Here is a 56,630-nt window from a genome sequence, read left to right as displayed (position 1 = left end):
CCGCATGAGCTGCCGGGTTTGCGGCCGGTCATGAACTGGGTGTACGGCGGGATCATCGTCGCCCTGCTGCTCGTGCCCGTCTGTTTGATCGCCGCAGCTCTGGACCGGAAGAAGCCCCTGCGTACGGTTCAGCTGGTCGTCGTGGCCGCGGCGCTCGTGGGCATGTACTTCATGCTCGACGTGATCGACCGCCCGTACGGCTGGGTCATCGTGGCGCTGATCGTGGCCATCGGGATCATCGTGGTCGGGGTCGTCAACTCGGGGCGGTTGACGGCGTTCCGCTGGGGCGCGCCCTTCATCGTGCTCACCATCGCGTTCGGCCTGGCCAACACCGTGCTGGTCGGCCTGATCGTCCGGGTGGCCGACACGCTCGGCGAGATCAAGTACACGTTCGCCGCGACCGAGCCTGTCCCGGACAGTGGGCGAATTATCGCCGTATTTCCGGTTATCAGTGACGTGGCCGCGTACCTGATCTTCGAGCCGGTGATTCTGGTCCTGATCTTCGCGGGATGGCAGGCCATCCGCTGGTGGCGGGCGGGCTGGTCGAAACCGGCCAAGGCGATCGCCGACGAATACTACGAGAAGGAGCAGCCCCTGCCGGACGACCGGGGGTGGGTGGCGAGCACGGTCAAGCTCAACGGTGGCGCGTTCAATCCGGATTGGGCGACCCCCGAGATGCGGGCCTGGCCGGGGCGGGTCAGCAGGGCGCGCAAGGTGGCCGAGATGCCACGCGACCTCGACCTGCTGTTCACCTCGATCGTCGTGATCGGCATCCTCCTGTTCGCCTGGCTGGAGATGCACATCTGGGCGGACGACATCCGCCGCCCCTCCCCCTGGGTGGCCAGCCTCGGCACCGCCATCGCGACCCTGCTGCCACTGGCCGTGCTCCTCCTGGCCCGCGCGGGCTGGCAGAACCCCAACACCAGAAGGGTCATCGGCGTCCTGTGGGACGTCGGCACATTCTGGCCGCGCGGCTACCACCCGCTCTCCCCGCCCTCGTACGCGGAACGCGCCGTCCCCGAACTCCAGCGCAGGATGTGGTTCCTGCACGACAGCGGCGCCCAGATCCTGCTCGCCGCCCACAGCCAGGGCGCGATCCTGGCCGCCGCCGCACTCAGCCAGGACGGCCCGGACGAAGTACGGCCCACGGGCATGAAGGTCGTCCTGGCCACCTTCGGCTCACCGATGCGCAAGCTCTACCGCTGGGGCTTCCCGGCGTACTTCACCGACGAACTCACGCAATCCCTCCTCCCGCAGAACGGGACGACCTCCATCTGGCGGAACTTCTACTACCTCACCGACTACATCGGCGGATGGATCGTCAACGAAGGGGAGAACTCCATCGACAAGAAACTCCCCGACCCGCCAACCTGCCAGTTCACGTACGGCGACGCTCCACCTCGGATCGGCAGCCATACCGGCTACTGGAAGGACCCGGCGATGTGGCAGGAAATCGACCTGATAGCCCCCAGACCCGGCTAACCAACTTGTGGGGACATGGTGGCCGAATTGTACGGAGTTGATGCAGATCCGGGTCTATGGCGGAGCGAGGTCGCAATCATGACCGTATGAGGGAGACGGGCAGGGGTGCGCTGGTCGGACTGGCGGTCGGGGCCGTACAGGCCGCCATGTGGGCGGCAAGCGCGCCGTGGGACGGGCACTCGGGCGTGCGCGGTCCGCATTCCCTCGGAATAACGCTGGCAGCCTTCCTGATCGGCTCGGGCGTGGCGGCCCTGGTCCGGTTGCGCCGCTGGCCTCTCGTCGCGCTCACCGGCGCAATCGCCACACTGGCCTTGAGCAACGCCCTATGGAAGATCGCACCCGAGACCACCTTCTACGGCTTCGACCGCTCACTGCTCGGTGGCGTGCACCTGATATCAGCGCTGGCCGGGTTCACCGTCGCCGCCTGGGCACTGGCCCCCACGAGACGGTGGTGGTCCAGGATCGCCTCGCTCGGCGTACTCACCGCCGTCTGCGTGCTGGCCGTTCCCTTGGAGGAGCCCGCCCAACAGTGGCACCTGGCACGCGCCTTCGAACTACTCGGAGTCCCACTGGTGGCGCCAGACATCGCCGGGCACGGGCTGTACGCTGCCGAAGCGCCGAGCGTCGGTCGGGGGGAACCGGTGATCCTGCTGGAGTACCGGCGCACCGGTGCGGAACATGTAGGCGGGAGCCGCCTGGCCATCCAGGTGATCGTACGCCGGGCCTCGACCGCGACCACAGCGGAGGCGTGCGCGACGCCGCACTACGCCGACTCGTGGAAGAACGAGAACGGACCACCCTGTCGCGCGGCCACCCGCAATCGGTGGGTCCGCTACGGATGGGAGGGGCGAATCGCGGTCTTCACCCACAGCGGCGGCGCATTGGTCGAACTCGAAAGCCACGGCGTCGACGAAACAACCCTCCTGACAGCCGCCGAGACGATCCGCCCAACCTCCGCCGAAACCCTCGCAAAGCAGGTCCACCCAGTCCGGTGAGCTCCAGGAAGCCGCGAAGGACCCATCCCGGCGCGCGACCATTTCGCCGTTGGGATAGCGGCTAATTCACCATCAACCCAGCGACCATTTCATCGTGATCAACGGCTACCCACCTCCGCCGCCTCCCAAGAGTAGTGATCGATGTCCCCTGAAGATCGGCACTACTCAGGACAAGAGGAAGGTACGAGCGCAGCCGGATACTCAAGCCGAGAAAGATCCACTCAGGAGGCCGCGCCGATGCAAAGCTGAGGCATGCTTCGTCGCATCGCCCAGGCGCTCTCCGGTCAAAGGCTCGACCCGCAGGAACTCGCCGAGCAGGATGCGTGCGCCTATGGTGCCCAGCTACTGACGGAGGCCCGCGAAGAGTTGAATCGGGCAGACAGCAAGGCCCAGGTGCTTCTCGGCATTGTCGGTATCGGACTCGGCGCGGTTACCGGTGGTCTGCTAGCGGGCAGTTGGGCGCCCACTCGGCTGGCCGACGCCATCGAGTGGCTCTGGTGGCTCGGCTCTGCTGGCGCCCTCGCCTCGGTGATCGCCCTCGCCTCGGCGGTGTATCCGCGCCTGGACCGCAGGAAGCACAACGCAGCCCTTATGTACTTTGCCGATGTACTGCGCTTCGATTCGCCGCAAGCCGTCTCCAACGCCCTGCTGAGGTCGTCCACGCTGGACCTAGAGCGTATCGCCGATCAGCTTCAGCGCGTCAGCAAGATCATAAGCTGGAAATACCGGCTCATCCGCTGGGGATTCTGGCTCCTGCTCAGCGCCATGGCGAGCACTGTCGGCGCAGCCGTGATCAATCTCCTGATCAGCCAGACTCCTCCGTGAACGCGAACGGCGAATTGGGGTCGGGCGGCGGCAGCGGCACATCTAGCCGTTCGAACGCCGCCCTGAGCGCGCTCTCGCTCGCCAGGACCAGCTCGAAAGCGTTCGCGTGACGCTGCGCGTCCACGATCTTCGTGAAGAGCTTGAAAAGCTGCTCCGCCTTCTCCCTTCGCTCAGCCAGCATTTGATCGGTGATGTCGGCGACGTTGTCGAGATCCTGCGTAAGCCGTACGGCATGCCGAGCCGTCGAGCTCTCCATGGCCTCCTTGAGGAAGTCCTCGCAGATCACTCGCGACACACGCAGCTTGTCCACACGCAGGGCGATCTGCTCGGCGCGCGTCCTGATTTTGTAGATCTCACTTTCGTGAGCACAACGCAGCTTGCGCACCTCGTCGGGGACTTCGACCTCGATCACCGCGCGCCACCTACCTGCCACCGAGTCCGCGGGCAGGTTGGCCAGCCAGGTCTCCACAGCGACATTGGCCGATTCCTCCGCCTGCGCCGCGTCGAAGACGCTGTGCCGCCGGAGCGAACGCCGGACGATGTCCCTGACGTAATCCTTGATGGAATGGTCCTTGTCTTCCCTCAGTTCCTTCCATGGTCGGAAAACGAGCGAGCCTGTGGTGGAGCGCCGCCATAGCCAGACGCTGACCTTGAACCTGTGGCCATCGCCATGAGATGGCGCGGTGAAAACGTAGGAGGCCTCTTCGGGCGTGACGTCGGGCTCTTCCCCCATCTCAGGCTGCTTGGCGGGGGCGCTTCCTGAGGTCGGCTTCGACGGCCAGCGGACGACGAGCAGCCGGTGCAGCTTGAATGGCATTTCAGTTGTCCTTCAGAAGTCGGAGGTAGCGGGCGAAGTGCGTGGCCGTGATGGTCCCGCGTTTGTTCCATAAGTGGAGGTGGAACATCCAAGACTTCCTGAGTCTGTCCGTGGCCCGCACCAAGATGTTCTCGACAATGAGGTCCGCGGTGGCATCGGTGGCCGCCTGGTGCGCCCAGTCGGCCATAAGCTCCCAGGAAGTGGGTGCGTAGGCAGGGATTCTTGTCTTGCCGTACATTCTCGAGAGGCCCCAGCTCAAGGCGTTGGTCCACAACGCGGCAAGATCGCTGATCGGCTGGTGATCCCGAAGTGCCGGATACGTATCGTCCTCATGTGGCATGGAGGCGAGCCGGACGAACGCGAGCGCTGCGGTCACCTGCTCGCTGCTCGCGTCCCCGCTCGTCCAGCGGGCGAGCTCGCGCAGCACCTTCTGGGCGGTTGACGTTGTGTAGACCTCGGCGACCGACCTGGCGATGGCGTCGCAGATCTCCAGGTACGGGGAGGCGACGGCGATGGTGTGAAACGCGCCAAGGGCGTCCTCAAGATGGCCGACGCCTATGGCGGATCCGTAAGCGAGCGCAGCGGCGAGACGCTGGTTATGGGTCCCGGACGCCCACGCGTTGAGTGTCCGTCCAACCAATACTGCGACATCGCGGTCGGCGAGGGCGGCGGCCTCCAGCGCCCACGTCAAGACTCGGGCTTTGCCGCGCTCCTTGCTCCACGGTGTGAAAAACCGCTTGTCGATAAGCTCGAAATCACAGGTGGCCAGGCGGCCTATGGCATAGGCCGCCTTGACCTGGACCCGCCAGTCCTCGTCTTCGACGAGATCGGCGAGCCAGTCGTACAGGGCGGGCCGGATCGCCGGCAGTTGCGCCCAGAGTGAGGGCAGCAGCCGGGTGGCCAGACCGGGGCGCACATCGATCCGCCGCCCTTGTCCACCCCGAACTCCTTCCGCCTCGCTCAAGCGCGAGTAGTCGATCCATTGACTGAGGCGCTCCCACACCTGCAGGGCACGCTCTTCCTCCGCGTCCTCCTCCTTCTGTTTCTCCTCCCTGATACGGGCGGCCAGAGCCAGCGCGGCGTCGGACACCACAGCCTCAGGGAGACCGAAGAGCACGGAACAGCTGATCAGGAAGGGTCGCGCCAGACTCGGAGCGTCATGTTTCTCGAGGTTTTTCTCCAGTTCGGTCAAGGCCGCGTAGGGGAGATTGTCGATCATGTCACTGAGAGCCCGTCCTTGGCGGTGCCCCTCCGCGAACTGCTGGGCGATCTCCACGGCTTCCGACGGCCTGCAGCCGACGATGTGTTCGTTCAGGTGCTGAAGATGCGTCTGGAGTTCACCTACGAGTCCCTCGGCCAGATAGGTGATCCACTTGTGGAAGACATCCATCGCCGCCGGCGGCTCATGCATCACAACGGATTTCGTCACGACGCAGTCCGGCGGCACCAGAGCGATGATCACGGCGTCACTCGCGACTGCGACGGCGCGAAGCTGATCGAGGACGGTCTCGGGATGACGGTGCCACGTGGCGTCATCGGCCCGAACGAGGTAGCCGTGGCGCGCGCGCAGGTGGGATGGCCTCACTTTCTTGAGGTCTTTGGCACCAAGGGTGTGGCATGTGAGACCCAGTTCCAGGAACGCGGACGTAGCGGTGGTCGCTCTCCCGCTGCGCGGCTCGCCTCTCAGCAAGGACACCGATCCGCTGGCCAGACGCGCCACGAGCTCTCGCTGCGACGCCGTCCCCACGAAGCACGCGCGAACGCATTCCACACTCTTGGCAGGAATGGGAATCGTGAAAACTTCCTCTTCGGGCTGCTGGACGTAGAGATCACGGCCGGCTCCGAAGACGGTACCGCCGCCCTCAGCCCGGTATTCGGAGCCTCCGTACCAGTTCTGCCCGACGCCGATCGTCTCGGCGCGGAGCCGGCGTTCCTGCTGCTCCCGCTCTATCTTCTTGACCAGCGACTCCTCGCCACCAGAGTCTTCGTCGCTTGCGGCAGGGGCGGGGCCGTTCTCCTCGGTCATCGGCCCGGCTTCCGCTCCGGGAGCGTGAAATCGCGACCGGCCACATAGCTGATCCCCTCGCCTGAGGTGTTCACCACGTTCCCGCCGTACCAGTCGCCGCCGACCGTCACCTGTCCAGGCCGCTGCGGCTGATCGTCAGCTTCCTCCGGCGGGGTCTCGAGCTCCCCGATCGCATGGACGTTATGTCCTGGCAGGTAGATGTGTGCGGTGTACTCCTGCTGCTTGACCTTCACGACTACGCGCCGGAATTGATCGGGTGGTGGGCCGTCATAGCCTTGGCCGACGTAATCACGATAGAAGTCGTCGGAGACGACGATCCCCAGATTCGCTTCCTGAACGGCCAAGAGTGCGGCCCGCAAGGGTCCCGCGTCCACCAGCCGGCCGCTAGCAACGGCATGCCGGCCGGGAGAGCCAGCGGGGCCGTCTACATGGATGGGTCCCGCGTGGACCGCCAGCCTCAAGCGGAGCCGCGGCTCGGACGAGGCGTTGTAGTCGTCGAGGGCCTGGCGTAACGCGTCGGCGAAAGACCCGGTGAGCCGGGCCGGGTGGAGGGTGGAGGGAAGCACCACGAACTCGCCGTCACCCTGCGGCTGCCGTTTCCAGTCGAGCAGACCGAGGCCCGCCGCTCCCGCCGCGAGATCAAGCAGGCGGATCATGGCGGCCTGCAGCGCGTACTGATCAGCATTGTTGCGCGTGCTGTAGCTCTCGATGTCGTAGCTCAGCATCGCGCGATATTCCGGCCTGTCGTTCATCTCACTCCTTACACGTGCCTGCCTTTGAGACAGAAGGCTGAACCTCACCTGTGAGAAGCGACCGCGATTTTTATCGGTTGAGCGGGATGAGTTCGGCGAACCTCGCCAACTCGGGGAGGTCCTTGATGACCACTCGTCGCTGAGCACGGAGAATCAGCCCGAGATCCGACAACGTCCTCATGGCCTTCCGCACGGTCGGCTCCTTGATCCCAATCAGCCCGCCAAGCTCTGCACGGGTCAGCGGCACGCCGATGTCCCTGCCTTGCGCCGTGCCGTAGCCGTGTCGGGCGGCAAGCGACAGCAGGATTCTGGCCAGGCAGACGTCAGCGCCGAACCCAGCGAAGTCGAGACGCCGCTGGTTGGCCCATTGCAGTCGGTCGCTTAGAGCTCCGGAGACGGCGAACCCTGCGACAGGCTTGCGCTGCAGGTAGCCGAGAAAGGCGTTTCCGTGGATAGCGAGGACGTTCACCGCACCGCAAGCCGTCACATCAGCACTACGGGTACCTCTTCCGAGCACTGCCATCTCGCCGACGAGATCCCCGCGCACGCGTACGGCCAGCAGCACCTGCTCCCCGTTCTCAGCCCGGGCCGTGATCTTCACGAGCCCTTGGAGGATCAAATAGACGAGCGTGCCCGGCTCGCCTTGACGAAGGAACGCGGTGCCGTCCGCGATCGGGCAAATGGCGCCGAGCTCCATGAGGTCAGTCGGCATCCCTTGGGGTAGCCGGGCCAGAAACGTGCCCAACGGCCATGGGTCTTCTCGGTGAGTTGCCAAGGCGCACCTCCAACCCCCCTCCCGCACTATGACACCGAAGAGGAGCCGAACCAACACCCGCTGATGAAGCCGCTCAGCAGCGCGACCCGGGCGCCCTGCGCCGGGTCTACTGGCTCCCGAGCCGCACGCTGGCGATAACGGCCCTGCAACGCGTTGGTCCACAGTCGGCGATCTCACGCCCCTTGACCGCGAGGGAGGGTCGAGAGCTTCGGTAGCCGGGCTACCTGACCCCGTACCCGCCCATGCCGAGACCTGCCTGAATCCGGCGGCGGGTTGCCTACGGCGGCCTGGGGGGCTTCGTTCTGCGCGCATCCGGCCAGATTCGAACTGGCGATAGCCGCTCCCGAGGGATGCGGAGTCCTAGGCCGCTAGACGACGGACGCGCCTCGGCTATCCGTTTCCGGAAGAGATCCCCTGGATCTCTTGTCGCCGAGGAAGTTCCTGTTGGTCGCAGGATCTTTGATCAGCCTAGCGGTTCGAACCAGTGACCTGTCGCTTGCAGGGCGACGGGATATCAGGCTCGGGAGCCGTAGGCCGGGCCGAATACGACCAGCAGTGCCAGATCCTCAGAGATGTCCACAAAGCGGTGTTCCTCGCCTGCCGGGACGAAGATCACCGCTCCAGGGCCAACCTCCGCCTCACTGCTCGCCGCCACGATCCTGGCTCGACCTGCGGTCACCACGTAGATCTCGTCCTCGGTGTGCGGGCTTTGGTCGTCGACGCCGCCAGCCGGGATGCAGTACGTGCCAACGGACAGGTCTGGCACCTTGAGCTGCTCGACCCAGTCGTTGGCGGCCCCGGCGGCGGGCTGCGCCCACTTCCCCGCGCCCTTGATGATCTCCATGGCGGCCAGCGTACCGGCAGGTCGATCTCCCGGTTTGGCGGTCAATCCAGCAGGGCGAAACCAAGACCGTGAAGTCCCGCCGGTCGCTGCAACTTCCCCGTCTCTGCGTGGAAGCGCTCCGGGAGAAGCTGTCAGCCTGGTCCCCCGGGGCGCCGGCAGTGGTATCGCGATACCAGGTCGGGTCGGCGGGCGCGTGAGGTGTTCATGGTGGGTACGGCCGGGTGGTGGGGGTGGCTGGCCAAGGTGGTTCCGTTGGAGGTGATTGTGTTCTTCCATGGACTGATCGGCTGGGCGATCTCGGGGTTCAGGCAGTTCCGGCGTAGGGACGACATGCCTTCCGTCAGCGTTTCCTGAACCACGGCGTGGGCGAAGCCGAAGCACCCAGGGGATCGTTCGGTGATGAGGGCGGCGGTCATGGCGGGTTCCAGCCGGTCGAGTGCCGCGCCGAGGGACAGGCCCGCGACCCGGGCAACCTGTGCCAGGTCGAATTCCCCGCCGGTCGTCGCGGCTAGGCGTAGCAAGTCGGCCGTGGGACGGGGCAGGCGGCTGATCCGGCTGAGCACCACGTCGCGTACCCCGGGCGGGATCGCGCGGGCGGAGCCGACGGGCCGGTGGTCGATGAGTTCCGTGGCGAAGAAAGGGTTGCCGGCGGTGCGGTCGTGCAGGGATCGCAGATCGTCTTCTGGTGTGTCGGCGGGGGCCAGTTGGGCCAGTTCGGGGAGGGTGAGGCCGGTCAGTGGGAGCCGCAAGGCCCGGCGCCGGGCCAATGCCTCGAAGGTGTCGGTGAGCGCTCCGGCGGGTGTCGTACAGTCGCGTGCCGTGGCGACGACCGTCACGCCGCTGTCAGTGAAGGTCTGTGCCAGGTGGCTCAGCAGGCGCAGCGAGGAGGGGTCGGCCCAGTGTAGGTCGTCCAGGACCACCAGCACGGGACGCTGGCTCGCGGCGGCGGTGAGCTGCCGCGCGGTGTTCTCGTACATGCGGAATTCCGTCTCCTCCGGATCGGCCCCCGTGATGAGCCGACCGTCCGGGGCGGTCAACGACGGGATGAGCTGTCGCAGCAGGTGCGTCCAGGGCCAGAAGTCGGGTGCCCTCGCGGCCGCCGGGCAGCGCGCGATCGCCACCCCGTGGCCGCGTTTACGCGCCTGGGCGGCCACCTCCTCGGCAAGACGGGTCTTGCCGATCCCCGGCTCTCCGGTGATCAGGGCGAATCCCGGTTGCCCCGCCGACGCCTCGTCCAACAGGTGATCCAGCGAGGCGAGTTCCGCACGGCGGCCCGCTATCACGCGTCCACTCACTGTCGCAGGGCCGGGGGTGGGGCGAGTGCGGTCCGGCCGCAGGTGGGGCGCCTGGCGGAGGATGTCGCGTTCCAGGTCGCGTAGCTCGTCGCAGGGGTCGATGCCGAGTTCATCGGCCAGGATCCGGCGTGCCGTGCGCAGCGCGTCCAGGGCCTCGCCCTGCCGCCCGCACCGGTACAGCGCCAGCGCCCGCAGCGCCCACAGCCGCTCCCGTAACGGATGCTCGTGCGTCAACGCCTCCAGTTCCCCCACCACCTCGTGATGGCGGTTCTGGCCGATGACAGCCGACACCCGCAGCTCGCGGACCCGCTCTCTGGCCTCCGTGAGGTGGGCCAGGGCTGCGGTGAGGTACTCCTGCCCGGCCAGGTCGGCGTACGGCTCGCCCCGCCAGAGCCGCAGGGCCCGGGTCGCGGCCCGTTCCACGGCGGTGGGATCAGCGGCCTGCTCGGCCTCGGCGACCAGGTCGAGGAACCGGGTGACGTCCAGCTGCCGCGGGTCGACGGCGAGCCGATACCCGGCCAGGCCGAACGTCAGCAAGCGGCTGCGGGCGCGAGGGCGGCGCCCCGGCTCCAGCGCCCGGCGCAGGTTGGACACATACACCTGAAGCGCTCCGAGTGCTTCGGCGGGCGGGGCGTCGCCCCAGATCCTGTCGATCAAGGTTGCCGCGGGCACCGGCCGCCCCTCGGCGAGCACGAGGATGTTCAGGAGCATGCGCTGCTTGTGCGTACCGACCTCGCGTGGACGGCCGTCGTCACCGACGACCTCCAGCGGGCCCAGCACGCGGAAGTCCACGTTCGGGCCGACCGGAGCAGGAAGGGCCGCGGCCGTCGTGGCCGCCGGCACGAGATCAGTCACGAGTTCCTCCAGTTCGACGAATCCGCGAATCTCAGCTGCGCAGGAGCTTGACCAGGCGGAGCCCGGCGAACACGCCCATGACCAGATGGCCCGAGACGAGCGCGACCTGGAGCACTCTCTGGGCGGCGGTGAGGTCGGCGGCGTAGCCGCCGTCGGAGAAGCCGGACAGGAAAGCCAGGATCCCGGCGATCATCAGCAGGACGGCGGCCGGAACGGCGACGGAACGGCGCGGCCGGCTCACGGCGAAGGCGAGGATCACCTGAGCGATCATCATCGGGATCGGCGCCGACAGCCGCGCCTGCGGTCCGAGGGCGTCCAGGAAGGTGGGGCTGAGCCCGGCCGACAGCGATATCAGCGCGCCCACCACGTCCATGACGAGCAGGATGCCGATGGTGACGACAACGGCGCGGGCGAAGGGACGTCCGGCGGACGCGGGCGTGGCGGACGGTGTGAGGGAAGGGGACGGTACCGATGACATGGGTTTTCCTCTAAGTGTGGTCGGATCCCGGCGGAGGACGGATACGACGGTTCCGTCCAGAGACACGGGAATCGCGGGCACGGACGGTTCAGGCCGCCCGTTGTGCGCGGGCCGCCGCGACGGCCTCCCGGGGGAGGCGTCTCGGCGGTGGCTCTTCGAGCATCCAGGCCGGGACGATCGGGCGTCGTGAGGCGCCGGTCCCGACGTCAACGGGACATTTCGTCCCGTGACGCCGGGACTCGTCGGATGGCACCATCGTCTTCGTGACGGACAGATCGACCTGGCGCGTAGTCGTCCCGGTGAGCGCGCTGGTGCTCCTGGTGGCGATGACGCTCGCCGTCGAGCCCCGGCTACGCCATCTCGGCGTGACGGGGATAGTGGAGCGTTTCGACGCCTTCCGATGCGTGGCGGGGCTGGCGTTCGGCGTGCCCGGCGTGCTCGTGGTGGCGCAGCGGCCGGCGAGCCGGGTCGGGTGGCTCATGGTCGTCATCGGTACGGCCCAGGCCGCAGGCGTCGCCGTCGGGGCGTACGGCCTGCTGGGTATCAACGACGGCGGCCTGCCCGGCGACGACTGGGCGATGTGGGTGTCGAACTGGATCTGGGTGCCGGCCTACCTCGCGGTGCCGACCGTCCTATTGCTGATCTTTCCTGACGGGCGGCTGCCCTCGCCTCGATGGCGGCCGGCGTTGACGGTCGCCATCGCCGGGATCGCGGTGGCCACGCTCGACTGGATTCTCCAGCCGGTGACCCTGATGGGCGAGGTCGGCCGGATGTATCCGCCTGGCTATCAGGGAGTCTTCGCGCACTTGACCGGAGTTCCCCAGGCGGTCCGTACGGCCGGGACCGTGTGCTCGCTCATCGCCGTGGTGGCGGCCGTCGCCTCGCTGGTGGTGCGCTACCGGCGATCCGATGAGCAGATGCGCCGCCGGTTGCAGTGGATTGTGGCCGGGGCCTTGCTGACGGTGAGCATGCTCGGCCTGGCCCTGATGGTCCCCTGGGGGGCGCCGATCGTCGCCCTGGCCTGCGTGCCGCTGTCGGCCGGGGTGGCCGTGGCCGTGGTGGCCTACCGCCTGTGGGATCTCGACCTGCTGCTGTCGCGCGCGCTGGCCTTCGGCGCCGTGAGCGTACTGCTGCTGGCGGGCTACGCGCTGATCGCCTTCACGCTGGGCGGCGTCCTGGGAGCCGGGGCGGCGGCGGTCCTGGTGGCGCTGGCGGTGCATCCGCTGTACCTGCGGGCCAGCGCTGCCGCCAACCGCCTGGTCTACGGCGACCGGGACGACCCGGCCAGGGCGCTGCGCCGTCTGGGGGCGCGGCTGTCGGACGCCGGGTCCCTGGAAGACCCGCTGGAGCGGATGGCCGCCGAGATCGGCCGCGTCCTGCGGGTGCCGTACGTGGCGGTCGAGGAGCGCGGAGCGGTCGTGGCCTCCTGGGGCGACCGCGGCGAGGTCGCGGAGCGCGTACCGCTGCACCACCAGAGCCACGACGTCGGCACGCTGGTGGTCGGCGAGCGGCTGCGCCCCAAGGACCGGCGTTTGCTAGCGGAACTGGCCCCGCATATAGCTGTGGCTGTCCACGCCCACCGCCTCGGTGCCGACTTGGAACGCTCACACGCCCGGCTGCTGGCCGCCCGGCAGGAGGAGCGCGACCGGCTGCGGTACGAGTTGCACGACGGAGTAGGCCCCACCCTCGCCGCCGTCGCCCTGCAGATGGATCGCGGGCGGCGCCTGGTGGACACCGACCCCGGAAAGGCCAAGGAGATCATGGATGACCTGTCAGCCCGGATCCGGGCCACTGTCGGCAACGTCCGGGCCATCGTCAATGACCTGCGACCGCCCCCTCTGGACGACCTCGGGCTCGCGGGCGCGCTCGCCGAGTTGGGCAAAGGATTCGCCGGCCACCTGGCCGTCGAGGTGGAGGCCGACCTTCCGGTCCTGCCCGCGCCGATCGAACTGGCCACCTACCGGATCGCCGCCGAAGCCCTGACCAACGCCGCACGCCACGCCAAGGCCTCCCACTGCACCGTCCACGTACGCGCCCGCGACACCCTGGAACTACATATCGACGACGACGGAGTGGGACTCTCATCCGCCCCGAGGCAGGGGATCGGCCTGACCTCCATGCGGCGCAGGTCCGAGGAACTGGGCGGCACCTTCGAACTGCGCAGCGGCGATGGGACGGGCACCCACCTGATCGTCCGGCTCCCCCTGACGACCTCATGATCCGCATCATCGTGGTCGAGGACCACCCGATCTTCGCCGACGGACTCCTTGCGCTGTTCCGTGACCTGCCCGAGGTGGAGGTCGTCGGCGTCGCCAGCACCGCCGAGACCGCCATCGAGCTGGTCGAGCAGGATGCCCCAGATGTGATCCTGATGGACCTGCACTTGCCCGGAATGAGCGGCGTGGAGGCGACTGCCCGTATCAAGGCCAGTCACCCCGCCGTGGCCGTACTCGCCCTGACCATGCTGTCGGACGACGAGACCATCATCGCGGCCGTCCGGGCCGGTGCCCGCGGCTACCTCCTCAAGGAGGCACCACCGGCCGAGATCATCCGATCGCTCCAAGCGGTCGCGGCTGGCCAGGTCGTCTTCGGCTCCTCCGCCGGCAGCCGGGTACTGGCCGCCCTGGCCACCGAGACCGTACGCCCCCGCCCGCTGCCCGAACTCACCGACCGCGAACGGGAGGTGCTCGACCTGGTCGCCGCCGGACTCACCAATCACGCCATCGCACAGCGCCTATTCCTCAGCGAGAAGACGATCCGCAACCACGTGTCGAACATCTTCGCCAAACTCGGTGTCTCCGGCCGCGCGGAGGCCGTCGCCCGCGCCCGCGACGCCAACCTCGGCGTCTGAGCCCTGGTGGCCGCTACTCCGTCCCGGCGTGCGGGACGTTTCGCTGGTGGGCGGTACTGGATTCGAACCGGTACACGAGTTCATACAGGTGTCCGGGCTTGATGATGCTGACCTCGCACGCGCGGCCCTTGGGCTGGCGCGACGCTCGCTGAGGGGAACATCTGTCCGCGGAAGAGACCGAATACTGCCTGAGGTGGCAGGACGGGCCCTGAGACGGGTGCAGCTCAGGGCCCGTACATCGGGAGCGGTTAGCGCAGGTAATCCTGCCAGGGGCCGGTGATGGCCAGGGTGATGCCCGGGCTCTGGATGTTGACGAAAAGGACCTCTCCGTCCGGGGAGAACGTCGGACCGGTGAACTCGGAGTACGTCGGATTGCCGTTGCTGGTTCCGATGCTGAGCTGGTTGCGGGCGATCGCGTAGGTGGGGCCGCCCGGGATGGAGCTGAGCACGTGCGAGGCGCGGACGCCGTCCTCGGCCAGGACAAGCGTGCCCCACGGCGTGACGGTGACGTTGTCGGGGCTGTCGAAGGTCATGTCGGTGTACTTCGGGGGCGCGCCCTCGCCCTCGGCGAACGGGTTGTGCGGGAAGTACGTGACCAGGGTGATCGTCTCGTCCTTGTAGTCGTAGAACCAGACCATGCCGTCGTGCTTGGCCGCGTCAGCGGGCAGGTCGCCGGGGGCGAAGGCGAAGCTGTTGACGATGTAGCAGCCGTCGCCGTTGCTCCACACACCCTCGAACTTCTTGCCCCGGGTAACCGTGCCGTCGGCGAACTGGTTGCGCACCGGCGTGGAGGTCGCTTCCCGGTCCGGCACTGCGATCCACGTCACGTTGTACGGACGCCCCAGCTGCGCGGAGGTGATGTAGGCGACATCCGGGACGATGCTGCCGTCGTCCAGGCGGATCTGCATCGCCTCGAGCGTGCCCTCGGCGTCGCCGAGTTGGTTGGCGATGCCCTCCTCGAGGCGGCCGGCGCTCGAGGTCCACCGGTAGAACAGCCCGTTCGGGCCGCTGGCGTCCTCGGAGAGGTACACGCGCCTCCTCTTCGGCTCGACGGCGAGTGCCTCGTGGTCGAAGCGGCCGAACGCCTTGATCGGCTTGGGCAGCTGGTGCTCCGAGTCACCCTGGAAGACCTCGAAGACGTAGCCGTGGTTCTTCTCGTACCTGCCGGTACGGCCGCCGGCCGACCAGGTGGCGCCCGCGGTGATGAAGGTCTCTTCGCAGGTGAGCCAGGTGCCCCACGGCGTCACGCCGCCCGCGCAGTTGCGGACCGTACCGGAGATGCCGACCCACTCGGCCGTGGGATTGCCGTTGGGGTCCGTGGTGATCACGGTGCAGCCGCCTGCGTTCGGCGCGCCCGGGTCGTAGACCGTCCCGGGGATGAGCGGGACGCCGTACTGCGAAAGGTGCGGCGACATCTCGTGGTTCTGGATGATTGTCAGGCCGGCGTGCTTCATGGCCACGACGCCGGTCCCGTCGTGCCAGCCGGGCGTCTTGCCCTGGCCGAACGACATATCGGTCACGCCTTCACGGGTGACGATTTTGTACGAGAAGCCCTCAGGAAGGGCGAGGATCCCGTTCGGGTCGTCCTTCAGCGGCGGGAACGGACGCAACCGACGCCCGGTCGATGTGCTGGCGGCGGCCTGTGCCGGGGTCGCGGCAAGGCTCGGCAGCATGCCGGCGACGGACAGGCCGACGGCGGTGGCGGCGCTTCCGGAAATGATCTGGCGACGAGAGATGCTCATGCGTAACTCCTGTGGTACGGCCAGAGGCGATGGTCCCCCGACCAGAAGATCCTTGAAGTCTCACCTGAACCTCAAACCAACTCCCCATTGCCGAAAAATGTTCATCGGACCAGCACCTCGCATGCCCGGCCTCTGCGTGGAGTGCGCTTCGATGCGGGCTGCTCGGGCGTCAAGGAATCCGTAAGTATTCCTCGCGAAGTTTCGGCACAGCTTCGTCTCGCTGCTCTCCGGCTCAGGCGTCCAATCGAGGACATCTCCCGCCTCGTCGGTCACCGCACCACGGTCGTCACGGAAACTGTCTACCGCAGGCAAATCCGCCCAGTACCGATGGAAAGGCGGCAGCAATGGACGACATCTTCGGGAGTAGTCACTCAGACCCCGTTTCCAAGATCGAAGACAGGGTCTTTGCAAAGGTGGGCGGTACAACGAGAACCCCGCCTCCAGCATGAACTCTCGGAGTGCCCGGATGACAAGTCAACCGCCGTGGCAGATCATCCGTCCACACTCCGTCACCACCAGCCTGCCCCTGGAGTCCCCCATGTCCCAGCAATACGGTCAGCCCCCCTACGGCCAGCAGCCTGGGTTCTACCCTCCCCCGCCCCGCAAGAGCAGGGTTGCCGACATGAGCTCGTACAGAACCGCCCTGATATTCGCGATCGCCGTGTTTCTCACCGCGGGCCTCGCGCTGGTCATGGTGTTTCCCGTCGCCGCCCCGGAGGTACCCGCCCGGCACGCCCTGGTACGGTCGGCAGTCGCGAGCACGGCCCCTGCGCGGGTGGCCGAGGCCGACATGGCGGAGTGGCAGCCTCAAGACGCTGGTGCCGTCCGCGAGCCGGTGTCGGTGGTGATGCCGGACGTGATCGGCGACACGCTGCCGGACGCCGAGACAACTCTCATCGACGCCGGCTTCACCGAGCTGGACTATCGCGACTGCGCCGGCGAGAACGGCTTGAAGCGCTGGGACGCCTCCTGGATTGTGCGCGAGCAGAACCCGGCCGCCGGCGAGTCGGTGATGAGCGATACGCAGGTGAGGTTGTGCGCGGAGCGCTATGGCGACGATGACCCGGAACCGTCGGAGTCGTCCAGTCCGGACGAGGGCACGGCTGATGACGATCAGTCGCCGACGTCGCCTTCTCCGTCCCCGTCCGGTGGCGACGATAACGAGGACCAGCGATTCGACACATGCGCGGAAGCCAACGCTGCCGGGTACGGCGACTATGTGCGGGGGCAGGATGTCGAGTACGACTGGTACGAGGATCGGGACAACGACGGCGTGGTGTGCGAACGGAACTAAGCCCGGGACCGACAGCCTCTGACCTGCGAAGGCTGGAAGTCCTGGCCGTACTTGGCGTGGCCCCGCGGAGCGGCAAGTCACTGAACAAGAACAACCCGAACGCGAACATCCTGACTCTGGCGTTCGGGCCGGAGAAGCAGGGCATGGTCACGTACATGGTCCTTGAGGATCGACGGCACGTGGAGATCCTCAAAGTGATGTGGCTCGGGCTCTAGCGCCGAACGGCGGTCGGTGCCATGTGGCTGCTACACGGTCTTGTCGATCTGCTTCGCGAGGTCGATATCCGCCGTGGTGATTCCTCCGGTGGTGTGGGTCCAAAGTCGTAGCGTCACCTGGTTGTAGCGGACGTCGATATCCGGGTGGTGGTCCACCTTTTCCGCGATACAACCGACGCGAACCACCCATGCGAGCGCCGCCCCGAAGTCCGCGTGAGTCACCGTGCGGACAATGGTGTCACCTTCCCTGGTCCACGCATGCAGCCCAGCGAGTGCGGCGGTGATCTCCTCCTCGGAGAGCGGTTCGCGCATGTCGATCCTCCTGTAAAGGGGTCCACCCGTGCTCTATTCCGTCATCGGGCCAGTAGCGCCATCACTTGCCCGGAGTTGGCATCGGAACGACGGTTCCCGAACTACTTAGCCGCGCTGTCGAAAATTGGTGCCATTGGGTCAAAATAGAAACACGATCTTGACCGGGCGAATGCTCACTGAGGAATGTTGCCATTAGGTAAGCAAAGCCCTCCACCTGTTTCCGCATGTGGAGGGCTTGTTGTGGGCGGTACTGGGTTCGAACCAGTGACCCCTCGCTTGTAAGGAGCCATAATCGCCTATGTAGCGCGGTTGACGTGCGTGGGAGCCTCGTTCGCCTCGCGGCGTGAGGCCCGCTCGACGTGGCCTAATGGCACGCTAATGGCACGGCGATCATGGATTTATTGAGGTTGGCGGGGCTCACAATCACGGCTCATGTGGTCGCTCACGTGGCTCTAATGGCACGTCGATGGCACGCCAATGCTCAAGAGCGTCGACGCTCACGAATCCCCGCCTCGATCCGCAAGCCAACGCCGATCAGGGCCATGATCCATAGACCAACGAGCCATGGCCACGAAGGGGATCGTACATCGAAGATCAGAATCCCGAACGATATGGCGACACCGGCGACCATGGAGACAGTCCCAATGTTTCGGACCATTTCATAGTCCTCGGGGACATCAGTCGGCGAACGGTGGAGCTGGGGGTCCTCGGGCTCAGTCACAGCGGTGAGCATCCCACATGGGATCGAATGGCAGGAATCCCCTACCTCGCGCTCCGCCCTGCCCGATCACGCTCGCCACCAACGACCTGATCAGTTCCGTCTCGCGATCATCCCGGAGTCCGTTCCCCCGCCGGAGGCATGTTCTTGACCTGCTTCCTTCGTGCCCGCTTACCCGCGTGGCTCCCGCCCGTGACCGGCCCCCAGGCCGCAGCGCGGGCGGGGAGGGCCGTGCGGGTGCGGCGGCGCAGCCGCCGCCTTGACCTGACCAAGGGAACCGTCAGCGTTTGGCAACAGCATGTCGAACTCGACTCGGGCGAACTCCTGGTCGGACCGCCCAAGTCGCGCGCGGGTGTCCGCACGGTGGCCATCCCCAAGGCGATCATTCCCGCGCTACAAGAGCACTTGGACACATACACCGGACCGGAACCCGATGACCTGATCTTCACCGGAGCACGGGGCAGCATCCTCCGGCGCAGCAACTTCCGTCGCCCGGCCAAGTGGGACGAGAACGCCAGGAAGATCGGAGTCCCTGGCCTGCACTTCCATGACCTCCGGCATACCGGCAACACGATCGCCGCCGCATCCGGCGCAAGCCTCAGAGACCTGATGGTGCGGATGGGCCATGACTCGGTACGCGCCGCGATGATCTACCAGCACAGCACAGCGGAGGCAGACCGGAAGATCGTCAACGCGATGGACGCCATGATCAACGCGACCTAATGGCACGTTAATGGCACGAAGCCCCCTGGCAAGATCGCTGCGGGGCTTCTTTTCGCAGGTGGGCGGTACTGGGTTCGAACCAGTGACCCCTCGCTTGTAAGGCGAGTGCTCTACCGCTGAGCTAACCGCCCTGAGCCGGGATACACCCTACGGCACCGAGGGTGGTGTCGGCACATCGGATAGTTGTACGACGATTCGGCGTGGCGTGGTGCCGGTGGCCTGGCTGGTCCAGGCGGGGGCGATGTCGGCTAGTGGGGTGAGGGTGTGGTCGACGGAGAGGGCGCCGGTGGCGGCGTGGTTGAAGATCTCGGTTAGGGCGGTGTGGCGTTGGGTGGGGGTTAGGGCGTTGTTGGTGTAGCCGAGGAGGGAGGCGGTGTTGCCGCGGAGGGTGGCGGAGGTGAAGGTGGCTGATTCGGCGGCGGCGCTGCCGAGATTCACGATTCGGGCGCCGAGGGCCAGGACCTGGGCGGCGGCGGTGGCGGGGATGCCGAAGACGGGGTCGATGACGACGTCGGCGAGGCCGTCGAGGGCTTGGCGCAGGCGTGGGGTGAGAGTGTCGGGTGTGTCGTCGGGGTGGAGGGGGACGACTGCGTCGGCGCCGTTCTTGGTGGCGAGGGCCTGGGAATGGGGGGATCGGCAGACGGCCACGACCCGGCGTGCGCCGAGGAGGCGGGCGGCTTGGACCGCTACCTGGCCGACTGTGCCTCCCGCGCCGAGGACGAGGACCTGTTCGCCGGGGCGGAGGGCGGCGCGCCAGGTGAGGGCCATCCAGGCGGCGACGGCGGACAGTCCGAGCGCTGCGGCGGTCTCGTCCCGGGTGCCGTCGGGGATGGGGACCAGGTCGGTGGTGGGTACGGCGCACAGGTCGGCGAAACTACCGTCGCCTGGGCGCATGCCGGCCTGGGTGGGGAACCAGACGCGGGTGCCGTCGGTCAGCTTGCCGACGCCCTGAACTCCTGGGATGTACGGGAGGGCGGGTTGCCCGAAGTAGGACGTGCCGCTCGCGCACAGAACGTCCAGCGGCGTGATCGGCGCAGCCGTGACCTGGACCAGACTCTCGCCTTCCGCGACTTCCGGTGCGGGTACGGTCCTCAGGTCGGGAGGGTTACCGCAGGACAAAACGACAGCGGCTCTCATCGAAAGCTCCAACCCACGTGTTCACGGCCCACCACAGACTCCCAGCCCTCGTTCAATGTGCCGATCTTCTGGCCCAACAGCTTCTTCACGCGCTTCGATCTCCCAACCCAGCGCAGGCTCCCTGCTCCTGTTCGTACGCTCCGATGTCCCGACTCACCACAGAGCGCCCAAGCCTTGTTCGTGTATTCCGATCTACCGGCCCACAGACTCCCAGCCCTTGTGATGTACGCGGTCGTCGGGTCCAGCCCTCATGACCGCCCCATCGCGGTTCAAGTCCGTCCCTGGAATGCCGGGTGCTGCCGCGCCGTGCGGGTGGACTTATGTCGATATATCGGGATAAGGGAGGGTGAAGTGGGTGAGGCGTTGGCCGAAGGCTTTTTGGTATTCCAGAGGTTCGGTGTTGTCGCGTTCGAACATTGCGATGAAGAGGGTGAGGGTGAGGAAGGGGTGGGCGCCCAGTTCGAAGAGGCGGACGTGGTCGTGGGTGGAGAGGGCTTCGCGTTCGGCCGGTTCGAGGGAGAGCCAGGTGCTTGACTCGCCGGCGGGGCAGTTGAGGATCCTGTTGGCGAGCTCGGATTCCCACCAGGTCACTGTGCCGGCTGGGTCTTCCCGGTAACGTTCGACCAGGTCAGCGTCGCGGTCGATCGTGTAGAGGAACTTGTTGAGCAGATATTTGCTCATGCGGGCACTCCTTCCGGATACCAGGTGAAGTACGCCTCCATCGTGTGGAACAGGTCGAGGCTGTCGACATGGTCGGCTTTCGCGCCCTCACCGGCGACGCCCATCATCAGCATGAAGTCCATGAAGCCGTGCGTCGCGTTGCCGGGGGTCCAGAGGCTGTCGAGGGAGACCTCGGCCAGCGACCGCTCGATATCTCCGTTGGCGATCCATTCGACGGCTTTGCGGTCGAACTCGGGATCGGGGCCATGCGGGCCGAACTGGCGGGGGCCGCCGAGTTCGAGGGACAGGTGGCCGGTGCCGATGATGGCCACGCGGAGTTCGCTCGGCCAGGACTCGACCAGTTCGCGGATCGCGCGGCCGAGGGCGACGAAACGATTCGGCTGCGGGAGGGGCGGGGCGAAGATGTTGGTGTAGATGGGGACGATGGGAAGGTCGGCTTCCGGGCGGAGCGTGATGATCGGGCAGGTGATGCTGTGGTCGATGCGGAGCTCGTTGCTGAAGGCGAGGTCGAAACCCTCGTCGAGTCCCCCGCGCAGGATGTGCGCGGAAAGATCCTCCTGACCGCGCAGAAGCATGCGGGGCAGCCCGAACTCACGTTCCTCGTTGGCCCAGTTGGCGTCATAGAAGGGCGCCTTGCCGACGAGGAACTGCGGCATATTGTCCAGCCACAGCTGGTGGAAGTGATCGGAACCCACCATCACCAGAACATCCGGCCGAGCCCGGGTCAGGGTCTCCCGGAAGGCCAGAATCTTCGCGACCCACGCGTCGGCGAAAGGCGGCCGTTCCTCCGGCGGGGCCGTGCTCGCACGGTAATAGAACGGATGATGGGTAGACGCGATGACGGCGGCTATTGTCGCCATGGAAGACCTCCCTGCGCTGCATCCACGATGTACCGGCCAACGACTTCGTAAATCAACCCGACCATCACCACAAGACCCCTTGCGCCTCGTCCGGGACATTCCAGCCAACGACTTCGTAAAGGGACCCGACCATCGCGACAAGACCTCCTACGCCTCGTCGGGAATTCACGAACACGACAGGACCTCCCCCGCTTCGGCGGGAACGCGCCGGTCAACGGCTTCGTAAATAGCCAAGACCATCGCCGCAGGACCTCCTATGCCTCGTCCGGGATATAGGCCGTATTTCGATCTATCGCGTGGTAAATGTCCATGCCGATAGGGTCCCGGCGTTCCTCGGCGAGATGGCCGAGGATGCCGGCGGCGCGGGCGAGTAGGGCGAAACCGCGGAGCATGTCGATGGGGAGGCCGAGGTCGGCCAGGGCCGCGCCGCAGACTCCGGCGCCGTTGAGGGGGAGCGTGCGACCGAGGACCTGTGGGTGAACGCGGCCGATTGCGGCGAAAAGCCTCAGATGGGGGCCGTACAGACCCTCCTCGGACGCGATCGTGTACAGCACGGGGGTCCGCGGATCCTCTTGCTTGTGTACGGGATGCCCCAGCCCGGGCACCAATCGCCGCTCCGCCCGGGCGTCCTTCACCGCGGCCAGGGCGATCGTGTCCCAGTCGGCGTCCGGCATGTCGTCGGTCCACGTGCTGCTCGCGAGCGTCCCGGCGAGGAACCGCCCCGCGTCCTCCGTCACGCCGAGAAAGCGGGAGCCACCACCGAGCAGCCCAGCGGCCAGCGCACCCTGCACGGACTCCGGCGCGCTCAGATAGGTCAGCCGGGCCGCGATGGCGGTCGGCGTGAACCCGTGATCGGCCAGCGCGACCAGGACCGCCTCGAAAACCCGCGTCTCCGAGGGAGTGGGCCGCCGCCCGGCGACCAGCCAGAAGGCGAGCTCCCCGAAGCCGACCTTGCCCATCAGATCATGAGCGAGATCCTGCCCGAGCACCCGGATGCTCGTCTCATCCGAGGTACCAATCGATGTCCTGAAATTTCCGCTCATGCTTCCCCCAGCCAGGCCCGGATCTCGTCACCGTGCTCATCCAACCCCGGCGGCGGCAACCGGTAACTAGCCGCCGTACGCGACAAGCCAATGGGATTGCGCACAGACGGCACGCCACCCGGCGAAACCACCGGTCCCAACCCCAGGTCGGTGGCGAGCTCCAGGCCCTCCCCCACCGTGTTGATCGGCCCGCACGAAACCCCCACCGCGCTCAGCTCGCGGAACCAATCCGCCCGATCCCGCGCTTCGAGCCGGGCCACCAGCAACGGCCGCAACTCCTCCCGGTTCGCCGTCCGGTCAGCCGTCCGCGCGAACCGCGGATCATCGGCCAGCTCCGGCACCCCGAGAACATCACACAATTTCCGGAACTGCCCGTCGTTCCCCGCCGCGATCACCAGCTCCCCATCCTTCGCCGGAAGCGGCTCATAGGGGAACAAACTCGGATGCGCGTTCCCCATCCGGAACGGCACCACCCCACCCGCCACCACCGCACTGGAATGGTTCACCATCCCCGACAACGCCGACGAAAGCAGATTGACCTCGACATGCTGCCCCACCCCCGACCCAGCCCGCTCATACAACGCGGCCAGCACCCCAGAAACCGCATGCAACCCGGTCATCACATCGAAAACCGAAATCCCCGCCCGATACGGCGACCCGCCTGGATCCCCCGTCAAGCTCATCAACCCAGACACAGCCTGCACAATCAGGTCATACCCCGGCAGCCCCGCACCCCCAGCAGTCCCGAACCCACTGATCGAGGCATATACCACCCCACGGTTCCCCGCACTCACCGCCGCATAATCCAGCCCATACCGCGCAAGCCCACCCGGCTTGAAATTCTCGATCATCACATCCGCGCGCGCGGCCAGCTCCCGGGCCAGAACCAGATCGGAGTCATCCTTGAGATCCAGCACCACCGACCGCTTGTTCCGGTTGATCCCGAGGTAATACGTCGACACATCCCCGCGAACCGGAGGCAGCCAGTTCCTGGTGTCGTCCCCGCCGGGGCTCTCCACCTTCACGACCTCCGCCCCGAGATCCCCCAGCAGCATCGTCGCGTACGGCCCTGCCAGCACCCGCGAGAAGTCTGCGACGAGAATCCCCGCGAGCGGCCCTGAACCCGGCGTCCCCATGAGCCTAGAATAACCTTCCGTCCGCTGAACGGACAATTGTCCGCACGACCGAGCATCTTGCCCCTGCGGTCACGTTGTCAAGCGCTGGCCTGCGGAACGGCCTCATACAGCGCGAAGTCGGCCCCGATCGCCCCCGCCGTCCGCAGCAGCGCCGGCAGATGCTCCTCGACCAGCTTCTCCATGGACGTCTCCGCCGCGTGCGCGTTGACGTTGACGGCCGCGATGACCTGGCCGTGCCCGTCCCGCAGCGGCGCCGCCACCGACCGGATCCCGGGCGCCAGCTGCTCGTCGGTGATCGCCCACCCGCTCGCCCTGACCTCACGCAACGCCGCGCGGCGCTCCTCGGCGCCCGGCTGCCAGCACGGCACGATGCCCGACCTGCTCGGCTCGGCCAGCACGGCCTCCACCCGCTCCGGCGGCAGCGCGGCCAGCAGCACCTTGCCGAGCGAGGTCTGCAGCGCCGGGAACCGGGTCCCGATGGTCACCGACAGGGTGACGATCTTCGGCACCGCCACCCGCGCCACGTAGACGATGTCCGAACCGTCCAGCTGGGCGATGGAGCAGGACTCGTTGGTCTGCGCCACCAGGGCTTCCAGATGCGGCCGGGCGATCTCCCACAGCCCCATCGAGCGCACGTACGCCACGCCGAGTTCGAGCACCCGGGGGGTCAGCGAGAAGCCGGCGCGCTCGGCCCGGACGTAACCCAGTTCCTCCAGCGTGAGCAGGATGCGCCGGGCCGTCGGCCGGGCCAGGCCCGAGGCGGTGGCCACCTCGGTCAGGGTCATGGCGGGCTGGCGCGGCCGGAACGCCCTGATCACGTCGAGGCCCCGGGCGAGCGCCTCGATGAAATCCGGGCTGGTGCCCTTGCGGGGCGTGGGCGGAGGCATGGGCGGTCGTCCGTTTCCTGCGTCTTGACATCGGGACAGGCTGCTCTCATTGTGGCATCACTGTTCCCTTGACCGCCATACGGACACTAGTCCGCCAGGGAGGCGCCCATGAGCGCGACCGCCGCCCACCAGCCCGGCCGACCCCTCGTTCTCCGCGACGGCCTGGTCCTGACGATGGACGACAGCCATACCATTCTGCGGGACGCCGACGTCCTGATCATCGGGGAGCGCATCGAGGCCGTCGGGCCCGCCCTGGAGGTGCCGGACGGAACCGTGGAGGTGGACGCGTCCGGCGGGATCGTGATGCCCGGCATGATCGACACGCACCGCCACCTCTGGCAGACCGCGATGCGCGGATACGGCGCGGACTGGACCCTCACCCAGTACTTCGTCTGGTACTACCTCGAATGGGGCAAACGTTTCCGCCCCCAGGACATCTACGCCGGCAACCTGCTCGGCGCGATCGAGGCCCTGGACGCGGGCGTCACCACCACCGTGGACTGGTCGCACGGCCTGCAGACCATCGACCACGCCGAGGCGGCGGTCGACGCCCTCGAAGCCGTCCCCGGGCGTTTCGTCCTGGCGTACGGGAATATCCAGCAAGGGCCGTGGGAGTGGGCCACCTCGCCGGAGTTCCGGGACTTCGTCACCCGGCGGGTGCAGGGCAAGCTGGGCTTCCAGCTCGCCTTCGACGTCACCGGCGACCCGGCGTTCCCCGAGCGCGCCGCCTTCGAGGCCGCCCGCGAGCTGGGCGTTCCGGTGACCACGCACGCGGGGGTGTGGGGCGCGACCAACGACGACGGCATCCGGCTGATGCACGAGAACGGCTTCATGACGCCGGAATCGGTGTACGTGCACGCGGCGACGCTCAACCAGGACTCCTACCACCGGATCGCCGCGACCGGGGGTTCCGTCTCGGTCTCCACCGAGAGCGAGCAGAGCGCGGGCCAGGGTTACCCGCCCACCTGGCAGCTGCGCAAGCACGGCATTCCGGTCTCGCTCTCGATGGACACCAGCGTCTGGTGGAGCGGCGACCTGTTCTCGGCCATGCGCGCCACGCTGGGCGCCGACCGCTCCCGCGAGCACCTGGAGGCGCACGCGCGGCAGGAGACGATCACCCACTGCCACCTGCGGGCCGAGGAAGTCGTGGACTGGGCGACCAGGGGCGGCGGCCGGGCGCTCGGCCTGGACGCCTCGATCGGCAGCCTGGAGCCGGGCAAGAAGGCCGATGTCGTGCTGCTGAAGAACGACCACTCGCCGGTGATGTTCCCGATCCTCAATCCGTACGGGCACGTGACGTTCCAGGCGCAGCGGGCCGACGTGCACACGGTCGTGGTGAACGGGCGGGTGGTGAAGGCCGATCACCGGCTGGTGGGCGTGGATCTGCCCGCCGCCCGGCAGGCCGTGGAGTCGACGGTCGGCTATCTCATGGAGCAGCTCGGCGACTCCTGGACCACGGGGATGAACCCCGACATTCCCGAGACCAAGATCATGGACAATCCGTACATGTACACCGAGTGGCGCGGTCAGAAGGGCTCAGAGGACTAGGTCGGGGCTCCAGGTCGGCTGTCCGGCGGCGCGCCAGCCGAGGATGGCCGCGCCCAGCATGCCCGCGCGCACGCCGAGGGCGGACTGGCGGAGCGGCGGCGGCTCGCGGAAGGCCAGGCGAGCCGCCAGCCGTTCGGCCACCGGATCCAGGAGGACAGGACCGGCTTCGCCCAGGCCGCCCCCGATGACGATCATGGAGGGGTCCAGCAGCAGGGTGTAGGAGGCGAGGGAGATCGCCAGCGCCTCGACGGCGTCGCCGAGGACCTCGGCGGCGCGGGCGTCGTCGGGGGCGCGTTCGACGATCTCCTTGGCGGTGGCGGCGTCACCGGTGCGGGCCGCGTAGCGGCGGGTGAGCGCGCCGGCGGAGGCGTACGTCTCAAGGCAGCCGCGCTGGCCGCAGGCGCATTTCTCGCCGTCCGGCCAGACGGGGGTGTGGCCGATCTCGCCGCCCCAGCCGTTCGCTCCCCCGTACGGCTCGCCGCCCACGACCACCGCGCCCGCGATGCCGGTGCCGAGCGGCAGGAAGAGGAAGTCCGACACGTCCCGCCCGGCCCCGAAGACGCTTTCGGCCAGGCCGCCGGTGCGTACGTCATGGCCCAGCACGGCGGGCAGGCCGGCCGGAACGAAAGCCGACACGGGCACGTCCCGCCAGCCGATGTTGGCGGAGTAGAGGGCGACCGTGGCGGACACGATGCCGGGCACGGCAAGACCGACCCCGGCGGGGGCGCCCCCGAACGAGCGGGAGCCCGCGTCGGCGAGTTCGGACACGTAGGAGCGGATAGTGGCGACGGCCGCCTCAGGGCCCCGCTCGCGGCCCGTGGGCCGGCCGGGGAAAACCGTCACCTCGCCAGAAAAGGTGACGAGGCCGCCCTTCATCGATGTTCCGCCCACATCCAGGGCGACCACGTAGCTCACCGGCACATTATCGCCGTATCAGTTGCGGCCCAGAACCCTGTTGAGCGCGGCTTCTACCTCGGCGGCCAGACCCGACAGGTCGGGTGAGCCGGGGCTGGGTGCCTGCGCGAGCCGTACCAGGCCGCAGGAGCGGCATTCGACCTCGCCGAGGCGGCAGATCAGGGCGGTCGACGCGCAGGTGGGGCAGGTGTCGAGGTCCAGGTCCTGGGCACGCTGGCAGTCCGGGCAGACCAGGACCTGCGCCTCGTGACGCACGCCGCGTTTCCACGGGCTGGCGCCGCGGACGGGATCGGTCTGCCGGGCCCCGCATCGATAGCAGGGCATGGTCGCCTCCCACATTGGCCGGGGCAAGGGTTGAAATATCCGGAACGGAACGGCCGTATCGGGTTAGCGGCGGTCTCGGCCCGCTGGCCGGGGATCGCCGAGGTCACAGTTGGGTGAGCACCTTGCGGTACTCGGTGACGTCCCGCGGCTGGCCGATCGCGGTCTCGATCTGCCAGCGGAGCACGCCCTCACCGTCAAGGATGAAGGTGCCACGCCGCGCGCGCCCCTTCTCCTCGTCCAGGACACCGTACGCCCGCGCGACCTGACCATGGGGCCAGAAATCCGAGAGCAGCGGAAATGAGTAGCCCTCGCGATCCGCCCAGGCGCGCAGCGCGAACATCGAATCCACCGAGATCGCCAGCACCCGAGCCTCCAGGGCGGCGAGCTCGTGCAGCTCGCCCTGGCAGACGCCGGTGAACGCGGCGGGATAGAAGACGATCACCACAGGCTCCCCCCGGAGCCCGGACAGTCGAACGGGTGTGCCGTGCTGATCCATCAACGCGAAGTCCGGCGCGATGCCCCCGATCTCCACCGCCCACACCCCTCCCTAGAAGACATAAGGAACCTGCCGTACGGCGAGCGCCGTACGGCAGGGACGACCAGGCGACGTTAGCGGCGGGCCTTGAAGACGAGCCGCGTGCCCGACCAGTCCGAAGCCGCACTGATGCTGCTCGTCTGGGAAAGCCCGGCTGTCGTGGCGTCCTCGCCGATGTCGCTCGGCTCAACATGGCCGGGCCGGCCCGCCTTGGGCGTCAGGAGCCAGATCTGGCCTCCGTCCGCGAGGGCGGTCATGGCGGCGGTGAGGGCGTCGAACAGATCGCCGTCGTCGTCGCGCCACCACAGCAGCACCACGTCGACGACCTCGTCGTAGTCCTCGTCCACCAACTCGTTGCCGGTCAGCTCTTCGATGGACTCGCGCAGTGCGTCGTCGCTGTCCTCATCCCAGCCGACTTCCTGCACCACCTGACCCGGCTTGAGGCCAAGTCGTTCGGCCAGGCCGCGCTCGCCCTGCGCCTGACCCGCGGTCGCGCTCACGTTCATCCCTCCTGCTTGGCTTGACCCCGCCGGAAACCTCAGCGGGTATCGTTCGGCACAGTCCACACGCTGTGACCCATCGTCGTCAACGGTCGCCACGGCGAGTGACCCGCACCGTTACCTACTTGCTGGACAAAAACGACAAACGGACACTTCGATCCGGGTTGTCGATATTGAGGTCCACCATCGTGACCGACTGCCAGGTTCCGAGCGCCAGCCTCCCGGCCAGCACCGGAATCGTGGCGTACGGCGGGATCAGGGCGGGCAGGACGTGTGACCGCCCGTGACCCCTCGATCCGTGCGCGTGGCGCCAGCGGTCGTCCGCGGGAAGCAGGTCGCCGAGGGCGGCCAGCAGATCCCGGTCGCTGCCCGCGCCCAGCTCGATCAGCGCGATCCCCGCCGTGGCGTGCGGCACGAAGACGTGCAGCAGGCCGTCGCCGCCGCAGTCCGCCGCGAACCGCTGGCATTCGCCGGTGATGTCGTGCACCTGCTCCCGTGAGCCGGTTCGCACGTCTATTACCTGAGACCTCACATCGGGATCCTATGCCCTTCCTGAGCTGCGACGACGAGTACGCCACCACTTCGAGATTGCCGACATTTCCGCTGAAGTCGCAATAAATGGGTACGTGGGAGTGTGAGCGGGTAAGGCCGTACCGGCTGCGTAAAGGAAGTTTTGCGGAGCCGGAAGATCAGGAGATACCGCTAGAATCACGCGCCGACGGGAGCCACGATCACATTTCGGGGCCCCCGGTGTGCACGGTTGGCGAAAAACGTCCTACCATCGGTGGTCTAGGCCACAGCCCCCCTGTAGCCAGCAGGGACATCTTGGTTTACCGGGGAGTAGAGATGCACTTTCCGGGGCGACGAGCCAGGATGGAAGCCGAACCTAGACCGATAAAAGTCCATCCTCGGAAGGCGAGACCCAGTGGCTTCCGGACGCCAGCGTTTCTCGATCATCAGCGACGGCCTACCCAGCCAGGTCCCTGATGTCGACCCCAGCGAGACCCAGGAGTGGCTTGAGTCGCTCGACAACGTCATCAAGGCGGAGGGCAGGACCAGAGCCCGCTACCTGATGCTCCGGCTGCTGGAACGCGCCCGGGAACACCAGGTTGGCGTGCCGGGGCTGCGCAGCACCGACTACATCAACACGATCCCGCCCGAGCGCGAGCCGTGGTTCCCCGGCGACGAATACGTCGAGCGCCGGATCCGGGCCTACATCCGGTGGAACGCGGCCGTGATGGTGACCCGCGCCAACGCCCGCACCAACGTGGGCGGGCACATCGCCACGTATGCCTCGGCGGCCTCGCTCTACGAGGTGGGCTTCAACCACTTCTTCCGCGGCAAGGACCACGGCGAGTCAGGCGACCAGGTGTTCTTCCAGGGGCACGCCGCGCCGGGCATCTACGCCCGCGCCTTCCTGGAGGGCCGCCTCACCGACGGCCAGCTGGACGCGTTCCGGCAGGAGCTGTCGCACGGCTTCAAGGGCCTGCCGTCCTATCCGCACCCGCGGCTGATGCCGGACTTCTGGGAGTTCCCCACGGTATCCATGGGCCTGGGCTCCATCGGGGCGATCTACCAGGCCCGGTTCAACCGTTACCTGAACGACCGCAAGATCAAGGACACCTCGCGCAGCCACGTCTGGTGTTTCCTCGGCGACGGCGAGATGGACGAGCCCGAGTCGCTCGGCGCGATCGGCCTGGCCTCCCGCGAGGAGCTGGACAACCTCACCTTCGTCATCAACTGCAACCTGCAGCGGCTCGACGGCCCGGTGCGCGGCAACGGGAAGATCATCCAGGAGCTGGAGTCCTACTTCAGGGGCGCCGGCTGGAATGTGATCAAGGTCGTCTGGGGCCGGGACTGGGATCCGCTGCTCGCGGCCGACGTGGACGGCGCGCTGGTCAACCAGATGAACACCACGCCGGACGGGCAGTTCCAGACCTACTCCGTGGAATCCGGCGAATACATCCGCAACCACTTCTTCGGCGGCGACCCGCGGCTGCGCAAGATGGTCGAGCACCTGACCGACGACGACATCCGCAAGCTGTCGCGCGGCGGCCACGACTACCGCAAGGTCTACGCGGCGTTCAAGGCCGCCCGCGAGCACGTCGGCCAGCCGACGGTCATCCTGGCCCAGACGATCAAGGGCTGGACCCTGGGCAAGGACTTCGAGGCGCGCAACGCGACGCACCAGATGAAGAAGATGACCAAGGCCGAGCTGAAGGAGTTCCGCGACCGGCTCTACCTGCCGATCCCGGACAAGGACCTGGAAGGCGAGCTGCCGCCCTACTTCCACCCGGGCGAGGACAGCGACGAGATCGCGTACATGAAGGAGCGGCGCGCCGCGCTGGGCGGTTTCCTGCCCAAGCGGGTCATCCGGGCCAAGCCCCTCAAGCTTCCCGGCGACGAGGCGTACAAGCAGCTGGCCAAGGGCTCGGGCAAGCAGAACGTGGCCACCACGATGGCGTTCGTGCGGCTGCTCAAGGACCTGATGCGGGACAAGGAGATCGGGCACCGGTTCGTCCCGATCATCCCGGACGAGGCGCGCACGTTCGGCCTGGACGCCATGTTCCCGACCGCCAAGATCTACTCGCCGTACGGGCAGACGTACGAGGCGGTGGACCGGGAGCTGCTGCTGTCGTACAAGGAGTCCACCGAGGGCCAGATCCTGCACGAGGGCATCAGCGAGGCCGGGTCGATGGCCTCCACGATCGCGGTGGGCTCGGCGTATGCCACCCACGGCGAGGCCATGATCCCGATCTACATCTTCTACTCGATGTTCGGCTGGCAGCGCACGGCCGACCAGATGTGGCAGCTGGCCGACCAGATGGGCCGGGGCTTCCTGCTCGGCGCGACGGCGGGCCGGACCACGCTGAACGGCGAGGGCCTGCAGCACGAGGACGGCCACACCCCGCTGATCGCCTCCACCAACCCGGCCGCGGTCTCCTACGACCCGTCCTGGGGCTTCGAGCTCGCCCACATCGTCAGGGACGGCCTGCGCCGGATGTACGGCGAGCGCCAGGAGAACGTCTTCTACTACCTGACGATCTACAACGAGCCCTACCAGCAGCCCGCGGAACCGGCCAACGTGGACGTGGACGGCCTGCTGAAAGGCCTCTATCTGTTCGCTCCGGCCTCCGGGAACGGCCCCAAGGCCAACATCCTGGTCTCCGGCGTGGCGGGCCCGTGGGCGCTGGAGGCGCAGCGCATGCTGGCCGAGGAGTGGGGGGTGGCGGCCTCGGTCTGGTCGGCCACCTCGTGGTCGGAGCTGCGGCGTGAGGCGCTCGCGGTGGAGGAGCACAACCTGCTCAACCCGGACGCCGAGCAGCGCGTGCCGTATGTGACGCGCACGCTGTCCAACGTGCCAGGGCCTTTCGTGGGCGTCAGCGACTACATGCGGGCCGTGCAGGACCAGATCGCGCAGTGGATCCCCGGCGACTGGACCTCGCTCGGCACCGACGGGTTCGGCCTGTCCGACACCCGCTCGGCGCTGCGGCGGCACTTCCACGTGGACGCGGCGTCGATCACGCTCGCGGTGCTGACCCAGCTGGCGCGGCGCGGCGAGATCAAGACCGAGGTGCTGCGGGACGCGATCTCCCGCTACCACCTGAAGAACGGCGTGACCGAGGTCGGCGCTCCGGCGGAGACCAACGACACCGAGACGATGGGCGTCTGAGCGAAACGGGCATCTGAGCGAAACCCACGAGGGCGCCACCCGGCAGCGGGTGGCGCCCTCGTTGTTTTCTCAGTTGAAGGTTTCTCAGTTGAAGCAGTCGCGGTCGTTGAAGGAGGTACAGCCGGGGGGAATCGAGGGCGGGCCCTGGTCGGTCCAGCCCGCCGTGTCGATCGTGAGGCGCAGGGTGCGGTAGCGGGTCTCGACGCCGTCCATCGATGTCACCAGGTAGTTCTCGATGACGACCTCCGGCCCCACGATGAGCCGCGCCTCCTGGGTGTCGTTGTGCGAGGTCCGGCTCAGCGTCAGCACGCCGCCAGCGCCGGAGATCCGCACGCCGGGCAGCCCGGCGAGCATGCGGTACAAGCCGCCCTGGACCTGAGGGGTGATCGGCGCCCTCTCCAGCAGTTCCAGCCCGACCGTCCAGAGCCATTCGTCGACGTCCAGAGGGACCTGCGGCCCTCTCCCCGACCAGTACTCGACCAGCTGGGCCCTGAGCGCCTCCGGATCGGCGGGCAGGTCCCTGCTCCGCGTCACGCGCGGCTCGCCGGCCGGGGCGGGGCCGAGCAGGCCCAGGTACCCATTGATCGGCCCCCGGGGAACGGTCAGGACGTCCCCCTCCTTGACCAGCCCCGGCCCGCACGCCCTGTCGAGATAGGGGCAGAACTGGGGAGCGCCTATGCTCTCCCATTTCTTCCGGTCGGCGGGGTCGAGCGGAGCGGACTCCATGAAGCGCGTCTGCTGGGGCCACCGGCCTTTGGCCGGTCCGACGATGACGTCGCTGTCCCGCCAGCGCGTGTGGACATACAGCTCCTTCATCACGATGCCGTGCTGATCCAGTCCGATCCGGGCTTCCTCCAGCACCACTCGCCAGTACCGGCCGGTGGTGGGTTCGCGCTGGGCGGCCCGCTCCACCGCGGCCTCCACCGCCGCCAGCGCCACCGCCCGGTCCGAGGGCCTGGGCGGGTCCGGGTGCGCGAACAGGCGCGGCACGATCATGGAGACCGCCAGGACAGAGACGGTGGCCAGGGCCGCGATCAGGTAGACCGGCCGCCGGGGCGGCGGCGCGCCGAGCACGCGCGCCTTGACCCTGGCCGTGTGGGCCGGGTCCGGGGGCGGCACGTCCGGCATCACCGCGTCGATGAGCGCGTCGATGAGCTTGGTCTCGTTCATCAGGTCACCCCCAGTGACTTCTGCAGCTTGGCCCTGGCCCGGTTGAGGCGGGAGGCGACCGTGCCGTTCGCGATGCCCAGGGCCGCCGCGACCTCGTCGTAGCTGAGGCCTCCGTAGGCGACGAGCAGGACGACGTCGCGCTCGCCCTTCGACAGGGCGGCCAGGGCGGCGGAGAGGCGGCTGACGGTGGCGGCGGCCGTGATCCGGTCGACCACGCGCTGGTCGTGGGCGTCGTCGTCCGGGGGCGGGCCGGTGCGCGCCAGGGCGCGGTAGCGCCGCAGTTCGGAGCGGCGGTGGCGGCCGATGAGTTTGGTGGCGATGCCGTACAGCCAGGGGCGGACCGAACCCTGCGCGGGGTCGAAGCGGTGGCGCTGGCGGAACGCGATGAGGAAGGTTTCGGCGGCGAGGTCCTCCGCCACGGAGAGGTCCAGGCGCCGCCCGATATATCGGCGGATTTCCTGGTAGTGCGTGTCGAAGACGGTGCCGAACCGCTGCGGGTCGGCGACCGTGACGGCGGGGGGAATCATCGCAAGGTCTCCCTTGCCGGAAGGACAGGTCATCCCTTGTTGCCCGCACCGCCGGCACCCTTCCGAACGATCTGCCAAGTCAGTCACAAGTGATGGACAAGGGCACTCCATCACCATCGGTACCTGTGAACCTCAGGAAAATCATCGTCGCAACGGCGGCGGTCCTCGCGGTGGCGACTCCGACGTGCAGACCGGAACCACGCTGTACATCAGCGGCTTCCCTGGGCTGGTCACCAACACGCCGTTCTTCAGCCTGGAGTCCAAGCTGGAGCCCGCGCTCACGGAGGGTCCGTACAACGCCAAGCGGACCACGCAGGAAGGCGTGCCGTACATCCAGACGCAGGCGCCGTCCTATCACGGCAACTCGGGCGGGCCGGTGTTCAGCCGGGAGGGCAAGGTCGTGGGCATGCTGATCGCCGGGACGGTCAGCGAGGGCGGTGAGGCGTCGGAGAACGAGAGCTTCGTGCTGCCGGTCAGCATCGTCAAGGAGAAGCTCAACGAGAAGAACATCAAGCCGTCGGCGTCGCTCACCACCACCGAGTACAACGCCGCGCTCGACTCGTTCTTCAAGCGCCACTACGAGGAGGCGCTGCCGAAGTTCCGCGAGGTGCAGGCGCTGCACCCGAATCACCCATATGTCGCGAAATACATCACCGAATCGCAGCAGGCCATCTCCTCCGGCAAAGACGAGTCGCCGCAGCCTGTGATGTTCTGGGTGCTGGTCGGCGGGGGCGCGCTGCTCGCCGTCGTGGTCGGCCTGGTCCTGCTCATGGTGCTGCTCAAGCGCCGCAAGCGGGTGCCCGTGTCGTACGGTCACCAGTACGCGCCGCAGCATCACGTGCGGCAGCAACCGCAGCCGTACGTGTTGCCGTCCGCGCCGGTCAGCGATACCACGCAGTATGTCCGGCCCGGGTCCTACCAGCCTTACCAGCAGCAGCCGCGTGAGGCGCAGGTCGCGGATCTGGAGCGGGAGCTCGCCGAGCTGCGCCGCCAGCTGGGCAATCGGCCGCCGGGTGCCTGAAATATGCCGTGAAATGCCTGCCGTACTTCCTCGCGGCGGGCCTTTCCGGATTATCTGGTAAGAAACGCATAAACAAATTCGCTTAAGGCATGTTTAACGGCGTTCTTCTATACCTGTGCCCATGGCAGAAAAAGGACTCAGAATCGCCGCGCTCGTCGCGATCCCGCTCTTCCTGGCCTCCTGCGGGAACCAGGCCCCCGACACCGGGATCGCCTCCGCGGCCGGAGCTTCCACCGCCGCGACGGCCGCGCCGTCCCCCACCAGCAGCGGCGACCCGCTCAAGTTCGCCCAGTGCATGCGGGAGAACGGCGTCGACATGCCGGACCCGGAGCCGGGTGGCAACCAGGTGATGATCCGGCAGAAGAAGGGCCAGGAGGCGGTTACCGAAAAGGCGCTCAAGGCGTGCGAGCAGTACCGGCCGATCGTCGACGGAAAGAACGTCGACGACGGCAAGCTGCAGGATGAGATGCTGAAATTCGCACAGTGCATGCGCGACAACGGCGTCGACATGCCGGACCCGCAGGTGGACGGCGGCCGGGTGCGGATGGGCGGGCCTGGCATGGACCCGGATTCGCCCGTCTTCAAGAAGGCCGAAGAAGCCTGCCGCGACCTCGCGCCGGGCGGCGGCAAGATGGTCGGCGGCACTGGCGGCGGGAAATGACACGAGGCGGGCTGCTCGCCGGAGCCGTCGCCGTGCTCGCGCTGGCGGGCGGCGGGGTCGCGGCCTTCGCCCTGACCGGCGAGGCCGGGACACCATCGGAGTCGGCGAGCGCGGCGCCGACCGCGACCGCCGAGATCACCCGCTCCGACCTGGTCGACAGCAAGACCGTGGACGGCACGCTCGGCTACGCCGGCCGCCGCGTGCTGCCCAATCAGGCCACCGGCACCGTGACCAGGGTCAGGGCGGAGGGCACGCTGGTCCGCCGCGGCGGCTGGCTGTATTCGGTGGACGGGCGGCCGGTCTCGTTGATGTACGGATCGATTCCGATGTATCGCGCCTTGTCCTCAGGTTCCGACGGCAAGGACGTCGAGCAGCTCGAACGTAACCTGGAGGCGCTCGGGTACGAGACGGGGACGGTCGACGAGTACTTCTCGTGGGTGACCGCCCGGGCCGTACGGGAATGGCAGGACGACCGCAACCTGCCCGAGACGGGCAGCGTGGACGCGAGCCAGATCATCATCGCCTCCGGGGCGGTCAGGATCGCCGACGTCGCCGTCGAGAAGGGCGACCGGGCCGGGCAGTCGGTGGTGACCACGACCAGCACCAAGCGGGTCGTGCACATCGACCTGGCGGCCTCCGACCAGCAACTGGCCCGGCTCGGTGCCAAGGTGACCCTGGAGACCCCATCCGGCGGCACCGCGAAAGGCACGATCACCGCGATCGGCACGGTGGCCGAACCCCCCGCCCAGGAGGGCGGCGACTCCACCATCGACGTCGAGGTCACCGCCGAGGGCAAACTCGGCCGCCTCGACCAGGCCCCCGTCACCGTCGACCTCCAAAGCGAACGCCGCGAAAACGTCCTCTCGGTCCCCGTCGAAGCCCTCCTCGCCCTCCGCGAGGGCGGCTACGGCGTCCAGGTCGTCGGCACCGGAATCGTCGCCGTCGAAACGGGCCTGTTCGCCTCCGGCCAGGTCGAGATCACCGGCGAAGGCCTCACGGAGGGCATGAAAGTCGAGGTCCCCGCGACATGACCAGTGACATTGGCCGCACCCCCGGCACGGGCTCAGCTGCCTTCAACCTGCGCCTTCTCTCGTCCCTGCGTTCCTCAGTCCAGACACAGGCGCGGCCAAGCAGTGACATTGGCCGCAGCTCCGGCACGACGGGCACAGCCGCCTTCAGCCTGCGCCTTCCCTCGCCACTCCGGTCGCTACGCTCCCTGCTCTCATCAGTCCAGACCCAGGCGCGGCCAAGCAGTGACATTGGCCGCGCCTCCGGCACGGCGGGCGTCGAGGAGGCTGTTGCCGTTATCGAGTTGAACGGTGCCACCAAGACCTATCCGGGTGGCGTGCAGGCGTTGCGTGGTGTCGATTTGCGGGTCGAAAGCGGTGAGCTTGTGGCGATCGTGGGGCCTTCGGGGTCTGGGAAGTCCACCATGCTGCATCTGATCGGCACGCTTGATCGCCCTTCGTCGGGGACTGTCAGGATTGCCGGGTATGACGTGGCCGAGTTGTCGGATCGTGAGCTGTCCGCGTTGCGTTCCCGGCATATCGGGTTCGTCTTTCAGTCGTTCCATCTGGCCGACGGGTTTCCCGCGCTCGACAACGTGGCCGACGGCCTGCTGTACAGCGGGGTGCCCAGAAGGGAGCGGCGGGAGCGCGCGGCCGAGGCGCTGAAGCGGGTCGGGCTCGGGCACCGGCTCGATCATCGGCCGGCGCAGTTGTCGGGTGGGGAACGGCAGCGGGTGGCGGTCGCCCGTGCGGTGGTCGGCGAGCCGTCGCTGCTGCTGGCCGACGAGCCGACCGGCAATCTGGACTCGGCGTCAGGCGCGGACGTGCTGGACATCCTGCGCGAGCTCCACGCGGCCGGGACCACGGTCGCGATCATCACCCACGACAACGACGTGGCCGCCGCCGCGCCGCGCCGGATCCGCCTGCGGGACGGGCAGATCGTCGAGGCGGTGGGCGCGCATGGCTGACCGGCTACGGCCGGGACGGCTGGCCTGGGGCGACCAGGTCCGGGTGGGCGCCTCCGGGCTGCGCGCCCGCCCGGCCCGGGTGATCCTGTCGGCGCTGGGGATCGCGATCGGCATCGCCACCATGGTGGCCGTGGTCGGCATCTCCTCCTCCAGCAAGGCCCGCCTCCTGGCCGAACTCGACGAACTCGGCACCAACCTGCTGCGGGTGACCCCCGGCCAGACCCTGTTCGGCGACGCGGCCAACCTGCCGGCCGAGTCGCTGGCCATGGTCCGCAGGATCGGCCCCGTCCTGACGGCGGGTTCGACCGGCGACACCGGCGAGCCGGTGTTCCGCAGCGACCGCATCCCGGCCGCCCAGACCAGCGGCCTCACCGTCCGCGCCGCCTCCCTGGACCTGCTCGACTCCCTCCAGACCGCCGTACGACACGGCACCTGGCTCAACGAGGCGACGGCCGCCCAGCGCGCCGTGGTCCTCGGCTCGCTCGCCGCGCAACGGCTGGGCCTGCGGGTCGGCCACCAAGTGTGGATCAAAGGCCAGTGGTGGACGGTGACCGGCATCCTGGACAGCACGCCGCTGGCCCCGGAGATCGACAGGTCGGCCCTGATCGGCTACCCGGCCGCGGGAACCTACCTCCAGTACGAGGGCTACCCGACCACGATCTACACCCGCTCCGAGGAGACGGCCGTGACCGACGTACGGGAGGTGCTGCCGCGCACGGCCAACCCGGAACATCCGGAGGAGGTCGAGGTCAGCAGGCCGTCCGACGCGCTCTCCGCGCGGGCGGCGGCGGACAGCGCGTTCACCAACCTGCTGCTCGGCATCGGCGCGGTGGCCCTGCTGGTCGGCGGCGTCGGAGTGGCCAACACCATGGTCATCTCAGTGCTGGAACGACGCAGGGAAATCGGCCTGCGCCGCTCCCTCGGCGCGACGAAAGGCCAGGTACGCGGCCAGTTCCTGACCGAGTCGCTCCTGCTGTCCGGCCTCGGCGGAGTGGCCGGCGCACTACTCGGCACACTGGTGACGGTCGGCTACGCGGCCTGGCGCGACCTGCCCGCCGTGGTCCCCTTGTGGGCACTCGGCGGCGGTCTGGCCGCAACCCTGCTGGTCGGCACGGTGGCCGGAATCTACCCGGCGATGCGAGCCGCCCGAATGTCCCCCACACTCGCCCTGAGCACGGCCTAACACCCACGACCTGCCCGGCCGGGCAACAAGTGGCGTTGCCGAAGGCGGGCAGAGCCCGAGGAGAAACAACGGGCTGACTGAGACAACCACCGCGCCGTGGCTGTCGTTCCGCCCGACAACCACGGCGTTGACGGGGCCGGGCGGAGCCCGAGGGAAACAAAAGGGAGGGTGGGTGGGGCAAAACCGCTTAGGTCCTGTTTAACCGGCTGACGGGAGTATGTGGCCCATGCGGGTGTTGATTGCCGAGGACGAGCGGGTGCTGGCTGATGTCGTGGCGGCGGGGTTGCGCCGGGAGACCATGGCGGTGGATGTCGTCTACGACGGGGACGCCGCGCTGGAACGGGCGATGACCCACGACTACGACGTGATCGTGCTGGACCGGGACCTGCCGTCGGTGCACGGCGACGAGGTGTGCCGCCGCCTCGTCGCCGGCCGGGTGGCCGCCCGGATCATCATGCTGACCGCCTCCGGCGATCTGCGCTCCAAGGTCGAAGGGCTGACCCTCGGCGCCGACGACTACCTGCCGAAACCCTTCGACTTCCCGGAGCTGGTGGCCCGGCTGCGGGCGCTGGCCCGGCGTACCCAGCTGGCCGTGCCGCCGGTGCTGGCCCGGGCCGGGGTCACCCTCGACCCGGCCAGGCGCGAGGTCTTCAGGGACGGCAGGTATGTCGCGCTCAGCCCGAAGGAGTTCGCCGTCCTGGAGGTGCTGCTGCGCGCCGACGGCAACGTGGTCAGCGCCGAGGAACTGCTGGAGAAGGCCTGGGATGAGAACATCAGCTACTTCACCAACTCGGTCCGGGTAACCGTCATGACCCTGCGCAGGAAGCTCGGCACCCCGGCCGTCATCGAGACGGTCACCGGCGCGGGATACCGCCTGTGACCGGCCGCAAGCTGCCGGTGCGCTGGCGGCTGACCCTCGTGTACGGCACCCTGCTCTTCCTGACCACAGGCGCACTGATGATCATCAACTACCTGATGGTGCGCCAGATCCTCACCCAGCGGTTCCTGATCAAGTTGCCGCCCGCGCACAAGGCAATGATCGACACCGTGGGGCCGCCACGTCCGAACATCCTGTACATCCAGAGAATCGTCGAGGACGAGGTGGGCCGCTATGTGGACGTGGTGACCAGTTCGCTGGTCCAGTGGTCGATCCTGGCCACGGTGCTGATCGGCCTGGCCGGTCTGGCGATCGGCTGGGTGTTCGCGGGCCGCGCCCTGGCCCCCCTGCTGACCATGACCGAGACGGCCCGCCGCCTGTCCGACAGCACCCTCCACCAGCGCATCTCGATGGACGGCCCACGCGATGAGATCAAGGACCTGGCCGACACCTTCGACTCCATGCTGGAACGCCTCGACCAGGCCTTCGACACCCAGCGCCGCTTCGTCGCCAACGCCTCGCACGAACTCAAGACCCCGCTCGCCATCAACCGCGCCCTGCTCCAGGTCGGCTTCGCCGATCCGGTCGTCCCCCGGGCACTGCGCCCGATCCGGGACGAACTGCTGGCCGCCAACTCCCGCCAGGAGCAGCTCATCGAGGGCCTGCTCACGCTGGCGCACAGCGAGCGCGAGCTCACCACCCGCCAGCCCGTCGACCTGCGCGACCTGGCCCACCCCGCGCTGCTGGCCCACCATCTCCCCCGCCCCCGGACCTGCCGTCCGGCGCCCTGCGCGGGCGACGCCGTCCTGCTGGAACGCATGATCGCCAACCTGGTGGACAACGCCGTCAAGTACAACGACGAGCGCGGCGAGGTAACCGTGCGCACCGGCACGGACGCGACCACCGCCTTCATCACGGTGGAGAACACCGGCCGCCAGATCGCCCCCGCCCAGATCCCCGCCCTCTTCGAGCCGTTCCGCCGCCTAGACGCCGACCGCACCGGCTCGGCCACCGGCGCCGGCCTCGGACTCTCCATCGTCCGCGCCGTCACCCGCGCCCACGGTGGCACCGTCACCGCCACACCCCTCGAAAAGGGCGGCCTCCGGGTAACCGTCAACCTCCCCCTCGCCCGCCCCGCCCTCGACCAGGGCAGCAAACAAACCACCGACCAAACCCACCTCCCGTCCCGACCCCAGCCACAGAAAACACTCACCCCAGTCCCGGACAAAGCATGACAAGTCAGTCCGTCACCAAATCAAGCGAGCCGCACAGTCAGCACCTGGACCAGGCCGATCCCCCGCCACCCGATTCCAGCGCCACCGTCAGGAAACTCGTCCAGCGCTGATCAAGCGTGATTTGGAGCACCTAACAATGAGCAGGTTGCCGGGTTGCTTACCGTTATCCGGCGCCGTTAACGCTGGTGGCGGTTCTCGCCGCACCGGCGCCACCTCGCGCTGGCGGGCGGCGGGGTCGCGGCCTTCTCCCTGACCGGCGAGGCCGGGACACCATCGGAGTCGGCGAGCGCGGCCGCCGAGACCACCCGCTCCACCCTGTCAACAGCAAGACCATGACGGCATAGCAGCGGCATTTGATTGGTGTTCTTAGTCCAGTGCCGGATAGAGCGTGACCATGTCGGGCACGTGCGACGCGAAATCCGCCATCCGCCGCGTCGGCACCCGTTCGGCAGTGACCTCGGCCGCGCGAATGCGGTCAAGCCGGAACACCCGCACGTCATCCCGTAACCGGCACCACGCCACCAGATACCAGACCCCGCCCCGCCCGCCAACGAAGACGCCCGGCTCCACCGCCCGGCTGCTCACCGCACCCCGCACGTCGCCATATTCGATCTCCAGCACGACCCCGGCCAGCAGCGCCCCCTCGATCACGCGGGCGATCGGCCCGGCCGTGCGCGGTTCGAGCTCCTCGCGCTCCGACGTGCTGGACAACAGCTGCACCCGAGTGGCCAGCTCCCGCGCACGCTCCCCAGCGGCCGCCGGCATCGCCGCCATCAACTTCCCCATCGCGCTCCTGGCCTGATCCGCGAAAGGCTGATCACCAGAACGATTGAGCGCGATCGCGATCGCCACCGCCTCCTCCGGACTGAAGTTGAGCGGCGGCAACGACATCGACCGATCCAGCACATAACCACCGCGCCGCCCACGCTCCGCGTAGATCGGCACCTGGGCCTGCTGCAACGCCAGAATGTCCCGCTCGATCGTGCGCGCGGTCACGGCGAACCGCTCCCCCAGTTCACGCGCGGACCGGGGACGCGGCGACACCGCCCGCAGAAGTTCAACAATCGCAAAGAGCCGGTCGGTACGGTTCACACGCCGAACACTAGAACACACGACCGACAATTTCGGGTGCGGCAATGCTCCGCAGCGTGAACGCGCACAGTGGAAGCCCCACACCGTCCTGTCAGACGCTCAAAGTGCCGCCTCAGGTGGGCAAAGCCGCCGTGAGCTCCTCCATCCGCGCCTTCGAAGGCTCCGGATACCGCTCGGAGGTAAGCGTCGCACTGGTGATGCGATCCAGCCGGAACACCCGCACATCCTCACGCAACCGGCACCACGCCACCAGATACCAGTAACCACCCCGCCCGCCCAAAAAGATGCTGGGCTCCACATCACGCGTGGTGGGACCGGCCTTCCCGTCATAGTCGATACGCAGAACACGCCGCCCGGTCAGCGCACGGTCGATGGCACGCTTGATCTCCTCCGTGGGATCAATCGTGTAGCCACCGGGATCCAGCCGGATCGGCACGCCCTCATCCTGAAGGCGCGCGATATCGCGGATGATCGTGCGCTTGCTGACGCCGAGCCGGGTGCCGAGTTCCTTGGCGGACAAGGTGCCACCAACGCGTAACTCCTCAACCAGCGCCGCTCGACGATCCATGACCCCGAAGCTACGCCGGGTGACCGACAATTCCGGCCGCAACACACCTAACCCCTCGGCCACATCCCCGTGTTCACGACGCGTTCCGGTTCGATTCCGCAGAGCACGGCACGCTCACAGCCGTACCGCTGCCAGTCGAGCTGCCCAGGCGCGTGCGCGTCCGAGTCGATCGAGAACACGCAGCCCATCTCGTACGCCAAGCGCATCAACCGCTTCGGCGGATCCAGCCGATCAGGCCGCGAATTGATCTCCACAGCGACCCCGAACTGGCGGCACGCCTCAAAGACGATCTCCGCGTCGAACCGCGACTCCGGCCGCAACCCGCCACGTTTGCCCCCGGCCTTGACAATCCTCCCCGTGCAGTGACCGAGCACGTCCACATGCGGATTGGCGATGGCGGTGACCATCCGCCGAGTCATGTCATCAGCGTCCATCTTGAGCTGCGAGTGCACGCTCGCCACCACCACATCCACCTGTTCCAGCAGCTCAGCCTCCTGATCCAGCGATCCATCGGCCAGAATGTCGACCTCAATCCCCGACAACAGCCGAAACGGCGCGAGCTTCTCACCCAGCGAGGCGATCACATCCAGCTGGCGGTGCAGCCGCTCGGCCGACAGCCCGTTGGCCACGGTGAGACGCGGCGAATGGTCGGTGATCGCGAGGTACTCGTGCCCGAGGGCGATCGCGGCGGCGGCCATCTCCTCGATCGGAGAGCCGCCGTCGGACCAGTCCGAGTGACTGTGCAGGTCACCCTTGAGCGCCTGCCGCAACGAGGTCGCCGCCTCGTCCAGATCCTCGCCCGCGGTGGCCTCCAGGCGGCGCAGGTAGGTCGGCACCTGCCCGGCGAGCGCCTCGGCCACCGCCAGCGCGGTCACCTTGCCGACCCCTTTGAGCCCGGTCAGCCCGCCGTCCCGCACCAGCCGCTGAAGCTCTTCCGGCGCCAGCTCGGCGATCGTGGCCGCCGCCCCGCGAAAGGCCCGGACCCGATACGTCGGCTCCCCCGCGCGCTCCAGCAGGAACGCGATCCGTTTCAACGCCTCTACCGGATCCATGCGACGCACGCTACCGGCAAACACCGCGATGGACCGTTCCGTAACGGTACGGCTGGGAACCGCATCTAGATCTGTACCGTTTCATATCGCGACGGTAGTCTGTGCCGACCTCGAGGAACATGGAGCCTTATGGCCGAGACCGGGGACGGACGTCCCACCCCTCCTCCCTACGTCCCGCCGCCACCGCCGCCGGGGACGCCGCCCGGCATGGCGGGCCCGATGATGCCGCCGCCCCCGCCGAAGAAGAGCTTCCGCTCCACGGCCATCAAGCTCGGCGCCATCGGCGTGCTCTCCACCCTGGTGGTCGGCTTCTGCGCCGCCCAGGACAGCTACGACGAGGTGGACGCCGACTGCGTCGACATGTCCAACCCGCTCCCCGACGGCTCGTACCCACTGGTCGACGACGACTTCTGCGACGACGACTACCGGCGCTCGCACGCCGCGTACGGCTGGTACTACGGCGGCGTCCTGGTGGGCAGGCACGTCCGCGGCGGCACCACGCTCCGCCCGGCCGGCGCGCAGATCACCAGCAGGACCGGCAAGGTGGTCCAGCGCGGCGGCTTCGGCTCGCACGGCAGCAGCGGGAGCTGACCGGTCGATGAGACGGGAGACCTCGGCGCCCCGCCAGGACTGGGCGGCCACGGTCGAGTCGCAGGGGCTGGCCTACCATCGGTCGGCCCATCCCGAGGGGCTGAGCAGGCCGTACTGGGACGAGAGCGTGCACTACGTGTTCGGCATGGACGAGGTGCTCGGCCTGGAGGCGCAGGTCGAGGAGTTGCACCGGATGTGCCTGGCCGCGGTCGACTACGTGATCGCCGGGAACCGGTTCGCCGAGTTCGCCGTCCCGCCGGAGTGGCGCGAAGCGGTCGCCGACTCCTGGCGGCGCCGCGATCCGCACGTCTTCGGCCGCTTCGACCTGCGCTACGACGGCGCCGGACCGCCCAAGCTGCTGGAGTACAACGCGGACACCCCCACCAGCCTGCTGGAGAGCTCGGTGGTGCAGTGGTTCTGGCTGCAGGACGTGTTCCCCGACGACGACCAGTGGAACTCGATCCACGAACGGCTGATCGACCGGTGGAAGGCGATCGGCCCGACCTTCCCCACCGGGCCGACCCATTTCGCCTGGACGAACATGGACCAGTCAGGCGAGGAGGCGATGACGCTGGGCTACCTGCAGGAGACCGCCCAGCAGGCCGGGCTGGCCACGCTCGCGATCGCCATGGAGGACATCGGCTGGGACGCGATCAACCGCCGCTTCGTGGACGACGAATACCGGGTGATCCGCTCGCTCTGCAAGCTCTACCCCTGGGAGTGGATCGTCAGCGAGCCGTTCGGCGGCCACGCGCTGCGCCTGCAGCCGTCGATGACGTGGATCGAACCGCTCTGGAAGATGCTGCTGTCCAACAAGGCGCTGCTGGCGATCCTGTGGGAAATGTATCCCGGGCACCAGAACCTGCTGCCCGCCTACCTGGACGGCCCCCGCGACATCACCCGCTACATCCAGAAACCACTGCTCGGCCGGGAGGGCGCGTCCATGCGGGTGGTCTCCCCGGAACACGCCGTCCAGACCTCCGGCGGGTACGGCGCCGAGGGCTTCGTCTACCAGGAGTTCCAGGCGTTGCCCGACTTCGACGGCCAGCGGCCGGTCCTCGGCGCCTGGGTCGTCGAGGACGAGGCCGCCGGGCTCGGCATCCGCGAGACCTCCGGCCTGATCACCGATGACACCTCCTCCTTCGTCCCCCACCGAATCAGCGGCTAGAACAAACGGAGCACCCCCCACATGGACATCGAATCCACCTCGTTCGGCGAGGTTCTCGGCAACGGCGCGCTCGCCATCACGGCGTACGCGATCCTCGGCGTGCTGCTGCTCGTCGCCGGGTTCTACGTGATCGACCTGGCCACGCCGGGCCGGCTGAGCAAGATCATCCGGGAGGAGCGCAACCCCAACGCGACCGCGCTGACCGCCTCCGCGATGGCGGCGATCTCGCTCATCGTGGCCGCGTCGATCTTCTCCTCCGGTGGCGCGCTGCGGGAGGGCCTGATCGCGACGCTGGTCTTCGGCCTGATCGGCATCGCGGTGCAGACGGTCGGCATGATGGTCTTCGACAAGATCGCGGGCATCTCGGTCCGGGCGCTGGCCCAGGAGCCGACCCTGCAGCCGGCCACCGTGCTGCTGTCGGTCACCCACGTCGCGATCGGCCTGATCACCGCGGTGGCCGTGATCTGACCGGGCGGAATATGCCGACAGTGAAATGCGCCCCCGGCGAAACCCGCTCCCATTTCCCGCCGTTCCTTATTACCGTCGATCGGGAAACGGAATTCACGATGGGAGCGGGTCATGGCCACAGCGGGATCCCCTGAGGGCGAGCACATCAGCCGGCGGTTGCTGAGCGAGCGCATCATCGTGCTCGGGCAGGAGGTCGACGACGAGATCGCCAACCGGATCTGCTCGGAACTCCTGCTGCTGACGGCCGACGACCCGAAACGCGACATTCAGCTTTTCATCAATTCCCCGGGCGGTTCCGTGTATTCCGGAATGGCCATCTACGACGTCATGCAATACGTGCCCAACGATATCGTGACGGTGGCCATGGGAATGGCGGGCTCGATGGGCCAGTTCCTGCTCACGGCCGGGACGACCGGAAAACGATACGCGCTCCCGCACGCGCGCATCATCATGCACCAGCCGCACGGCGGCATCGGCGGCACGGCGGCGGACATCGCCATCCAGGCCGAGCAGATGCGCTACACCAAGAAACTCCTGGCCGAGCGCACCGCCTTCCACACCGGCCAGCCGCTGGAGCGGATCGAGGCAGACGCCGACCGCGACCGCTGGTTTACCGCCGAGGAGGCCAAGGAATACGGCTTCATCGACCACGTGGTGGCCACCACCGCGCACCTGCCCGCCTGAGAGCGCTGTCCGATTCGTTCAAGACCCGCGTACGGCGACGGCCGTAACGTTCGGACCATGGCTCCTACATTCAACGTCATCGGAATAGTCGTCGCCGACATGGCCCGCGCGCTGGCCTTCTACCGGCGGCTCGGGCTCGACCTCCCCGCCGAGGCCGACACCGAACCCCACGTCGAGCTAACCCTGCCCGGCGGCCTGCGCCTGGCCTGGGACACCGTCGACACGATCCGCTCCTTCGACCCCGCGTGGACCCCGCCCTCCGGCGGGTCGCGCGTGGGCCTGGCCTTCCTCTGCGCGAACCCGGCCGAGGTGGACCAGATCTACACGCAGCTCGTGGACGCCGGATACGACGGGCATCTGAAGCCCTGGGACGCGTTCTGGGGGCAGCGTTACGCCGTCGTGCACGACCCCGACGGCAACGCCGTGGATCTGTTCGCGCCGCTCGCCTAGACCAGGTCGCCGAGCGGGACCCCGGCCAGGCTGCGCACCTCGCGCGCCAGATGCGCCTGGTCGGCGTAGCCGGTGGTGGCGGCAACGTCGGCGAAGGGCCGGCCGGTTCTGGCCAGTTCGAGGGCGCGGCCCAGGCGCAGGATGCGGGCCAGCGTCTTCGGGCCGTACCCGAACGCGGTCAGGCTGAGGCGGTGCAGCCGCCGCTCGCCCAGGCCCAGCCTCGCGGCGGTGGCGGTCACGCTGGCCCCGCCGTCGAGCAGGGCGGCGACCTCGCGGACCAGGGGGTCGACGCCGTCGAGCCGTTCGCCCGCGATCTCCTCGAGTCCCGCGGCGACCGAGTCCGCGTGCCGTACCCGATCGGAGAGGCGCCGGACCTCGGCGGCGGGCCACAGGTCGGCGAGCGGGATCCGCTGGTTGCGCAGTTCGGCGGCGGGGACGCGGAGCATCGCCGGAGCCGTTCCCGGCGCGAACCGCAAACCCGTGAACGAGGCGCCCGCCGGGACCCTCGTCACGAACGCCTCGGCGTCGGGACCGGCCACCAGCAGGGTGCCCTCGGTCCAGAGCAGATCCATGCAGCCGTCCGGAAGCACGCGAAGTTCCTCTTCCTCCGACACGCCGGAGGAGCACCACAACACGGCCCCGGGGACCAGCGACGGGCGTTCCCGATACACCTCTCCAGGGTCTCACTTCGCCCGGAGGCGGCACCATCGCCAGTGACCTGGCACGCTTGTAGCGTGAATGACAGGGTCCGCGAGGACACAGCACGGCGGCTGGACCGGGCGATGGGCAGCCTCGGCACGGCCGCGATGGCGCGCATGGAGGAGCAGCTCGCCTGGTATCGAGCCCTGTCGGCCGAGGACAGGTCCTGGGTCGGTCTGGTGGCGCAGGCGGGCATCGCCGCGTTCGTGGAGTGGTTCGGCCACGCGGGCGAGGGGCGGCCCACGCCCAGCATCGAGTTCTTCGGCACCGCGCCGCGCGAGCTCAAACGCAGCGTCTCGCTGCAGCAGACCGTCGATCTGGTACGGATCGTGGTGGAGGTGGTGGAGGCCGAGGCCGACGAGCTGGCCGCTCCCGGCGGCGAGGAGCAGCTGCGCAACGCGATGCTGCGCTACACCCGCGACGTGGCCTTCGCCGCCGCCCAGGTGTATGCCCGCGAGGCCGAGGCCCGCGGCTCCTGGGACGCCCGCCTGGAAGCGCTGATCGTGGACGCGTTGGTCCGCGGCGAGGTCGACGACGGCCTGCACTCCTGGGCCGCCGCCCTCGGCTGGACCTCCGCCCCGGTCGTCGTCTTCGCCGGGTATGCCCCGGACGAGGACCCGCAGAGCGTCATCGACGGCCTGCGCGACAAGGGCCGCCGCGTCGGCCACGACCTGCTCGCGGGGGTGCAGGGCGAACGCCTGATCGTCATCGTCGGCGGCGCCGACAGCATCAAGGACGCCGCCAGGAGCGTGGTCCCCCGGTTCGCCGCGGGCCCCATCGTGATCGGCCCCGAGGTCTCCGACCTGCACGCCGCCGCCCGCTCCGCCCGCGCGGCCATCGCCGGGCTGCGCGCCGCCGCCGGCTGGCCGGACGCCCCCCGCCCGGTCCTGGCCGAGGACCTGCTGGCCGAACGAGCCATCGACGGCGACGAGGACGCCCGCGGCCAGCTGATCGAGAACGTCTTCAAACCCCTGGCCGGCACGCCCCTGCTCGACACCCTGGCCACCTACCTGGAACAGGGCACCTCGCTGGAGGCCACCGCCCGCCTGCTGTTCGTGCACCCGAACACCGTCAGGTACCGGCTACGCAAGATCACCGAGCTGACCGGCTACCAGCCGACGGAGGGAAGGTCCGCATTTACCCTGCAGGTTGGCCTGATATTGGGTCGCCTGACCGTAACCTAGCCGAATCCGAGAAATGCCGGAGAAACCTTAACTGTAGGAACCAAACAAAACCGCCCACACCAAGTTCGTGCACATCCCCATCAGTGTGGTGGACTTCTACAGGGCAGGGTTAGTGTGTGCTCGTCATCGTCGCGCCGGGACAAGGCGCCCAAACCCCAGGCTTCCTGAGTCCGTGGCTGGAGATCCCCGGCTTCCGCGACCGCCTGTCGGCGTGGTCGGAGATCGCCGGTCTCGATCTGGCCGGGTTCGGCACCACCGCGACCGCCGACGAGATCCGGGACACCGCGGTGGCCCAGCCGCTGCTGGTGGCCGCCGCCCTGGCCGCGTACGAGACGCTTTGCGTGACCCCGGATCTGGTGGCCGGGCACAGCGTGGGCGAGTTCGCCGCCGCGACCATCGCCGGGGCGCTCACCGCCGAGCAGTCGCTGACCCTGATCCGGGAGCGCGCGCAGGCGATGGCCAAGGCGGCCGCCGCCACCGCGACCGGGATGACCGCCGTGCTCGGCGGCGTGGACGTGCTCGAATCCATCGAGAAGCACGGCCTGACCCCCGCCAACGTCAACGGCGCCGGGCAGATCGTGGCCGGGGGCACGCTGGCCCAGCTGGAGGCTTTCCAGGCCGACCCGCCGCAGCGAGCCCGGCTGAGGCCGCTGTCGGTCGCGGGCGCCTTCCACACCGAGCACATGGAGCCCGCCGTCGCCCAGCTGCGCGCGGCCGCCGCCGGGATGACCCCGGCCGACCCGGCCCTGCGGCTGCTCTCCAACGCCGACGGCGCGCTGGTCGAATCCGGCGCCGACCTACTGGAGCGCCTGATCGCCCAGGTCAGCCGCCCGGTCCGGTGGGACCTGTGCATGGAGACGATGGCGGCGCGAGGCGTCACCACGATGATCGAGCTGCTGCCCGGCGGCACGCTGACGGGGCTGGCCAAACGCGGCCTGACCGGCGTGCGGACCGTGGCGCTCAAGACCCCCGAGGACCTGGAAACCGCACGAGCCGCCGCCAAGGAGGCATTGCAGTGAAGCTTCCCGCGGGCGCGCCGGGCGCGAAGGTACTGGCATTCGGGCACTACCAGCCCGCCAACGTGGTCACCAACGACGACCTCGCCAAGATCATCGAAACTAACGACGAGTGGATCCAGAGCCGGGTCGGGATCAAGGAACGACGGTTCGCCACGCCCGAGGAGTCCGAGATCGACCTGGCCGTGCAGGCCGGGGGCAAGGCGCTGGCCGCCAGCGGCCTGGGCGCCGCCGACATCGACCTGGTGATCGTGGCCAGCTGCACGCTGGAGACCCAGATCCCCAACGCCGCGGGGCGGGTCGCGCACCGGCTGGGCATCGACGCGCCGGGAGCCTACGACGTCAACGCGGCCTGCGCCGGCTTCTGCTACGCGCTGGCATCGGCCAGCGACGCCATCCGGGCCGGCTCGGCCAGGAACGTGCTGATCGTCGGGACCGAGAAGTTCACCCAGTGGGTGGACATCCAGGACCGGGCCACTTCGGTGATCTTCGCGGACGGTGCGGGCGCGGCCGTCGTGGTGCCGTCCGAGACGGCCGGCATCGGCCCGGTGGTGTGGGGCAGCGCGGGCGACAAGGCCGACGCGATCACGATCAAGGACCGGCACTCGGCGCTGCACCAGGAAGGCCAGACCGTGTTCCGCTGGGCCACCACGGCCCTTCACCCGATCGCCAAACAGGCGTGCGAGGCTGCGGGGGTGGACCCCGCCGAACTCGCCGCTTTCGTGCCCCACCAGGCCAACCTGCGCATCATCGAGGCGATCGCCCGCAAACTGGGCGCCGACAACGCGGTCGTCGCCAAGGACATCGTGCTGGCCGGCAACACCTCGGCCGCGTCCATCCCGCTCGCGCTGTCCCGCATGATCGAGCGCGGCGAGGTGCCCTCGGGCGGCCTGGCCCTGCTGCTCGGCTTCGGCGCGGGACTGACCTACGCCTCGCAGGTCATCGAGATCCCCTGAGACTTGCACGGCTCCGGCCGTGCGGAACCCCAGAAAACCACCCTGAAGGAGATACAGCGACATGGCAGTGACCGAGCAGGAGATCCTCGCGGGCCTCGGCAAGATCATCAATGAGATCACCGGCATCCCGGCCTCGGACGTGACCCCGGAGAAGAGCTTCGTGGACGACCTCGACATCGACTCGCTGTCCATGGTCGAGATCGCGGTGGCGGCCCAGGACGAGTTCGGCGCGGAGATCCCCGACGACCAGCTCAAGCACCTGAAGACCGTCAAGGACGTCGTCAACTTCATCCAGGGCTGAGCTGACCCAGTCCGGCCGCAGCGAGTAATGAGGAGTGCAGACAAGTGAGTACAGACCGGGTGCGTGTCGTTGTCACCGGGCTCGGCGCGACCACGCCCCTCGGTGGAGACGTCGCCTCGACCTGGTCGGCGCTCCTCGACGGGCGGTCGGGCGTTCGGCCCCTCACCGAGGACTGGGTCGACTCCGTGCCGGTGAAGTTCGCCGGGCGGGTCGCCGTCGAACCGGGCGAGGTTCTCCCCAGGCCGGAGGCCAGGCGGCTGGACCGGGCCGAGCAGTTCGCGCTGATCGCCTCGCGTGAGGCCTGGCGGGACGCGGGCGCCCCCGAGGTCGAGCCGACCAGGCTGGGCGTCGTCGTGGGCAGCGGGATCGGCGGTATCACCACGATCCTCGACGCGTACGACACGTTCAAGGAGAAGGGCTGGACCCGCCTGTCTCCGTTCACCGTGCCCATGCTCATGCCCAACGGCTCGGCCGGCTGGATCGGCATCGACATCGGCGCCAAGGGCGGCGTGCACGCCACCGTCAGCGCCTGCGCCACCGGCGCGGAAGCCATCGGGTACGGCATCGACATGATCAGGTCCGGCCGGTGCGACGTGGTCGTGGCGGGCGGCGCCGAGGCGGCCATCCACCCGCTGAACATCGGGTCGTTCGCCGCGATGCGCGCCATGTCCACCCGCAACGACGAGCCGCAGCGCGCGTCCCGGCCGTTCGACAAGGGCCGGGACGGGTTCGTGCTCGGCGAGGGCGCCGGCATCGTCGTGCTGGAGTCCGAGGAGCACGCCAGGGCGCGCGGCGCGAAGGTCTACGCGGTGGCCGCGGGAGTCGGATACTCCTCCGACGCCCACCACATCGCGCAGCCGGAGCCGAGCGGCGCGGGCGTCCAGCTGGCGATGCACCGGGTGCTCGCCGACGCCGGGCTGTCCGGCGCCGACATCAGGCACGTCAACGCGCACGCAACGTCCACCCCCGCGGGTGACGTGGTCGAGACCATCGCGATCAAGGAGTCCATCGGGGCGCACCCGATCGTCACCGCGACCAAGTCGATGACCGGCCACCTGCTCGGCGGCGCGGGCGGCATCGAGTCCATCTTCACCATCCTGGCGCTCAACGACCGGATCGCCCCGCCCACCATCAACGTGGACGACCTCGACGACGGCGTCGAAGTGGACATCGCGCGCGGCGAACCGCGCAAGCTCCCCGACGGGCAGATCGCCGCGGTCAACAACTCCTTCGGGTTCGGCGGGCACAACGTCGCCGTCGCCTTCACCACGCTTTGAGAGGCACGCAGATGACGGTTGTCGACAACAGGATGGTGACCCCGTCCTCCGATCAGGAGGCCGCGGATCCCCGCGATCCCCAGGTCCGGCTCGGCCACCTCCTCGACGAGGGCTCGATCCGGCCGATCTCGCCCGAGGACAAGAGCGGCGTGTTCGCCGTGACCGGTCGCATCGAGGGCGTTCCCGTGGTTGCCTTCTGCAGTGACGCCCGGGTGCAGGGCGGCGCGATGGGCAGCGAGGGCTGCGAGCACATCGTGCACGCCTACGACGTGGCGGTCCGCGAGCGCGTGCCGATCATCGGGGTCTGGCACTCCGGCGGGGCCCGGCTGGCCGAAGGCGTGGAGTCGCTGCACGCCGTCGGCCGGGTGTTCGCCGCGATGACCAAGGCCTCCGGCGTCGTCCCGCAGATCTCCGTCGTCGTCGGCGCCGCCGCCGGTGGCGCCGCCTACGGCCCCGCGCTCACCGACATCGTCGTCCTGGCCGACCAGGGCCGCATCTTCGTCACCGGCCCCGACGTGGTGCGCAGCGTCACCGGCGAGCAGATCGACATGGCCGCGCTAGGCGGCCCCGAGCCGCACAGCAAGCGCAGCGGCGTCGTGCACGTGGTCACCAAGACCGAGGCCGATGCCCTGCTGCGGGCCCGTGAGCTGGCCAGCCTGCTCGGCCACCAGGGCCGGGTGCGCTCGGTCGAGGAGGTCGACTTCTCCGCCCTGCTGCCCGACAACCCGCGCCGCGCCTACGACGTGCACCCGCTGATCAACGGTCTGCTGGACGACCCCGGTGTCGAGCTCCACCCCAAGTGGGCTCCCAACATCGTCACCACCCTCGGCCGCCTCGGCGGCCGCACGGTCGGCGTCGTCGCCAACAACCCGATGCGCCTCGGCGGCTGCCTCGACTCCGCCTCCGCCGAAAAAGCCGCCCGTTTTGTACGGATGTGTGATGCTTTCGGGGTCCCTCTGATCGTTCTCGTCGACGTGCCCGGCTACCTTCCCGGTGTCGGCCAGGAACACGACGGCGTGGTCCGCCGCGGCGCCAAGCTCCTGCACGCCTTCGCCGAAGCCTCGGTCCCGCGCATCACCCTGGTGACCCGCAAGGCGTACGGCGGCGCCTACATCGCGATGAACTCCCGCTCCCTGGGCGCCACCCGCGTCTTCGCCTGGCCCACCGCCGTGCTGGCCGTGATGGGCGCGGTGGCCGCCATCCGCATCCTCAAACGCCGCGAACTGGCCGCCGCCCCCGAGGAAGAGCGCTCAGAACTCGAAGCCCGCCTCGCCGAGGAACACGAGAAGGTCGCCGGCGGCCTCTCCCGCGCGGTGGACCTCGGCGTCGTCGACGAGGTAATCGAACCCAGCCAGACCCGAGGCGCCATCGCCAAGGTCCTGGCCCAGGCCACCCCCGCCCGCGGCGCGCACGGCAACATCCCGCTGTAATCACTCGCGAGAAGGCGCCCGAGCAACACGCCCCGGGCGCCTTCTCGCGTTCCTCACTCGATCGTGGACGGCGCGGGCGGAGGGGCGGGAACGTAGTCGTCGAAGACGACGTGCGCGCTGACCGCCTGTGTCCTGAACATCGTGGTCAGCGTGGCGGTCACGATGCTGCTGCGAGCTGTCGGCCTGCCGAGGGGCGTCGACCGCACCTTGCCTGCGGACTACCACATGGACGCCGGGGATCCGCAGGTCGATCCCATCCGGGAGCTCACCCGCTGATCCGGCGTGGCGGGCTCAACTACCCGAGCCCGCCATGATCACCCTTCTCGGCGGTTAGACGGCGGCGTGGAGCCAGCGGACAGGCGCTCCCTCACCGGCGTAGCGGAAGGATTCGAGCTCCTCGTCCCACTGCTTGCCAAGCAGGCGATCGAGCTCGTCCTCCAGGACGGCACGCCCCTGGGCGGCCATCAGCATGACGTTACGGAGACGGTCCTCAGGGATCTGGATGTCCCCGCTTGCGCCGATAACCGCCGTGTACGCCCCCAGGGTGGGGGTGTAGGCATGTCGGGAGCCGTCCACGCCCGGCGAGGCGTCCTCGGTGATCTCGAAGCGGATGCGCTGCCACCCCATGAGCGATGAAGTGATCGCCGCCGCCGTACCCGCGCGACCCTCCCATTCCGCCTGGGCGCGCAAAGCGCCGGGCGCGGCGGGCTGAGGGGTCCACGTCAGGTCGACGGGAACGCCAAGAACGCCTGCGACAGCCCACTCAATGTGCGGGCACAGCGCAGGCTGAGCCGAGTGGACGTACAGCACGCCACGAGCAGCAGCCACCGGACCTCCCGTTTCGTACGAGGTGCGCCTTCCCCAACGGCCTCATACTGGGATGATCACAAGTGACTCTAGGAGAGACTACCGTCCGTCGCGGCGAGGCACCAGACCAGAGTCATACCTAATCACACTTGACAACGCTGTGGATTCATCGAACCACAGAGAGTTAAACACAAACCCTGGCCCACCAAACGGAAAACCCCCAGGTAGCACCCACCCCGCCCCGATCCACTCAACCGAGATCCCCACTCCACCCCAAATCCGGCCATCTTCACCCGACCACCCAACCCTGACCGAAATTCTCACGCCGATCCCAAATCCTGCCCCTTCGCCCCCGATCACCCGGGCGAGATTCTCATATCGGCATCGTCGCCCCACCCACACCGTTCCGAGCACCAGGGGGCCTGGCAATTCGCCGATCGGAGGATCGTGGTCGCACCCACTGGATAGAGTGCTCACGCAACGCTTATCCGTCAGTGCGGACAGTAGCCAGGAAAGTGGTGCCATGCCTCAAGAGACGTCTTTGCCCGCTCTCGATGAGACCGCCTGGAAGGATCTGGTCTCCCGGTTCGACGGCCGGATGTGGGCGGTGGCCAGGGCCTGTGGCCTGAGCGCCACCGATGCGGCCGACGCGGTTCAAGGCGCGTGGCTGCGCCTCGTCGAAAGCTACGACCGGATCCGCGATCCAAGCCGGATCGGCGCGTGGCTGATCACCACCACCCGGCACGAGGCCTTCCGCCTCTCCCGCAAAACCCGCAACGAACACCCGGTCGAACTCCCCGACCTAGGCGACCCCAGCGTCCCCGACCCATCCACCGCCGTCGTCGACGCCGAGTACGGCCGCCACGTCTGGGCCCGCGCCGCCACCCTGGACGAACCCTGCCGCACCCTGTTACGCCTCTTCGCCCTGAACCCCGACGCCCGCTACGCCCAGATCGCCGCCCGCATGAACATGCCCCTCGGCAGCGTCGGCGCCACCCGAACCCGCTGCGAATCCCGCCTCCGCGCCCTCCTGGAGGAGTCCCCGTGACCAAAGAACCCGAGGACCACTCAACCCCAGAGGCCCGCTCAGCCCCGGACGGCCACGCAACTCCGGACGGTCAGCCAACCCCAGGGGATCACCCAACCCCGGACGACCACGCAACCCCGGACGACCACGCAACCCCGGACGACCACGCAACCCCGGACGACCACGCAACCCCGGACGGCCACGCAACCCCGGACGGCCACGCAACCCCACAGGGTCGCCCAACCCGGGAAGGCCATCCAATAGCAGAAGGCCGGTCCACCTACGTCCTGGCGGCCATGCGCCTCGCCTCCGGAGCCGACCCGATCCCCAGCCGCGTCACTGCCGACGCCCTGGCCGCATTCACCCTCCGCCTGCCCGGCTCGATCATCGCCACCCCCACCGACGTGGCCGCCGCCTCCGGAGCCCGCTCCGGAGGCGAACCCCAGCGCCACCGCTTCACCACCGAAACCCTGACCATCGACGTCGAACTAGCCCACACCAATGGCCGCCTCGAAGTAGCTGGCCACCTCACCCCCACCCCAACCCCCGACTCCTGGATCGAAATCCGCACCCCTCACGTCAGCAAGATCCGCGTCCCATCCCCCGACGGCCACTTCGCCGCAACCGGCCTCCCACCCGGCTGGCTCAGCCTCGTCTACCACCACCCCGAAAACCCCCCCATCGCCACCCGCTGGCTCCGAGCCCGCCCCTAACCCCGCCAACGCGTCCCCCATCAACCCGGCACGCAGCCCCCCACCCACGAGAGCGTCGAATTGACCGGACACAACTCCCAGGTGCCCCAACCAGACGCCGAGAAGGCCGTCCCCGCCAACAAGGGAGAACAGCCAGGCACACCGAAGGAACCGACTGGGCGCGACCCCCACATCCGCCATCAGGAGGTTGGGGAGGGCGTTGATGGGACGGGGTTGGTTGGTCGGGCGATGAGGGCGGTTGAGCTGGCGGGGCGGGATCC

Annotated in this window: 58 protein-coding genes and 2 tRNA genes (1 of these 60 cut by a window edge); 31 read left to right on the top strand and 29 right to left on the bottom strand. The window is 68.4% G+C overall.

Features of this window, described 5'->3' with window-relative positions:
* The 3 genes from Aple_RS08815 to Aple_RS08805 all read left to right on the top strand — a co-directional run.
* Positions 1-1,482, top strand: the 3' portion of a protein-coding gene (locus Aple_RS08815) for a hypothetical protein (RefSeq protein WP_155344006.1). Its footprint begins 696 nt before the window's first position; 1,482 of the gene's 2,178 nt are visible here — the last part of the coding sequence; the start codon falls outside the window, past its left edge; its stop codon occupies positions 1,480-1,482.
* Between the two features lie 86 nt (positions 1,483-1,568).
* A complete protein-coding gene (locus Aple_RS08810; RefSeq protein ID WP_155344005.1) occupies positions 1,569-2,477 on the top strand; it encodes a hypothetical protein in 909 nt (302 codons plus the stop codon).
* A 252-nt stretch (positions 2,478-2,729) separates the two neighbouring features.
* Positions 2,730-3,302, top strand: coding sequence for a Pycsar system effector family protein (locus Aple_RS08805; protein ID WP_155344004.1), 573 nt, complete (start codon positions 2,730-2,732; stop codon positions 3,300-3,302).
* On the opposite strand, the gene Aple_RS08800 is transcribed toward Aple_RS08805, so the two are convergent.
* The 8 genes from Aple_RS08800 to Aple_RS08765 all read right to left on the bottom strand — a co-directional run bounded on the left by Aple_RS08800 (position 3,283) and on the right by Aple_RS08765 (position 11,144).
* Complete coding sequence (locus tag Aple_RS08800; protein WP_155344003.1) at positions 3,283-4,119, bottom strand: hypothetical protein; 837 nt, start codon at positions 4,117-4,119, stop codon at positions 3,283-3,285. The two genes, Aple_RS08805 and Aple_RS08800, sit on opposite strands and share 20 nt — an antisense overlap.
* A gap of 1 nt (position 4,120) precedes the next feature.
* Positions 4,121-6,145, bottom strand: a complete 2,025-nt coding sequence (locus Aple_RS08795) for a hypothetical protein (protein ID WP_155344002.1) — start codon at positions 6,143-6,145, stop codon at positions 4,121-4,123.
* Positions 6,142-6,897, bottom strand: coding sequence for a nucleotidyl cyclase domain-containing protein (locus Aple_RS08790; RefSeq protein WP_155344001.1), 756 nt, complete (start codon positions 6,895-6,897; stop codon positions 6,142-6,144). Before Aple_RS08790 ends, Aple_RS08795 begins: the two co-directional genes overlap by 4 nt.
* Before the next feature lie 70 nt (positions 6,898-6,967).
* Positions 6,968-7,594, bottom strand: coding sequence for a Crp/Fnr family transcriptional regulator (locus Aple_RS08785; protein WP_246264267.1), 627 nt, complete (start codon positions 7,592-7,594; stop codon positions 6,968-6,970).
* Positions 7,595-7,979: 385 nt separating this feature from the next.
* Positions 7,980-8,055: transfer RNA gene (locus Aple_RS08780), tRNA-Pro, on the bottom strand.
* A gap of 131 nt (positions 8,056-8,186) precedes the next feature.
* Positions 8,187-8,516, bottom strand: coding sequence for a cupin domain-containing protein (locus Aple_RS08775; RefSeq protein ID WP_155343999.1), 330 nt, complete (start codon positions 8,514-8,516; stop codon positions 8,187-8,189).
* 131 nt (positions 8,517-8,647) lie between these two features.
* Entirely contained in the window at positions 8,648-10,666 is a 2,019-nt protein-coding gene (locus tag Aple_RS08770; protein ID WP_155343998.1) for an ATP-binding protein, read from the bottom strand.
* Between the two features lie 31 nt (positions 10,667-10,697).
* Positions 10,698-11,144, bottom strand: coding sequence for a hypothetical protein (locus tag Aple_RS08765; RefSeq protein WP_155343997.1), 447 nt, complete (start codon positions 11,142-11,144; stop codon positions 10,698-10,700).
* Positions 11,145-11,407: 263 nt separating this feature from the next.
* Between Aple_RS08765 and Aple_RS08760 the strand changes: the two genes are divergently transcribed.
* Positions 11,408-13,363 carry a sensor histidine kinase gene (locus tag Aple_RS08760; RefSeq protein WP_155343996.1) on the top strand — a complete coding sequence of 652 codons (1,956 nt, stop codon included), beginning with the start codon at positions 11,408-11,410 and terminating at the stop codon, positions 13,361-13,363.
* Positions 13,360-13,995 (top strand): response regulator, encoded by a 636-nt coding sequence (locus Aple_RS08755; protein WP_155343995.1) that lies wholly within the window; start codon positions 13,360-13,362, stop codon positions 13,993-13,995. The genes Aple_RS08760 and Aple_RS08755 overlap by 4 nt, the downstream gene beginning before the upstream one ends.
* Positions 13,996-14,243: 248 nt before the next feature.
* Here Aple_RS08755 and Aple_RS08750 read toward each other — a convergent pair whose 3' ends face one another.
* Entirely contained in the window at positions 14,244-15,737 is a 1,494-nt protein-coding gene (locus Aple_RS08750; RefSeq protein WP_155343994.1) for an alkaline phosphatase PhoX, read from the bottom strand.
* A 622-nt stretch (positions 15,738-16,359) separates the two neighbouring features.
* Between Aple_RS08750 and Aple_RS08745 the strand changes: the two genes are divergently transcribed.
* Together Aple_RS08745 and Aple_RS08740 are read left to right on the top strand one after the other, a co-directional pair.
* Positions 16,360-17,031, top strand: coding sequence for an excalibur calcium-binding domain-containing protein (locus Aple_RS08745; RefSeq protein ID WP_170321353.1), 672 nt, complete (start codon positions 16,360-16,362; stop codon positions 17,029-17,031).
* A gap of 56 nt (positions 17,032-17,087) precedes the next feature.
* On the top strand, positions 17,088-17,246 hold the full coding sequence (locus tag Aple_RS08740; RefSeq protein WP_170321349.1) for a hypothetical protein: 159 nt from the start codon (positions 17,088-17,090) through the stop codon (positions 17,244-17,246).
* A gap of 30 nt (positions 17,247-17,276) precedes the next feature.
* Here Aple_RS08740 and Aple_RS08735 read toward each other — a convergent pair whose 3' ends face one another.
* Positions 17,277-17,558, bottom strand: coding sequence for a 4a-hydroxytetrahydrobiopterin dehydratase (locus Aple_RS08735; RefSeq protein ID WP_155343991.1), 282 nt, complete (start codon positions 17,556-17,558; stop codon positions 17,277-17,279).
* Positions 17,559-18,468: 910 nt separating this feature from the next.
* On the opposite strand from Aple_RS08735, the gene Aple_RS08730 reads away from it, so the two are divergent.
* On the top strand, positions 18,469-18,999 hold the full coding sequence (locus tag Aple_RS08730; protein ID WP_170321352.1) for a tyrosine-type recombinase/integrase: 531 nt from the start codon (positions 18,469-18,471) through the stop codon (positions 18,997-18,999).
* A gap of 59 nt (positions 19,000-19,058) precedes the next feature.
* Here the strand turns inward: Aple_RS08730 and Aple_RS08725 are convergent.
* The 7 genes from Aple_RS08725 to Aple_RS08695 form a co-directional block, all read right to left on the bottom strand.
* A tRNA-Val gene (locus tag Aple_RS08725) sits at positions 19,059-19,130 on the bottom strand.
* A 16-nt stretch (positions 19,131-19,146) separates the two neighbouring features.
* Complete coding sequence (locus Aple_RS08720; RefSeq protein ID WP_155343989.1) at positions 19,147-20,136, bottom strand: quinone oxidoreductase family protein; 990 nt, start codon at positions 20,134-20,136, stop codon at positions 19,147-19,149.
* A gap of 318 nt (positions 20,137-20,454) precedes the next feature.
* Positions 20,455-20,817, bottom strand: coding sequence for a hypothetical protein (locus Aple_RS08715; RefSeq protein WP_155343988.1), 363 nt, complete (start codon positions 20,815-20,817; stop codon positions 20,455-20,457).
* Positions 20,814-21,677 carry a DODA-type extradiol aromatic ring-opening family dioxygenase gene (locus Aple_RS08710; protein ID WP_155343987.1) on the bottom strand — a complete coding sequence of 288 codons (864 nt, stop codon included), beginning with the start codon at positions 21,675-21,677 and terminating at the stop codon, positions 20,814-20,816. Before Aple_RS08710 ends, Aple_RS08715 begins: the two co-directional genes overlap by 4 nt.
* A 254-nt stretch (positions 21,678-21,931) precedes the next feature.
* Positions 21,932-22,720: a citryl-CoA lyase gene (locus Aple_RS08705; RefSeq protein WP_155343986.1), complete on the bottom strand. Its 789-nt coding sequence runs from the start codon at positions 22,718-22,720 to the stop codon at positions 21,932-21,934.
* Entirely contained in the window at positions 22,717-23,856 is a 1,140-nt protein-coding gene (locus Aple_RS08700; protein ID WP_155343985.1) for a CaiB/BaiF CoA transferase family protein, read from the bottom strand. The genes Aple_RS08705 and Aple_RS08700 overlap by 4 nt, the downstream gene beginning before the upstream one ends.
* A 77-nt stretch (positions 23,857-23,933) precedes the next feature.
* Complete coding sequence (locus Aple_RS08695; protein ID WP_155343984.1) at positions 23,934-24,743, bottom strand: IclR family transcriptional regulator domain-containing protein; 810 nt, start codon at positions 24,741-24,743, stop codon at positions 23,934-23,936.
* A gap of 108 nt (positions 24,744-24,851) precedes the next feature.
* Between Aple_RS08695 and Aple_RS08690 the strand changes: the two genes are divergently transcribed.
* A complete protein-coding gene (locus tag Aple_RS08690) occupies positions 24,852-26,291 on the top strand; it encodes an amidohydrolase family protein (protein ID WP_155343983.1) in 1,440 nt (479 codons plus the stop codon).
* Here Aple_RS08690 and Aple_RS08685 read toward each other — a convergent pair.
* The 5 genes from Aple_RS08685 to Aple_RS08665 all read right to left on the bottom strand — a co-directional run bounded on the left by Aple_RS08685 (position 26,280) and on the right by Aple_RS08665 (position 29,097).
* Positions 26,280-27,206, bottom strand: coding sequence for an ROK family protein (locus tag Aple_RS08685; protein ID WP_155343982.1), 927 nt, complete (start codon positions 27,204-27,206; stop codon positions 26,280-26,282). The genes Aple_RS08690 and Aple_RS08685 overlap by 12 nt on opposite strands.
* A gap of 18 nt (positions 27,207-27,224) precedes the next feature.
* On the bottom strand, positions 27,225-27,530 hold the full coding sequence (locus Aple_RS08680; RefSeq protein ID WP_155343981.1) for a hypothetical protein: 306 nt from the start codon (positions 27,528-27,530) through the stop codon (positions 27,225-27,227).
* A 103-nt stretch (positions 27,531-27,633) separates the two neighbouring features.
* On the bottom strand, positions 27,634-28,062 hold the full coding sequence (locus Aple_RS08675) for a peroxiredoxin (protein WP_155343980.1): 429 nt from the start codon (positions 28,060-28,062) through the stop codon (positions 27,634-27,636).
* A gap of 77 nt (positions 28,063-28,139) precedes the next feature.
* Complete coding sequence (locus Aple_RS08670) at positions 28,140-28,565, bottom strand: DUF3052 domain-containing protein (protein WP_218038196.1); 426 nt, start codon at positions 28,563-28,565, stop codon at positions 28,140-28,142.
* A 121-nt stretch (positions 28,566-28,686) separates the two neighbouring features.
* Positions 28,687-29,097 (bottom strand): secondary thiamine-phosphate synthase enzyme YjbQ, encoded by a 411-nt coding sequence (locus Aple_RS08665; RefSeq protein WP_155343978.1) that lies wholly within the window; start codon positions 29,095-29,097, stop codon positions 28,687-28,689.
* A gap of 393 nt (positions 29,098-29,490) precedes the next feature.
* Here Aple_RS08665 and aceE point away from each other — a divergent pair, with 393 nt between their 5' ends.
* Positions 29,491-32,238 (top strand): pyruvate dehydrogenase (acetyl-transferring), homodimeric type, encoded by a 2,748-nt coding sequence (aceE, locus tag Aple_RS08660; protein ID WP_155343977.1) that lies wholly within the window; start codon positions 29,491-29,493, stop codon positions 32,236-32,238.
* Between the two features lie 84 nt (positions 32,239-32,322).
* Here aceE and Aple_RS08655 read toward each other — a convergent pair whose 3' ends face one another.
* Entirely contained in the window at positions 32,323-33,408 is a 1,086-nt protein-coding gene (locus Aple_RS08655; protein WP_155343976.1) for a hypothetical protein, read from the bottom strand.
* Positions 33,408-33,935 carry an RNA polymerase sigma factor gene (locus Aple_RS08650; protein ID WP_218038195.1) on the bottom strand — a complete coding sequence of 176 codons (528 nt, stop codon included), beginning with the start codon at positions 33,933-33,935 and terminating at the stop codon, positions 33,408-33,410. The genes Aple_RS08655 and Aple_RS08650 overlap by 1 nt, the downstream gene beginning before the upstream one ends.
* Before the next feature lie 184 nt (positions 33,936-34,119).
* Between Aple_RS08650 and Aple_RS08645 the strand changes: the two genes are divergently transcribed.
* The 7 genes from Aple_RS08645 (at position 34,120) to Aple_RS08615 (ending at position 40,887) form a co-directional block, all read left to right on the top strand.
* Positions 34,120-34,956, top strand: coding sequence for a S1 family peptidase (locus tag Aple_RS08645; RefSeq protein ID WP_246264265.1), 837 nt, complete (start codon positions 34,120-34,122; stop codon positions 34,954-34,956).
* Positions 34,957-35,077: 121 nt separating this feature from the next.
* On the top strand, positions 35,078-35,617 hold the full coding sequence (locus Aple_RS08640; RefSeq protein ID WP_155343973.1) for a hypothetical protein: 540 nt from the start codon (positions 35,078-35,080) through the stop codon (positions 35,615-35,617).
* Positions 35,614-36,648 (top strand): peptidoglycan-binding protein, encoded by a 1,035-nt coding sequence (locus Aple_RS08635; protein ID WP_155343972.1) that lies wholly within the window; start codon positions 35,614-35,616, stop codon positions 36,646-36,648. The genes Aple_RS08640 and Aple_RS08635 overlap by 4 nt, the downstream gene beginning before the upstream one ends.
* Positions 36,649-36,929: 281 nt before the next feature.
* Entirely contained in the window at positions 36,930-37,592 is a 663-nt protein-coding gene (locus Aple_RS08630) for an ABC transporter ATP-binding protein (protein ID WP_246264263.1), read from the top strand.
* Positions 37,585-38,775 (top strand): ABC transporter permease, encoded by a 1,191-nt coding sequence (locus Aple_RS08625; RefSeq protein WP_155343971.1) that lies wholly within the window; start codon positions 37,585-37,587, stop codon positions 38,773-38,775. Before Aple_RS08630 ends, Aple_RS08625 begins: the two co-directional genes overlap by 8 nt.
* 226 nt (positions 38,776-39,001) lie before the next feature.
* A complete protein-coding gene (locus Aple_RS08620) occupies positions 39,002-39,655 on the top strand; it encodes a response regulator transcription factor (protein ID WP_155343970.1) in 654 nt (217 codons plus the stop codon).
* Positions 39,652-40,887, top strand: coding sequence for a sensor histidine kinase (locus Aple_RS08615; RefSeq protein ID WP_155343969.1), 1,236 nt, complete (start codon positions 39,652-39,654; stop codon positions 40,885-40,887). The genes Aple_RS08620 and Aple_RS08615 overlap by 4 nt, the downstream gene beginning before the upstream one ends.
* 366 nt (positions 40,888-41,253) lie before the next feature.
* On the opposite strand, the gene Aple_RS08605 is transcribed toward Aple_RS08615, so the two are convergent.
* The 3 genes from Aple_RS08605 to Aple_RS08595 form a co-directional block, all read right to left on the bottom strand.
* Positions 41,254-41,979, bottom strand: coding sequence for a helix-turn-helix transcriptional regulator (locus tag Aple_RS08605; protein WP_155343967.1), 726 nt, complete (start codon positions 41,977-41,979; stop codon positions 41,254-41,256).
* A 112-nt stretch (positions 41,980-42,091) separates the two neighbouring features.
* Positions 42,092-42,547, bottom strand: coding sequence for a helix-turn-helix transcriptional regulator (locus Aple_RS08600; protein ID WP_155344141.1), 456 nt, complete (start codon positions 42,545-42,547; stop codon positions 42,092-42,094).
* A gap of 47 nt (positions 42,548-42,594) precedes the next feature.
* Positions 42,595-43,599: a PHP domain-containing protein gene (locus Aple_RS08595; protein ID WP_174889805.1), complete on the bottom strand. Its 1,005-nt coding sequence runs from the start codon at positions 43,597-43,599 to the stop codon at positions 42,595-42,597.
* 129 nt (positions 43,600-43,728) lie between these two features.
* On the opposite strand from Aple_RS08595, the gene Aple_RS52755 reads away from it, so the two are divergent.
* The 5 genes from Aple_RS52755 to Aple_RS08570 all read left to right on the top strand — a co-directional run bounded on the left by Aple_RS52755 (position 43,729) and on the right by Aple_RS08570 (position 46,960).
* Positions 43,729-44,190, top strand: a complete 462-nt coding sequence (locus tag Aple_RS52755) for a hypothetical protein (protein WP_174889804.1) — start codon at positions 43,729-43,731, stop codon at positions 44,188-44,190.
* A gap of 7 nt (positions 44,191-44,197) precedes the next feature.
* On the top strand, positions 44,198-45,358 hold the full coding sequence (locus Aple_RS08585) for a glutathionylspermidine synthase family protein (protein ID WP_155343966.1): 1,161 nt from the start codon (positions 44,198-44,200) through the stop codon (positions 45,356-45,358).
* Positions 45,359-45,379: 21 nt separating this feature from the next.
* Entirely contained in the window at positions 45,380-45,826 is a 447-nt protein-coding gene (locus tag Aple_RS08580) for a DUF350 domain-containing protein (RefSeq protein WP_155343965.1), read from the top strand.
* 111 nt (positions 45,827-45,937) lie between these two features.
* The gene (locus Aple_RS08575; RefSeq protein ID WP_155343964.1) at positions 45,938-46,510 is read left to right on the top strand and encodes an ATP-dependent Clp protease proteolytic subunit; all 573 of its coding nucleotides are present in this window, start codon (positions 45,938-45,940) and stop codon (positions 46,508-46,510) included.
* Positions 46,511-46,567: 57 nt separating this feature from the next.
* Positions 46,568-46,960, top strand: coding sequence for a VOC family protein (locus tag Aple_RS08570; RefSeq protein ID WP_155343963.1), 393 nt, complete (start codon positions 46,568-46,570; stop codon positions 46,958-46,960).
* On the opposite strand, the gene Aple_RS08565 is transcribed toward Aple_RS08570, so the two are convergent.
* Entirely contained in the window at positions 46,957-47,631 is a 675-nt protein-coding gene (locus Aple_RS08565) for a helix-turn-helix domain-containing protein (protein ID WP_155343962.1), read from the bottom strand. The genes Aple_RS08570 and Aple_RS08565 overlap by 4 nt on opposite strands.
* 111 nt (positions 47,632-47,742) lie before the next feature.
* On the opposite strand from Aple_RS08565, the gene Aple_RS08560 reads away from it, so the two are divergent.
* The 7 genes from Aple_RS08560 (at position 47,743) to Aple_RS55485 (ending at position 54,099) form a co-directional block, all read left to right on the top strand.
* Positions 47,743-48,843 (top strand): PucR family transcriptional regulator, encoded by a 1,101-nt coding sequence (locus Aple_RS08560; RefSeq protein WP_155344139.1) that lies wholly within the window; start codon positions 47,743-47,745, stop codon positions 48,841-48,843.
* A gap of 116 nt (positions 48,844-48,959) precedes the next feature.
* Positions 48,960-49,862, top strand: a complete 903-nt coding sequence (locus Aple_RS08555; protein WP_155343961.1) for an ACP S-malonyltransferase — start codon at positions 48,960-48,962, stop codon at positions 49,860-49,862.
* Positions 49,859-50,815 (top strand): beta-ketoacyl-ACP synthase III, encoded by a 957-nt coding sequence (locus tag Aple_RS08550; protein WP_155343960.1) that lies wholly within the window; start codon positions 49,859-49,861, stop codon positions 50,813-50,815. Before Aple_RS08555 ends, Aple_RS08550 begins: the two co-directional genes overlap by 4 nt.
* A 61-nt stretch (positions 50,816-50,876) precedes the next feature.
* Positions 50,877-51,116 carry an acyl carrier protein gene (locus Aple_RS08545; protein WP_155343959.1) on the top strand — a complete coding sequence of 80 codons (240 nt, stop codon included), beginning with the start codon at positions 50,877-50,879 and terminating at the stop codon, positions 51,114-51,116.
* A gap of 44 nt (positions 51,117-51,160) precedes the next feature.
* On the top strand, positions 51,161-52,393 hold the full coding sequence (fabF, locus tag Aple_RS08540) for a beta-ketoacyl-ACP synthase II (RefSeq protein ID WP_155343958.1): 1,233 nt from the start codon (positions 51,161-51,163) through the stop codon (positions 52,391-52,393).
* Positions 52,394-52,404: 11 nt separating this feature from the next.
* Positions 52,405-53,823, top strand: a complete 1,419-nt coding sequence (locus tag Aple_RS08535; RefSeq protein WP_155343957.1) for an acyl-CoA carboxylase subunit beta — start codon at positions 52,405-52,407, stop codon at positions 53,821-53,823.
* Between the two features lie 150 nt (positions 53,824-53,973).
* The gene (locus Aple_RS55485; protein WP_281361535.1) at positions 53,974-54,099 is read left to right on the top strand and encodes a hypothetical protein; all 126 of its coding nucleotides are present in this window, start codon (positions 53,974-53,976) and stop codon (positions 54,097-54,099) included.
* A gap of 54 nt (positions 54,100-54,153) precedes the next feature.
* Here the strand turns inward: Aple_RS55485 and Aple_RS08530 are convergent, their stop codons facing one another.
* Positions 54,154-54,651, bottom strand: a complete 498-nt coding sequence (locus Aple_RS08530) for a DUF3145 domain-containing protein (RefSeq protein ID WP_174889803.1) — start codon at positions 54,649-54,651, stop codon at positions 54,154-54,156.
* A gap of 502 nt (positions 54,652-55,153) precedes the next feature.
* Between Aple_RS08530 and Aple_RS08525 the strand changes: the two genes are divergently transcribed.
* On the top strand, positions 55,154-55,678 hold the full coding sequence (locus Aple_RS08525) for an RNA polymerase sigma factor (protein ID WP_155343956.1): 525 nt from the start codon (positions 55,154-55,156) through the stop codon (positions 55,676-55,678).
* Positions 55,675-56,370, top strand: a complete 696-nt coding sequence (locus tag Aple_RS54305; protein WP_246264259.1) for a hypothetical protein — start codon at positions 55,675-55,677, stop codon at positions 56,368-56,370. The genes Aple_RS08525 and Aple_RS54305 overlap by 4 nt, the downstream gene beginning before the upstream one ends.
* Positions 56,371-56,630 lie beyond the last annotated feature (260 nt).

The organism is Acrocarpospora pleiomorpha, from assembly GCF_009687885.1.
GTDB classification, from domain to species: Bacteria; Actinomycetota; Actinomycetes; order Streptosporangiales; family Streptosporangiaceae; genus Acrocarpospora; species Acrocarpospora pleiomorpha.
The sequence above is the reverse complement of the archived record's forward strand: the minus strand, read 5'-3'. Positions and strand labels throughout refer to the sequence as shown.

Excerpts from the sequence above, each read along its gene's own strand:
- Aple_RS08775 (WP_155343999.1), bottom strand. The coding sequence starts at position 8,516 with ATGGAGATCATCAAGGGCGCGGGGAAGTGGGCGCAGCCCGCCGCCGGG.
- Aple_RS08535 (WP_155343957.1), top strand. The coding sequence starts at position 52,405 with ATGACGGTTGTCGACAACAGGATGGTGACCCCGTCCTCCGATCAGGAG.
- Aple_RS08805 (WP_155344004.1), top strand. The coding sequence starts at position 2,730 with ATGCTTCGTCGCATCGCCCAGGCGCTCTCCGGTCAAAGGCTCGACCCG.
- Aple_RS08715 (WP_155343988.1), bottom strand. The coding sequence starts at position 20,817 with ATGAGCAAATATCTGCTCAACAAGTTCCTCTACACGATCGACCGCGAC.
- Aple_RS08700 (WP_155343985.1), bottom strand. The coding sequence starts at position 23,856 with ATGGGGACGCCGGGTTCAGGGCCGCTCGCGGGGATTCTCGTCGCAGAC.
- Aple_RS08620 (WP_155343970.1), top strand. The coding sequence starts at position 39,002 with ATGCGGGTGTTGATTGCCGAGGACGAGCGGGTGCTGGCTGATGTCGTG.
- Aple_RS08560 (WP_155344139.1), top strand. The coding sequence starts at position 47,743 with ATGGGCAGCCTCGGCACGGCCGCGATGGCGCGCATGGAGGAGCAGCTC.
- Aple_RS08745 (WP_170321353.1), top strand. The coding sequence starts at position 16,360 with ATGAGCTCGTACAGAACCGCCCTGATATTCGCGATCGCCGTGTTTCTC.
- Aple_RS08525 (WP_155343956.1), top strand. The coding sequence starts at position 55,154 with ATGCCTCAAGAGACGTCTTTGCCCGCTCTCGATGAGACCGCCTGGAAG.
- Aple_RS08650 (WP_218038195.1), bottom strand. The coding sequence starts at position 33,935 with ATGATTCCCCCCGCCGTCACGGTCGCCGACCCGCAGCGGTTCGGCACC.
- Aple_RS08690 (WP_155343983.1), top strand. The coding sequence starts at position 24,852 with ATGAGCGCGACCGCCGCCCACCAGCCCGGCCGACCCCTCGTTCTCCGC.
- Aple_RS08600 (WP_155344141.1), bottom strand. The coding sequence starts at position 42,547 with ATGGATCGTCGAGCGGCGCTGGTTGAGGAGTTACGCGTTGGTGGCACC.
- Aple_RS08580 (WP_155343965.1), top strand. The coding sequence starts at position 45,380 with ATGGACATCGAATCCACCTCGTTCGGCGAGGTTCTCGGCAACGGCGCG.
- Aple_RS08790 (WP_155344001.1), bottom strand. The coding sequence starts at position 6,897 with ATGAACGACAGGCCGGAATATCGCGCGATGCTGAGCTACGACATCGAG.
- Aple_RS08705 (WP_155343986.1), bottom strand. The coding sequence starts at position 22,720 with ATGAGCGGAAATTTCAGGACATCGATTGGTACCTCGGATGAGACGAGC.
- Aple_RS08625 (WP_155343971.1), top strand. The coding sequence starts at position 37,585 with ATGGCTGACCGGCTACGGCCGGGACGGCTGGCCTGGGGCGACCAGGTC.
- Aple_RS08735 (WP_155343991.1), bottom strand. The coding sequence starts at position 17,558 with ATGCGCGAACCGCTCTCCGAGGAGGAGATCACCGCCGCACTCGCTGGG.
- Aple_RS08585 (WP_155343966.1), top strand. The coding sequence starts at position 44,198 with ATGAGACGGGAGACCTCGGCGCCCCGCCAGGACTGGGCGGCCACGGTC.
- Aple_RS08785 (WP_246264267.1), bottom strand. The coding sequence starts at position 7,594 with ATGGAGCTCGGCGCCATTTGCCCGATCGCGGACGGCACCGCGTTCCTT.
- Aple_RS08800 (WP_155344003.1), bottom strand. The coding sequence starts at position 4,119 with ATGCCATTCAAGCTGCACCGGCTGCTCGTCGTCCGCTGGCCGTCGAAG.
- Aple_RS08720 (WP_155343989.1), bottom strand. The coding sequence starts at position 20,136 with ATGAGAGCCGCTGTCGTTTTGTCCTGCGGTAACCCTCCCGACCTGAGG.
- Aple_RS08810 (WP_155344005.1), top strand. The coding sequence starts at position 1,569 with ATGAGGGAGACGGGCAGGGGTGCGCTGGTCGGACTGGCGGTCGGGGCC.
- Aple_RS08635 (WP_155343972.1), top strand. The coding sequence starts at position 35,614 with ATGACACGAGGCGGGCTGCTCGCCGGAGCCGTCGCCGTGCTCGCGCTG.
- Aple_RS08755 (WP_155343995.1), top strand. The coding sequence starts at position 13,360 with ATGATCCGCATCATCGTGGTCGAGGACCACCCGATCTTCGCCGACGGA.
- Aple_RS08545 (WP_155343959.1), top strand. The coding sequence starts at position 50,877 with ATGGCAGTGACCGAGCAGGAGATCCTCGCGGGCCTCGGCAAGATCATC.
- Aple_RS08695 (WP_155343984.1), bottom strand. The coding sequence starts at position 24,743 with ATGCCTCCGCCCACGCCCCGCAAGGGCACCAGCCCGGATTTCATCGAG.
- Aple_RS52755 (WP_174889804.1), top strand. The coding sequence starts at position 43,729 with ATGGCCGAGACCGGGGACGGACGTCCCACCCCTCCTCCCTACGTCCCG.
- Aple_RS08765 (WP_155343997.1), bottom strand. The coding sequence starts at position 11,144 with ATGTCATCGGTACCGTCCCCTTCCCTCACACCGTCCGCCACGCCCGCG.
- Aple_RS08680 (WP_155343981.1), bottom strand. The coding sequence starts at position 27,530 with ATGCCCTGCTATCGATGCGGGGCCCGGCAGACCGATCCCGTCCGCGGC.
- Aple_RS08570 (WP_155343963.1), top strand. The coding sequence starts at position 46,568 with ATGGCTCCTACATTCAACGTCATCGGAATAGTCGTCGCCGACATGGCC.
- Aple_RS08575 (WP_155343964.1), top strand. The coding sequence starts at position 45,938 with ATGGCCACAGCGGGATCCCCTGAGGGCGAGCACATCAGCCGGCGGTTG.
- Aple_RS08640 (WP_155343973.1), top strand. The coding sequence starts at position 35,078 with ATGGCAGAAAAAGGACTCAGAATCGCCGCGCTCGTCGCGATCCCGCTC.
- Aple_RS08595 (WP_174889805.1), bottom strand. The coding sequence starts at position 43,599 with ATGGATCCGGTAGAGGCGTTGAAACGGATCGCGTTCCTGCTGGAGCGC.
- Aple_RS08710 (WP_155343987.1), bottom strand. The coding sequence starts at position 21,677 with ATGGCGACAATAGCCGCCGTCATCGCGTCTACCCATCATCCGTTCTAT.
- Aple_RS08795 (WP_155344002.1), bottom strand. The coding sequence starts at position 6,145 with ATGACCGAGGAGAACGGCCCCGCCCCTGCCGCAAGCGACGAAGACTCT.
- Aple_RS08655 (WP_155343976.1), bottom strand. The coding sequence starts at position 33,408 with ATGAACGAGACCAAGCTCATCGACGCGCTCATCGACGCGGTGATGCCG.
- Aple_RS08750 (WP_155343994.1), bottom strand. The coding sequence starts at position 15,737 with ATGAGCATCTCTCGTCGCCAGATCATTTCCGGAAGCGCCGCCACCGCC.